Genomic DNA, 46,617 nt, shown 5'->3' with positions numbered 1-46,617 from the left:
TCATCATAATATTAGGCTGAGCATTTTAATTCATCCGCACCAATCTCCACGCTTCGCTGCTCTGCCGAGTTTTGGTCGGTACCTTCGGGTATTGATCCAGCGTTGTCGTTGGTGGTGCGGACTCTCAAGCGTAAGGTAAGGGCAATTCGTGGATGCCTTGGCGCATACAGGCGATGAAGGACGTGGCACGCTGCGATAAGCTGCGGTGAGGTGTGAGCAACCTTTGACCCGCAGATTTCCGAATGGGGAAACCCACCTATCCCGATTATCTTCTCTTCGACTTCGGTCGGGGTGAAACTAATTGGGGCAAGGTATCACTTAGCTGAATACATAGGCTTCGTGAAGCGAACCCGGCGAACTGAAACATCTCAGTAGCTGGAGGAAAAGACATCAACCGAGATTCCGTTAGTAGTGGCGAGCGAACGCGGACCAGGCCAGTGCCTGGAGTTCAACTAGCAGAACAGTTTGGAAAGACTGGCCATAGCGGGTGACAGCCCCGTATGCGAAAGTGAGACTTCAGGACTCGAGTAGGGCGGAACACGTGTAATTCTGTCTGAACATAGGGGGACCACCCTCTAAGCCTAAATACTCGTATGCGACCGATAGTGAACTAGTACCGTGAGGGAAAGGTGAAAAGCACCCCGATGAGGGGAGTGAAACAGTACCTGAAACGGATTGCCTACAAGCAGTAGGAGGGGTCTTGTGCCCTGACTGCGTACCTTTTGTATAATGGGTCTGTGACTTAATGTATCAAGCAAGCTTAAGCCGTTAGGTGTAGGCGCAGCGAAAGCGAGTCTGAATAGGGCGACTAAGTTTGATGTATTAGACCCGAAACCCGGCGATCTAGGCATGACCAGGATGAAGGTGCGGTAACACGCACTGGAGGTCCGAACCGATTAACGTTGAAAAGTTACCGGATGAGTTGTGTTTAGGGGTGAAAGGCCAATCAAGCCGGGAAATAGCTGGTTCTCCGCGAAAACTATTTAGGTAGTGCCTCGGATGAATACCTTGGGGGGTAGAGCACTGGATGGATGCGGGGGTCGCGAGACCTACCAACTCTAACCAAACTCCGAATACCCAAGAGTAATATCCGGGAGACAGACGGCGGGTGCTAAGGTCCGTCGTCAAAAGGGAAACAGCCCTGACCTACAGCTAAGGTCCCCAAGTCGTGTCTAAGTGGGAAAGCATGTGAAACTTCCAAAACAACCAGGAGGTTGGCTTAGAAGCAGCCATCCTTTAAAGAAAGCGTAACAGCTCACTGGTCTAAATAAGAGGTTTTGCGGCGAAGATGTAACGGGGCTCAAGACACGCACCGAAGCTTAGGGTTCATCGTAAGATGAGCGGTAGCGGAGCGTTCCGTAAGCCGGTGAAGCGATCTGGTAATGGGTCGTGGAGGTATCGGAAGTGCGAATGCAGACATGAGTAGCGATAAAGAGGGTGAGATGCCCTCTCGCCGAAAGACCAAGGGTTCCTGCGCAAGGCTAATCCGCGCAGGGTGAGTCGGCCCCTAAGACGAGCCCGAAGGGGGTAGTCGATGGGAACACGGTTAATATTCCGTGACCTGGTGGTGTGTGACGGATCTCGTGTGTTGTCAGGCCTTATTGGATTGGTCTGGCTTCGAAGAGGTTCCAGGAAATAGCCCCACCGTATAGACCGTACCCGAAACCGACACAGGTGGTCAGGTAGAGTATACCAAGGCGCTTGAGTGAAGTGTCCTGAAGGAACTCGGCAAATTGCCTCCGTACCTTCGGAAGAAGGAGGCCCTCACAGCGGGCAACCGTTATGAGGGGGCACAGGCCAGGGGGTAGCGACTGTTTAGCAAAAACACAGGGCTCTGCTAAGTCGGCTTCAAGACGACGTATAGGGCCTGACGCCTGCCCGGTGCCTGAAGGTTAAGTGGAGGGGTGCAAGCTCCGAAATGAAGCCCAGGTAAACGGCGGCCGTAACTATAACGGTCCTAAGGTAGCGAAATTCCTTGTCGGGTAAGTTCCGACCTGCACGAATGGCGTAACGACTTCCCCACTGTCTCCAGGACATGCTCAGCGAAATTGAATTCTCCGTGAAGATGCGGAGTACCCGCGGTTAGACGGAAAGACCCCGTGCACCTTTACTGCAGCTTCAGAGTGGCATTAGGAAAGAACTGTGTAGCATAGGTGGGAGGCTTTGAAGCGACGGCGCCAGCTGTCGTGGAGCCATAGGTGAAATACCACCCTGTTGTTTTCTGATGTCTAACCTCGATCCATGAAACTGGATCAGGGACCCTCTGTGGCGGGTAGTTTGACTGGGGCGGTCGCCTCCTAAAGAGTAACGGAGGCGCGCGAAGGTTGGCTCAGGACGGTTGGAAACCGTCTGTTAGAGTGCAATGGCATAAGCCAGCCTGACTGCGAGACTGACAAGTCGAGCAGAGACGAAAGTCGGTCATAGTGATCCGGTGGTCCCTCGTGGAAGGGCCATCGCTCAACGGATAAAAGGTACGCCGGGGATAACAGGCTGATAACCCCCAAGAGCTCATATCGACGGGGTTGTTTGGCACCTCGATGTCGGCTCATCACATCCTGGGGCTGGAGCAGGTCCCAAGGGTTTGGCTGTTCGCCAATTAAAGTGGTACGTGAGCTGGGTTCAGAACGTCGCGAGACAGTTTGGTCCCTATCTGCCGTGGGCGTCGAAATTTGAGAGGAGTTGACCCTAGTACGAGAGGACCGGGTTGAACATACCTCTGGTGTACCTGTCGTTTCGCCAGAAGCGCAGCAGGGTAGCTATGTATGGACGGGATAACCGCTGAAAGCATCTAAGCGGGAAGCCTCCCTCGAGATAAGATTTCATAGAGCCGTCGGAGACCACGACGTTGATAGATCGGATGTAGAAGTGCGGTAACGCATGGAGCTAACCGATACTAATTGCTCTATTTGCGCTTGAGAGTCCCACCATCAACGACAACTCTGGGTAACACCAGCGTCTGTCCGAGATTGTCGGATGATTAAGAGCTTACGCCTAATACAACTACACCTGAATTCCAGGCTAAAGTGTGCATCGATTTTAGAACCGTTTTTCGCCGCTCACCGGCTTCATTGCTTGGTGGCTATAGCGTCAGTGCCCCACCCGATCCCATCCCGAACTCGGCCGTGAAACCTGACTGCGCCGATGGTACTATCGCTTAAGCGATGGAAGAGTAGGTCGTCGCCAGGCATTGTAGCCGGTGAGCAGCGCGAAACGAATTCTAGTACGGAACCCATTCACATGTCTTTTTCCCGCTTCATTGCGGGAGAAGAACCTTGGCGCGGGGTGGAGCAGCCCGGTAGCTCGTCAGGCTCATAACCTGAAGGTCACAGGTTCAAATCCTGTCCCCGCAACCAACGGACAATCGCCCGCAAACCTCACGGTTTGGCGGGCTTTTTTGCGTTCGGCTCAGATCGGTTCGGGGTCGTCCATCGAACGGAACCGTCAGGGCAGGCCATCAACACGGCATAAGCCTCTTGACGCGCACGGTCGCGCCGGCGTTGATCATGCGATGACGCGGCCCGATTTCATCGTCCATCATCTGGGGAATGAAGCGCAGCCGCTGGTCATCATCGATGACTTCGCTCCTGATCCCGAAGCGCTTCGCGCCGCCGCGATCGCCGGCCGGTTCGGCCCCGCCTCCCACCATTATCCCGGTATCCGCGCGCCGCTTCCGGCCAGCTACTTGCCCGGCCAGCAAGCGCTCATCGCCAAGGCGCTATGTGAGGTGTTCGATCATCATGGGCCGATGGAGGTCATCGATGCGAGCTTTTCGATCGTGACCACGCCGCCGGCCGAGCTGACCATGGTCCAGCGCTTGCCGCATTGCGATGCATATGCGGTCGAGCGTATCGCGCTGCTCCATTATCTCGCGCCGGGGAGCGGGGAGGGAACCGCATTCTTCCGTCACCGGTCGACCGGGTTCGAGACGGTCAGCGAAGCGCGCGCGCCAATCTATTTCGATCAGCTCGAGGCTGAGCTCCGCTACGGCGGCGTCCCTCCCGCTCGCTATATTGCCAACGACACGACACTGTTCGAACGCACCATGCTTGCCGAGGCGCGCTACAATCGTGCGCTGCTCTACCGCAGCTATATGCTTCACAGCGGTGCAATCGCACCGGAGTCCCCGCTCTCACCGGATCCGTCCACCGGGCGCCTGACGATTACGGGCTTTCTGTCTGCTGGATAGCGCACCGGGTTGAGCCTGGGCGTCAGGGGGCATAGCCTCTCAACCGGACATGCCGCAGCCCTGCTTCAGGGCAGAGTCATTCGCCCAGGGAGAGCCGCGCATGAACGATCCGCAGCAGCAGTTCCGGCCGGCCCGACGATCTTTTCTGACCGGTCTTGCCGCGACAGGGCTTGCTGCGACCGTTGATTCTGCGGCCCGGGCCGGACTTGCAAAAGCGAAATCCGGATCGACGCGCAATCCAGATCTCGGGCCCAACGTGCTGATTGTCGACCCGTCAATGCCACGCGCCATCGTCCAGGAGCGGCTCGACGCTATTTTTCGAAGCATGGAGCGGGCGCATTTCACCGATGCGCGTCATGCCGTGCTGTTCAAGCCCGGGCGCTACGATCTCGACGTCAATATCGGTTTCTTCACTCAGGTCGCCGGGCTCGGCGCGCTGCCGGGCGACGTCGTGATCGACGGTCATGTCCATGCGGAGGCCGACTGGGCCAAGGGCGTGGCGCTGGTCAATTTCTGGCGAAGTGTCGAAAATCTCGAGATTCGCCCGAAGGATGGGTCGGATCGCTGGGCGGTCTCGCAAGCGGCGCCGTATCGCCGGATCCACCTGCGCGGCGACCTGGTGCTGGACGATGGCGGCTGGTCGAGCGGCGGATTCATGGCGGACTGCCGGATCGACGGCGTCGTCCGATCGGGCACGCAGCAGCAATGGTTCACGCGCAACAGTACGATCCGCGCCTGGAGCGGCGCCAACTGGAACATGATGTTCATGGGCACCGCCGGTGCGCCGGCGACGAGCTTCCCGGATCCGCCCTATACCAATATCCCAACCGTGTCGCGGATGCGCGACAAGCCCTTTCTTCATGTTGCCGCCGCCGGCGACTGGCAGGTCTTCGTGCCGGCAGTCCGACGCGAGGCCGAAGGTGCCAGCTGGGCGACCGGCTTGCCATCGGGCAGGTCGATTCCGTTGTCACGCTTCTTTATCGCGCGCCCGGGCATGTCGGCATTGCAGATCAATGCGGCGCTCCGGCGTGGGCTGCATCTGCTGCTCACACCCGGAATCTATTCTATCGATCGGCCGCTCCGGATCGACCGCGCAAATACCATCGTGCTCGGCCTCGGCCTGGCGACTCTGCTGGCCAAGGGCGGCAGCAAGGTACTGACCGTAGCGGACGTGCCCGGTGTCGTCGTTGCCGGACTGCTGATCGATGCAGGTGAGATTCTTTCGCCGGTGCTGATGGAGATCGGGCCGCGCGGGTCGCGGCGCGATCACCGCGCTGACCCCATTTCGCTGTCGGACATTTTCTTCCGCGTCGGCGGGGCGAATATCGGCAACGCTACGACTTGCCTCGAGATCAACAGCCATCATGTGATTGGGGACCATCTGTGGATCTGGCGCGCCGATCATGGCGATCGTGCGAGCGGACGAGTCCATGTCGGCTGGAGTGAAAGCACGGGCGACCAAGGGCTGGTGGTGAATGGCGACGATGTGACTTTGTGCGCTCTGTTCGTCGAGCATTTCCAGAAATATCAGACGTTGTGGAACGGAGAGCGCGGGCGGACCTACTTCTACCAGAACGAACTACCCTATGATCCGCCCAGCCAGGCTGCCTATATGGCGGGAACCACCCGCGGCTGGGCCGCCTACAAGGTTGCGGATCATGTCGACGATCATCAGGCGATCGCGATGGGCGTCTATGCGAATTTCACCGCCGATCCGACGATCGTGCTGGAAAGCGCGATCGAGGCGCCGGACAAGCCGGGCGTCAGCTTCGCCAACATCACCACCATCTCGCTTGGCGGCGGCAAAGGCACGATTGCGCATATCGTCAATGCAGCAGGCGCGGCGGCAAGGCCCGGTGCGATAAAGCAGATACTGGTGCGCTATCCCGTGCCATGAGATCGCCTTCCAACCTACCGGATGCGGAGACCGATAACCCGGCCCTTGTTTCCGAACGGAGAGACCAGAGCCATGCCGCTGCTCCTGTTCCTTGCGCAGGCCGTCCCGCTCGACGCCACCAATTTCACGGCCGATACGGCGATGATCGTGCCGGTCTCGAAACCGACGTTCGCTGACGAATTTGCGGGCGGGGCGATCGATCGCATGGCCTGGCGGTTCGACACGTCGCGTAACGCCGCCGGCTGGTTCAACAATGAACGACAATATTATGCCGACGGACGCCCGGAGAATGCCCGGATCGAAGGCGGTGTGCTGATCATCGAGGCGCGCCGCGAAACCTTGTCGAAACGGCTGTTCGCCGACTGGGGTGGGCAGGCCTATAGCTCCGCCAAGCTCGTTACCCGCCGGGCCTATGGCTATGGTTTCTACGAGATTCGCGCGAAACTGCCTTGCGGCCGCGGCGCCTGGCCGGCGATCTGGTTGTTGCCGCCCGACGGGAAATGGCCCGATGCCGGCGAGATCGATGTGATGGAAATGGTCGGCTGGGATCCGGGCATGATCCATGCAACGCTGCACAGCGGTGCCTTCAACCACGTCAAGGGCACCCAGCGTGGTGCGCAAAAGCATGTTCCCACCAGCTGCACAGCGTTTCACCGCTACCAGCTCGACTGGGGCGTCGATGCAATCACCATCGGCATCGATGACCGTGCCTATATGCGCGTCACGAACGACCAGCCCGGCGGCGCCGCGGCATGGCCGTTCAAGCGACCCTATGCGCTGATCCTCAACCTTGCCATCGGCGGTGATTGGGGTGGCCGGAAAGGCATTGACGACGCGGCGCTGCCGCAGCGCATGGCGGTCGATTATGTGCGCTACTGGGCGGCGAAAGAGTAAGTCAGCGCCGGCCGCGAACCGCGAGAATGGCGAGGCCGCCGCACAATGCCAGGCCGGCGAGCACCAGCATCAACGTATCAAAATCGCGCGGCGTCGCCAGTGACCAGGTCAGCAGCGGGCCGAGCAGCGCGGGCAGCGTATTGGTCAGGTTGAGCAATCCGAGGTCGCGTCCGCGATGGTCGGGATTGGGCAGCAACTGCATCGAAAAGCCGGAATGGAGCGCCAGGAAGACTGCCGATCCGATCGCATAGAGGCAGAATCCTGCCGCTGCCATCGTCCAGTCGCCAGCCAGCGCCATGATGACAAGGCCGAAGGCCGCGAGCGCAGCCATGGCCAGCAGGAACGGCTTGCGGCGATTCAGCCGATCGGACAGGCGCCCGAGCAGAACGGCGATCGGCAACGGTATGATGTACGCGATCGTCAGGAGGTGGCCAACGCGCGACGCCATGGTCAAGGGTGACTGATCCGGTGCGATGCTCTCGAAATAATAGAGCAGATAGAGCGAGAGTGCATTGCCGGCGACCTGGACGAGAAGCCGCGCTCCCCATACGATCGCCAGGTCGCGGCGGAGCATGACGACGGCCGGGCGCGCTGCGGTCGGGGCTGGAATGGGGCGTGCCCGCACCAGCAGCAGCGGTGCGGCGCACGCGGCGATCGCCAGCGACACGATCGCGAAACGCGATGCTTCGTCGAGCGCGCTCATGCTCACCAGAATCGCGGAGACCGCCGACGCGACAGGATTTGCAAGCGAGAGAAGCCCGCCCGCCATGCCCTTCTGCGCGTCGGGAATCTCGTCCGCCATGATCGCGAGCAGCGGCGCCAGCAAGGCGTTCACCGCCGCCTGGAAGAAGATGATCGAAAGGATGATCTCGGCCGGGGAAGCCGCGATCACGACGCAGGCGAAGGAAAGCAGGGTCGCAACAATGCCGATCGCCATCCAGCGACGGCGGCCGCCGCCACGCGCGACGGAGCGATCACTGAGCCAGCCGAACAGGATATTGGACAGGCTGGCGGCGATCGCGCCGGCGATCACGGTTGCGGTGAAGAGCTCAATCCGGGCTTCTCCTGCGACCGCTTCGATCTTCATCGGCAGCAACAAGGTGAGCAGTGGAAGATAGGCGATCACCCCGCCGGCATTGGCGAGCGCAAAGATCAGCAGAAAGCCGATGGAGCGGTGGGCCGGCGCGACTTCCAAGCCCTCACGGGACGGTCGTGCCGCCCACGGCAGGGCGAAGCGGAATGGCATCAGCGATCCGTCAGGTTCTGCCCGTTCCGGTCTTAATCGGCAACAGTGCGAAAGAAGGATATTTGGCAGGGGAATTCGATCAAGGATCGGTGGCGCTTGATGCTCGCCAATCTCCGCGTATCCAGCACTCTGACGGCGAATAAAGGCAATTATTTGATATTAACCATCTGATATATATAGACTTATAAAAGTCATCGCCCGAGCGTCGGGGGAAAAGATATGTGACATGACCGGTGTAACATATCTCCCCGCAGTCGCGCCGTCGGCGCGAGACGCTCGCGCATGACTGGAGCCGCTAGCCAAGTGTCTGGTCGCGCGCGGGCTCCGGCCTTGGTTATGGCCTCATCGTGGCGGGATCGAGTGTCGTGGTGGACACCAGCGTCCGGTCCGTCGCATCGCGCGCGAGCGCGATACGGTAACGGCCGCCGACGATACGCCAGCCGGGCAGTTTGGTGTCGTAATCCGCCACGATGCGGGGTTCCGCGGTGAGTGTTACGCGGCGCGCTTCACCTGGCTTCAGGCTGATCCGTGTGAAGGCGGCAAGCCGCATCGGTGCCGCCGATCCGTCGCGCGCGACATAGATTTGCGGCACGTCCACGCCGGCCTTCCGGCCGGTATTGACCACTTCGAACGAAATACTGAGCGCCTTGCCGCCGTGCACGACGGGGTTGCGATAGGCGAAGCTGGTGTAACTGAGGCCATGGCCAAATGCGAACATCGGCCGCTGGTTCTTCCGCTCATACCAGCGATAACCGACATCCGCGCCTTCGACATAATCGACCGGATAGCTTTTGAGCTGATACTGGGCGGCATTCGCCGGGTTGGCTGCCGCCTGCGCCTCAAGCGATGTCAGCGTGTCGAGGCCAACCGGAACCGCGCGCGGCGCCTGTGATGCCGCAGCGGGGAAAGTGATCGGCAGACGACCGGACGGATTGACCCGGCCGGTCAGGATATTGGCGATCGCCGGGCCGCCGCGCTGGCCGGGATACCAGGCCTGGACCACCGCCGGCACTTGATCGAGCCATGGCATCAGCACCGGGCCGCCGGTTTCGAGCACTGCAACGGTCCTAGGTTGTGCGGCGGCGATCGCGGCAATCAGCGCGTCCTGACCATAGGGCAGTGACAGGTCGGGGACATCCTGCGCCTCTGTCGTCCATTGCGTCGCAAAGACGATCGCGACATCGGCGCTCCGCGCCACTTCCACCGCCGCCGCCACGTCACGGCCATCGATAAAGGTCACCTTCGCCTGGGGCATGGCGGCGCGGATCGCCTTGAGTGGCGAGGACGCGTGATAGGTGATCCGCGCGAAGGAGGACGCCGCGCCGGAGCTAAGCGGGATTTCGATCGGCGCGCCACCGACCGAGCGTACCTGGCTCGACCCGCCGCCCGAGAGAACGCCGACATCGGCACCCCAGCCGATCACCGCGATGCGTTTTGCCGTGCGCGTGAGCGGCAGCATCTTGCCCTCATTCTTGAGCAGCACGATGCCGGATTCGGCCGCGCGCTGCGCAACATCGGCATGACGCGCATAGGGGATCGGCTGTGCCCTGGCAGGCATTGCAGTATCGAAGGCGCCGGTTTCGATCAGCCCGGTCAGATAGCGCACGACCATATCGTCGAGTCGCGCCATGGAGACCTTGCCCGCCTCGACATCGGCCTTGAGCGGATCGCCGAAATAGATCGCCGTGTCGAGCTCCTGGCCCGATTGCTGATCCAGGCCGGCATTGGCGGCCTTGGCGGTCGAATGGATCGCCCCCCAGTCGCTCATCACCCAGCCGCGATAGCCCCAGTCGCGCTTCAGCACATCGTTCATCAGATGCGCATTCTCGCACGCCCATTCGCCGTTGATCTTGTTATACGCGCACATCACCGATCCGGGTTGTCCCTTCTCGATCGCAATCTGGAAAGCGAGCAGGTCGCTCTCGCGCAGGCTCGCCTCATCGATCCGCGCATCGAGCACCATGCGTCCGGTTTCCTGCGCATTGAGCGCGAAATGCTTGATGGTGGAGGTGATGCGGTTCGACTGGACGCCGGCAATATGCGCGCCCGCCATCTCACCGGCGAGCAACGGATCCTCGCCGAGATATTCGAAGTTGCGGCCATTCCATGGGTCGCGCGTCAGATTGACGCCCCCTGCCAGCAGCACATTGAAGCGCTTGGCGCGCGCTTCCGCGCCGATCATCACGCCGCCGGCATGTGCGATCTCGGGATCGAAGGTCGCTGCGGTCGCCAGGCTGGAGGGCAACGCGGTCGCGACATCGCCCTTGCGCTGCTCGACCTGATTGGCGACGCCGAGCGATGCGTCGCTTTCCCGGACGAGCGGTACGCCGAGACGCGGAATGCCGTCGATATGGCCGGCGGACGGGATCAGTTCATTGACCGTCTTGCCCTTTGCCCGTGGCGGGAACAGTCCATGGACGAGCGCGATCTTCTCATCGAGCGTCATGCGGGCGACCAGCGCTTCCGCGCGCGTCCGCGCGTCAGGTCGGGCCGTGCTCAATGGCGTTTCGCGTGCGAAGACGCCGCCCGTCGTGCCCATGCCGGCCAGAAGCGATGCGCTCAGCAGCGCAAGCTGAAATCCTTTCGACATCCTCATCCCCCTTCTTATTCAGTCCGCCCACCTGATGAGGCGTGTCTGCCAATCTTGTCATCGGTGCCGAGCCCGTGCGGGACGAACCCAAAGCCGGCGCCGAGCCCATGGCGCACTTCAACGGTTCAGCACGTCAATGAGCCATTACTTAAACAGCATATTTTGATAACGTTCACAACTATTGGTGTCATTGTCACCAGCCAGTGGGCTGATTGGTGGATGGGCTTGACAAAATTCGTCAAAACCAGCAAGTGAACGTTATCAACAACGGCGTGGGGAACAGCGCCGGTGACAAAGGGGATGATGATGGGGGGCTTCAACAGCCGCTTGGCTTCGCGATTGGCGCTTGGTGTATCGACGCTAGCGCTCATGGCCATACCGGGCATTGCCGTCGCGCAGGATGCGGCCACTGGCAATTCCGGTCCTTCCGGATCCCAGCAACTGCCGGTCGATCCCGCCGCTGATCAAGGCGATGACATCATCGTCACCGGTATCCGTGCCAGCTTGCGGGCATCGGCGGACATCAAGCGCGATTCGCAGGGTGTCGTCGATGCGATTTCGGCCGAGGATATCGGCAAATTCCCCGACACCAACCTCGCCGAATCGCTCCAGCGGATTACCGGCGTCTCGATCGACCGGTCGAATGGTGAGGGTTCGCTCGTCACCGTTCGCGGTTTCGGTCCCGAATTCAACCTGGTGACGCTGAACGGCCGCCAGATGCCGACCGCGTTTATCGGTGACGGCGGCAGTGCGCCGTCGTCGCGTTCGTTCGATTTCGCCAACCTCGCTTCCGAAGGTGTCGCGGCGGTCGAAGTCTATAAGAGCGGCCGTGCGACGATCGAATCCGGCGGCATCGGTTCAACCATCAATATCCGAAGCCCGCGCCCGTTCGACCGGCCAGGTACGCGTGGCAGCCTCTCCGTTAAGGGTGTGATCGACACGTCTCAGCGCGGCAAGAACGACATCACGCCGGAAGTCTCGGGCATTTTCAGCACGACCTTGGCGGATGATCGCATCGGCATCGCGATCATCGGTTCCTATCAGAAGCGCAAGGCGGGCACCAATAAGGGGGTCGTGGGCTGGCGCGACGGCTATCTCGGCAACGAGAATAACTGGGGCTCGCTCTCGCCTGGCAATCCGAACGTTACGAACCGGCCGGACCCGACCGACGTTTATCAGGTCCCGCAAAATGCATCGTACGAGTTTAATGACATCGATCGCGAACGCATCAACGGTCAGGCTATCCTGCAATTCCGCCCCACCGACGCACTGACCGCGACAATCGATTATACCTATTCACGCAATTCCGTGGAAACCCGCAACAGCAATGTCGGCGTCTGGTTCAACCATGGCGATACGTCGAGCGCCTGGACCGACGGTCCGGTCGCTGGTCCGGTCTTCTACACCGAGCGGTTCGCAGTCCCGGATCCGGGCTGTGCGGCGCCAACGACCTTACCATGCAACATAGGAAAGGACCTTTCCTATAGCGGGTCGCTCACTGCCAATCGCGCGGAGAACAAGTCGCTTGGCGGCAATTTGGTCTGGAAGGCGCCGGGCGGGGTGACGGTAACGCTCGATGGACATCACTCGACCGCGGAAGTGAAGCCGACCAACAAATATGGATCGAGCATGTCGGTCGGCACCGCGATCTTCGGTGTGCAGAGCCAGACGATCAATTTCGACCATGATCTGCCAGTCATTTCCTATACCATGGCTCCCGGCATCGATCCGCTCAATGCGGGGTTGATCACACCGACCGGCAACGCGTTCCGTAACGCCTATTTCAGGGACGAGATCAATCAGGTCCAGTTGAGCGGTCACTACGACCATGACGGCGGGCTGCTCGACAGCCTCGATTTCGGCGTCTCCTATGTTGAGAATAAGGTTCGCTCGGCCTTCGGCACCATTCAGAATGATACCTGGGGCGGTATCGGTCCGGCGTCGTCGGTTCCTGACGACATGTTCACGCTCGCGACGCTGCCGAACCTGTTCCCTGGTCTTGCGCAGCCGGGCATGGCGCAGAAATTCTACACATTCAACTTTGAGAAGATGGCTGATCTGCTCGAGGGTCAATTTCATGCGTGCAGCCAGCCGCGATCGGGTGCCCAAGGCGTCCCGGGCACGTGCCTCGCCAAGTTCGACACTGACCGGCGCATCACCGAAAAGACGCTGGCACCCTATCTGCAGGTAGCGACCAAGTTCGACGCGTTCGATAATCCGGCGCACTTCGTCGCCGGTTTGCGTTACGAGGTGACCGATATTTCTTCGGCGGCGCAAATACCGCTATCCTTGGGTACCCAATGGGTATCGGATAATGAATTCAACGTCGTTCAATCAAAGGTCGACACTACCACGACCCGGTTCAAGGGCAGTTATCAGAATTGGCTGCCGTCGGTCGACTTCGACATTTCGCCATTCGACAACGTCAAGTTGCGTGCTTCGTACAGCCACACGATTACCCGTCCCGGCTATGATAGAATGCAGGGTGGGCAGACGATCGACACGCTGTTCCGTGTCGGCGGCGGCACCGGTACGCTCGGCAACCCGGGGCTGATCCCGTTCAAGTCGAAGAATATCGATCTGTCGGCCGAATGGTATTATGCCCCCGGCAGCTATGTCTCGGTTGGCTATTTCCACAAGAATGTCGCGAATTTCATCTCGACCACGCGTGTCGACACCAATGCTTTCGGTCTGAGAACCCCAGTGGGCGGCCCACGCTATCAGGCGGCGCTCAACGCGCTGGGGGCGAACGCGACGGCCACCCAGATCCGCCAGTATATTTTCGCCAACTATCCACAATCGTCGAACCAAGCGAGCGGGCTGATTTTCGCCCTGCCAGAGGATCCGGCGCTGAATTTCCAGATCACCACGCCAGTGAACAGCGATCAGACCGCCTCGCTCCATGGCTGGGAATTCGCTGTCCAGCACAGCTTCTGGGATACCGGTTTCGGCGCGATCCTGAACTATACGATCGTCGATGGCAGTGCGAAGTACGACAACACCAAGCCTGCCAGCTTTACCCAATTCGCGCTGGTCGGCCTCAGCAACAGCGCGAATGCGGTCGCGTTCTTCGACAAATACGGCATCCAGGCGCGCGTCGCGTACAATTGGCGCGACAAATTCCTGAATGCTACGGGCCCGAACCCGACCTATACCGAAGCTTACGGCCAGGTCGACGCGAGCGCGAGCTACGAGTTCATAAAGGGCTTCAGTGTCTTCGCCGAAGGCATCAACCTGACCGGTTCAAGTCGGCGTGAACATCAGCGGTCGGAACGTAACGTGACCGTCGTCTCGCCGGGTTATGCCCGCTACTCGTTCGGCGTGCGGGCATCATTCTGATCCGACCCGGTTGGAAAAGTGCAAGGAACGGAAAAGCCACTTTCGAACGAGGGTGGCTTTTCCTCTTCCCGCACGGCAAGCTGCCGATCGTGGATGAAGGCGCGTAGCGTGGATGGGGCAATCTCACGGATCGTGATCGTCGGCGGTGGCACCGCTGGCTGGCTCGCGGCCTGCATGGTCGCCGCTCGCGCCAATCCGGCGGCCCGAGCGCCGATCGAGGTGACGTTGATCGAATCGCCCGACATTCCGACGATCGGCGTCGGCGAGGGCACTTGGCCGACGATGCGGCGGACGCTGGAACGGATCGGTATTCCGGAGGCAGAGTTTCTGCTCGCTTGCGACGCTTCGTTCAAACAGGGGTCGCGCTTTATCGGCTGGCGCACCGGCGCCGATGGCGACGAGTATCTCCACCCCTTTGTCGCTCCGATCGATGGCGACCCGCGCGATGTGGTGGCGGCATGGCGCGATCAGGCCCCAGATCGCCGCTTCTCCGATACGGTTACGTCGCAGGCGCGCCCGTGTGCGCTCAATCTGGCGCCGCGCCAAAAAGCGATGCCGGATTATGCGGGCGCGCTCAACTACGCCTATCACCTCGACGCCACGAAGCTGGCGGCGCTGCTCACCAAGCATGCCACTGAACGGCTCGGTGTGCGCCATGTGCGCGACCATGTCGTCGCGGTCGATCGGCTGGATGACGGTGATATCGCGGCCGTCCGCACGCGCGCTTCGGGCGAAATTGCCGGCGACCTGTTCATCGATTGCACTGGCCATGCCGCGCTGCTGATCGGCGAGCATTATGGCGTCGCCTTCCTCGACCGCAGCGGCGAGCTTTTCAACGATCGTGCGCTTGCCGTGCAGGTTCCGGTCGCGCCCGACAGCGCGATTGCGTCGCAGACCAACGCCACCGCGCACGCGGCGGGCTGGATGTGGGACATCGGCCTGCCGACCCGGCGCGGCATCGGCTGCGTTTACTCGTCGCGGCATATGAGCGACGAGGCGGCGGCGGCGACGCTTGCCGCTTATCTGCGCCGCTCCCTGCCCGGCGCCGATGCCGATCGCCTGCCGTTCCGCCGCCTCGCCTTCCGCTCGGGCCATCGCGAGCGCTTCTGGGAGCGCAATTGCCTCGCGATCGGGCTGTCGGCGGGTTTTCTCGAACCGCTTGAGGCATCGGCGATCGTGCTGATCGAGCTGTCGCTGGAAGCGCTGCTGGACAATTTTCCGGCGACCCGCGACGTGATGGATATCCATGCGAGCCGGTTCAATACGCTGTTCCGTTATCGCTGGGATCGGATCGTCGAGTTCCTCAAGCTCCATTATGTGCTGAGCGAGCGCGACGAACCCTATTGGCGCGACCATCGCGATCCGGCGTCGATTCCGCCGCGGCTGGCCGAGCAGCTCCGCCTTTGGCGCGATCAGCCGCCATCGCGTGCCGACCTGCCGGCGGCAGAAGAGATTTTTCCGGCGGCGAGCTATCAATATGTGCTTTACGGCATGGGCTTTCCCGCCCCGCTCGCTGGTGCGATACGGGGTGCGCCCGGCGACGGCGTGACCCAACAGCTTGGCCAGGTTGAGCAGCGGGCCCGCGTGCTTGTTTCCAGCCTGCCCACTAATCGGGCCTATCTCGACGCGTTGCGCGCGGGGCAGGACGTGGCGCCCTCCATGGGAAATATTCGCTGACATGTCCGGACACGCGCTGCTCACCGTCGAAGACCATCGCGATCTCCGCGTGCGCACCGAGCGCAGTGCCCAGTTGGGCGATGCGGTGATGTGCAGCATCGCGGTGCCGAGCGAGTTCCGCCGCGTACAGGATGAATATCCCATCCTGTTCCGCCTCAATGCCGAACGCGACCGCTTTACCGCGCTAGCGATGTTCGGGTTCGAGACTGGCGAGAACCTGTTCCTCGACGACAGCAAATGGGATGCTCGTTACCTGCCGCTGGCGATCGACATCCAGCCGTTCCTGATCGGTGGATCGCCGTCGCAGAGCGGCGACAAGCAGGTGCATATCGACCTCGCTAGCCCGCGCATCGGTGCGGACGGCGTGCGGCTGTTCGATGAGGATGGGCGGCCGACTCCGTATCTGGAATCGGTCACCGACAAGCTTGGCGCACTCGATGCGGGTTATCAGGCATCCGGCGACTTTTTCGCCGCATTGAGTCGCCACGAGTTGCTCGAGCCGTTGACACTGGAGATCACGCTGGACGACGGATCGATCAACCGGCTGGTCGGCTTCCATGTGATCGACGAGGAGCGCCTGCAGGCACTCGACGCCGCGGCGCTCGGCGAATTGCAGGCCGAGGATCATCTGATGCCGATCTTCATGGCGCTCGCCTCGCTCAGCAATCTCACCGAGCTGATTGCGCGCAAGAACCGGCGAATGGGCGGTGGCTGAGGCGGATCCCGGCATTTTCGGCGCGCTCGCCACGATCCCAGAGGTCATCGTCTCGGGCCCCGAGGAGCTCGATCGGCAGCTGCGCGCGGCGGATCGTCCTTTCATCGTTCGTGGCCTGGTGTCGGACTGGCCGTTGGTCGAGGCCGGCCGCCGTTCGACGCGCGATGCACGAGACTATCTGCTCAGGCGGCGTCGGGAACGTCCCTTCACCGTTTCGGTGGGCGCACCGGGCAGCGACGGGCGGCTCTTCTACGATCAGGCGATGGGGATGAATTTCCGCACGCTGCGTGCCAAACTGCCAGAAATCTTCGCGCAGATCGATGCGCTGGAGGGCAAGGCGGACGCGCCGCCAATCTATCTCGCCTCGATCGACATGCATGAATTCTTCGCCGGGCTGCACGAAGCGAATCATGTCGAGCTCGGTGATCGCGTGCCCCTGGCCAGCATCTGGATGGGAACGCGCACGCGTATCGCTGCGCATAACGACATTCCCGACAATCTCGCCTGTGTCGCGGCGGGGCGCCGCCGCTTCACGCTGTTCCCGCGCGAACAGTTCCGGAACCTCTATCTCGGGCCGGTGGACAACACGCCCGCCGGCCGGGCGGTCAGCATGGTCGATTTCCACGCCCCGGATTTCGCCGCTCATCCGCGCTTTCGCGAGGCCTTGGCCCATGCGCAGGTCGCCGAGCTGGCGGCGGGCGATGCGATCTATATCCCTGCCATGTGGTGGCATCATGTCGAAGGGCTGGAGCCGTTCAATATCCTGGTCAATTACTGGTGGCGCGAAACGCCACGCTGGCTCGGCCAGCCGCAGGATGCGCTCAACCACGCATTGCTGGCGATCCGTGACCTGCCCGAGGATCAGAAACGTTATTGGCGCGACATGTTCGACTATTATGTCTTCGGTAACGATGACGAGGTGGTCGCGCATATCCCCGAAGCGGGAAGGAGCATCCTCGCACCCCTGACCCCCGAAAGCGCCGGCCGCATCCGCGCCTTTTTGTTGAGAGCATTGAGCCAATGACCGGCGAAGCACGGCATCCGCGCCGTATCGTGATTGCCGGCGGCGGCACTGCCGGCTGGATGGCCGCGGCAGCGATCGCGCGGACCATGGGGCGCACGGTCGATCTGACGCTGGTTGAATCCGATGCGATCGGCACGATCGGGGTAGGTGAATCCACCATCCCGCCCCTGATCAATTACAACCGGCTGCTCGGCATCAATGAGGCCGAATTCATGCGCGCGACCCAGGCGACGTTCAAGCTCGGCATATTGTTCGACAATTGGAAGGAGCCCGGACACCGCTATTTCCATTCGTTCGGCTATACCGGCAAGGACCATTGGTCGGCCGGCTTCCAGCATTTCTGGCTCTGCGCCCGCGACAGGGGATATGAGCAATCCTATGACGATTACTGCCTGGAGGTGATCGCGGCCTTGCAGGGCAAGTTCGCGCATCTGCCCGATGAGGCGATGAATTATGCGTATCAACTCGATTCGACGCTCTATGCCAAATTCCTGCGCACCATGGCCGAGGGAGATGGGGCCAGGCGCATCGAGGGTCGGATTTCGCAAGTCGAGCTCGACGGCGAAAATGGCGATATCGCTGCGCTGGTGCTCGATTCCGGTACGCGGATCGAGGGCGATCTGTTTATCGATTGCACGGGATTCCGCGCGCTGCTGATCGAACAGACGCTGCACGCCGGCTATGACGACTGGACGCATTATCTGCCGTGCGATTCCGCGATCGCGCTGCAGACCGAAAATGTCGGGCCGGCGGTCCCTTATACCCGCGCGATGGCGCATGACGCCGGCTGGCAATGGCGTATCCCGCTGCAACATCGTTCCGGCAACGGACTGGTCTATTGCAGTCGCTATCTGAGCCGCGAAGATGCGCTCGAACGGCTGCTCGGCAATATCGAGGGCGAGGTGCTGACCGAGCCCAATTTCCTGCGCTTCCAGGCCGGCGCGCGGCGACGGCAATGGCATCGCAATTGCGTTGCCATCGGCCTGTCGAGCGGCTTTATGGAGCCGCTGGAATCCACCAGTATCCATTTGATCCAGCGCGCGGTACTGCGCCTGCTGAGAATGATGCCGCAGGGCGATATCAGCGAGCGTGACATTGCGGAATTCAACGATCAGCAAAATGATGACATGCTGCAAATCCGCGATTTCCTTGTCCTGCACTATAAGGCGACTGATCGGCGCGACAGTCCCTTCTGGCGTTACTGTGCGGCCATGCCGATCCCCGATACGCTGGCGCAAAAGGTCGAACTGTTCCGTGAAACCGGCCGTGTGTTCCGTAAGAATGAGGAATTGTTCGCTGAAAACAGTTGGGTCCAGGTGATGATGGGGCAGGGGATCATGCCGCGCGCCTATCATCCGATCGCCGAGAAATTGCGCGACGACGAGCTGGAGAAATTCCTCGGTACGCTGCGCGGTAACGTCACCCGGACGGTTGCGACGTTGCCCGCGCATGCCGATTATGTCGTCCGCTATTGCGGTACGGCGCCCGTGGCAATGCAGGGCTGAGCGGGCATGGCGCGTCGGCGGCAAGCGGTCACCATCAAGCATGTCGCTGCCGATGCGGGCGTGTCGCTGCAGACCGTCAGCCGGGTGATCAACAAGGAGCCGAACGTCCGCCCGGAGATGAAGCTCCGGGTGCAGGAATCGATCGACAGGCTTGGCTATGTGCCCTCTATCGCTGCGCAGCGGATGAGCGGGTCGCGATCCTATCTGATCCTCGCGCTCAACGATCGCGAGCGTACCATCGCCGACTGGCGCGGACGGCAGGGCACCGACTGGGTCGACCAGATGCTGCTCGGTGGCATGCTCACCTGCGCTGAACATGGCTATCGCATGATCATCGAACTGGTCGATACGCATAGCGACCATATCGAGCGCGAATTGCTCGGCGCGATCGCCGCATTGCAGCCGGACGGGGTGATCCTGACACCGCCGCATTCGGAAAATCCGCTGATCATCAACCTGCTCCACGACCACAAGATCAGTTTCGCGCGGATCGGCTCGCTGAAAGCGGGCCCCGGTTTCGCCCTGACGATGGACGATGAGCGCGCTGCGCGGCTGGCGACCGAGCATCTGATCGACCTTGGCCATCGCAGGATCGGCTTTATCGCCGGCCCGGCCGATTATGAACTCAGCGCCTGGCGTGTCGATGGCTGGCGCGCATCGATGGCCGCAGCGGGGCTGGAGACGGCCGGTCTGCTGGCGCAGGGCGATTTCAGCTTCGCCTCGGGCAAGCAAGCGGCAAACCATCTGCTCGATCAGGATGCGCCTCCCAGCGCAATCGTCGCGAGCAACGATCAGATGGCACTGGCGACGCTGGAGGTGGGTCGCGAACGCGGGATCGAGGTGCCGCGCGATCTGTCGCTGATCAGCTTTGACGATACGCCGATCGTGCGCTTCACCCATCCGTCATTGACTGCCGTCGTCCAGCCGATCGCGGAGGTCGCGGCGCGCGCGGTTGAACTGATCATCGCCGACCAGGCCGGGCGCGAGGTGCCCGACACGCCGATCGTGGTGCCGGCGACATTGGTATTGCGCAATTCGGCCGCGCCGCCGCGATCCGATTGATCGGGAGCTGTTCTCCGTCACGACCGCGCTGCTCATCTTGACCTATGATAGAGCCGTAGTGGCGCAACATTATTTTGTACGACACGGCGTCGGGACGTATCCGTAACAGCATGACTCCGAGCAGAACCACTCCGGGCGTTTACGTTACGGAAACTCCGGCCTTTGGAACATCGATCGTCGGCATTCCAACCGCGGTCCCGGTCTTCATCGGCTATACACAATATGCCGGTGACCCGGTGACGGGCGCGCTGCTCTACGGCGTTCCCGTCGCGATCACGTCGATGACCGAATTCATCGCTTATTTCGGCGGTGCTGCGCCGCGATCCTATCGCGTGTCGATGGCCGCCGCCGGGGCAACACCGGACTTCCAGGCTAGCTTCACCGTGCCGGGTTCCGGCTCGATCGGGCTCGATGTCGCGATGACGGGCTTCGATTTGAGTGCCACATCGCCCGACGCGAGCCAATTCTGCCTTTATGCGCACTTGCGCTTGTTCTTCGCCAATGGCGGTGGTCCTTGCTATGTGGTGTCGGTCGGCAGCTATTGGAGCGGCCAGTCGCCAGTCGTCGCGCCCGACCCGGTGCCTGCGGCCTGGATTCCGGCCGCCATCGCTGCGGGCGACCCGGTGACAGGGGCGCCCGGCCTGTTGGCTGGCCTCGCCGCGGCCGCCGGAAAGACGGGGCCGACCATGATCGTCATTCCCGAAGCCTGTCAGCTGAACCTGGCCGATTATGGGCGCGTCGCCTGCGCCATGCTCGCTCAGGCGGGCGCCTTGCAGGACCGCATGGCGATCCTCGATCTGCCCGGATGCCTGATGGCCGATACGGTCACTGGGCTGCAGGCGTGCCAGAACGATCTCGTCACCGCGATCGCGCCGCAGGTCACCAATGTCGGTTTTGGCGTGGCCTATGCGCCCGCGCTCAATACGTCGATCGTCGCGCCGGGCGACATTCTCTATACCAATCTGGCGGCCCCGAACGGCGACAACTCGGTCGTCAACAACATCCTGACGACCCAGGCCAATATGCTCTATTCGGGCGCGCAGCTGGCCACAGTGCAAACCGCGATCGCTACCGCCTTTCCGGTCACGCGGAGCAGCACCAACACCACGCAATATTCGGGATCGACCTCAAGCGCCACCACGCCACCGGTTGCCTATCCAACGCCGGGCGCCGATCTGTCGGCATGGCAGTGGACGCTCGACCGGCTGCTGCTCGATGCCCTGCCGGTATTTCAGCAGATCATGCAGCTGATCGCCACCAAGATGAATGTCCTGGCGCCCAGCGCCGGCTTGGCCGGCATATGGACCATGAACGACAGCAACAATGGGGTATGGGATGCACCGGCGAATGTCGCGCTCGACAGCGTGACATCGCCGTTCTGCGACATGAGCGACGCCCAACAGGGCGGTTTCAACGCGCCGTTGAATGGCGAGGCGATCAATATCGTCCGCAGCCAGCCGAACCGTGGTTCGGTGGTTTGGGGCGCACGGACGCTCGACGGCAACAGTCAGGACTATCGCTATATTCAGGCGCGGCGGACGCTGATCTATATCGACCAGTCGATCAGGGCGGCGCTGCAGCCTTATGCCTTCGCCGCCAATGATGCGACGACCTGGGCGACGGTGACCGCTTCTGTTTCCGCGTTCCTGACCGGCGTCTGGCAAGCGGGCGGGCTGATGGGCTCGACGGCGAGCCAGGCCTTTACCATAACCTGCGGGATCGGTTCGAGCATGACCGCGCAAGACGTGCTGAACGGCGATATGATCGTCTCGATCATGCTGCAGATGATTCATCCGGCCGAATTCATCGAACTCACCATCACTCAGGCGATGCAAGGCTGAGCATGAGCGCATAGGGTAGGACCAGCTTGGCTGCGTCGTGCTATTTCGCGCGTCTGATCGCCGACCGCGCACCGCCGATCAGGCGCGACATGATCAGCTCCTCGACTCCGGCATGGCCGAGCCCGAGATGGTCGGGCCGCACCGCGATGGCATCGCCGAGCCCGATCGTGCCGGTACGCAGGGCCGCCCGGCCGACCCGGCTCCAGCGCCGTGCGGTTTCCCAGCGGATCAGTGTCAGGCTCTCCGCATCGACGACCCGGTTCGACAGGAAATCCTCCTGCAGCCGCGCGAGCGCGGTGCCGAGCTGGAGCAGCGCGACACGGTGCGGGACCGGTTCCTGCCCCATGATATGCTGTACGACGAGTCGGGCGACCTGCTGTGCCTCCTCGCCGAACAGCTCGGCATAGGCCTTCGCCAGCACCAGCGCGGCATGGGCGCGCATCGTGTCGACAAAGCATTGCGATGCCCCGCCGCCGTGCCGGCGATAGACGAGCAGTTCTTCGTCGAGCCGTGCGATCCGGCCGAGCTTCGCCAGCCGGTGATACAGGTCGAAATCCTCGGCATAGAGCATCGCCGGGCGGGTAAAGGGGGCAAGCTGGCGCGCGGCGTCGGCGCGGACCATCACCGACGACCAGACCAGCGGATTCTCGATCCGCAACAGCCACTCGATCAGCAGCGGCGTGGAGGCGGGCGCATGGCCGGTTGCCGACAAGCGCCCGTCTTCAAGAGCCGTGGCGGCGGTGCCGAGCAAGACGGTGTCGGGACGTGCTTCCAGATAGGCGACCTGCCTGGCGAGCCGTTCCGGCCGGCACAGATCGTCCTGGTCGAGCCCCGCGATATAGCGGCCGCGCGCTTCCGCAACCGCGCGGTTGCGCGCCCGCACCGGGCCTTGATTGGCCGCACTTTCGATCACGCGAAGGCGTGGGTCATCGATCGCGCGCAGGATCGCCAGCGTATCGTCGGTCGACCGGTCGTCGACCACGACGATCTCGAAATCGCTGAGAGTCTGCGCCTGCAAGCTGGCGATCGTCTCGCCGACCAGGGCCGCGCCATTATACGCAGCCATGATCACGCTGACGACCGGCGCCGTCATGCGACCGCCCGTTCTCGCCCGGCACCTGCGTCGCCCAGAATCTGGTCGACGATCATCTGCCCGACATCATTCTGCCAGAGCCACAGCCCGTTGGCCTGGCCCGAGAAGCTCGCCTCGCCGCCAAGCGCACCCCAGGGTACGAAGCCGGCGGCGAGGCCGATGCCATAGACGCCGGGGACCGGCGTTCCCTGGGCGTCGATCACCCGGCAATGCGCGTCGACCATGGCACCGCCGTGCTGCGCGGACAGCGCGATCGGATCGCCGTGCTGGTCACTGATCGGCAGCGCGTGCGGGCGATAGCCGAGCGCCGCGACGACGAGGTCGGCGCGGTCGAGATGCGCTCGCGCGATCCGGTCGTCCGCGCCAGCGATGCGATGCAGCGCGATCCGCGGATCGGGCGCGCGGCCATCGACGCCGAGCATGCGCAGCACCAGTTCGCGCGCCTCGAGCCGGAAACCGGCGAGGCGATAGACGAAGCCGCTGACCGGGCAGATGTCCTCAGGGCCGAAATCAGTGAAGCCTTCGGCATGGGCGGCGTCGATCGACGGATAGAAGGGGCGCAGCGGACGGCGATGGAGCAGGGTGATGCCCCCTGCGCCGAACGGCAAGGCCGGGGAGCCTTTGAGCAACAGGGCGATGCTGGTCAGCGCGCTGGTCGATCCGCCAATCACCGCGATGCGAGGGTTCCGCTTGCCGGCGAGCAGGTCGGCGACCTTGGTGAAGCCGCCGAGCGACAGCACTTCATCGGATTGCAGCAGCTTGCCGCCGGCATGATCGACCAGCGGCACGCCAGCGACACTTTGCCGGACCAGCCGGTCGAGCGGCTGATGTCCGCCGGTGGCGATGACGATCTGGTGGGACAGCTGGTCGAACTCGATTCCGTCGGCCCGACGCCGGATTCGTGTGTTCCACAGGCCATCGGCGGTACGCTGGCTACCCAGCACGTCGTGCCCGGTCAGCACGGATCCGCCATTGGCGACGACGATATCGGCCAGCCGGTCGCCGGTCGCGCGGAGCAGCGGTCCGGCCTCGACCAGGGGCACGCCCAGCGCGTCGGCATAGCGTTCGACCGCGCGCGCGGCCGGATGCGCCACGATCGCGGCGAGTTCGGGATGGGGGTTGTCCTTGACCGCGGTCAGGAAGGTTTGCGCAGTGCTGTCGGAATTGATCGCATAGCGCCCGAGCCGCCCACCACCGATCGCATCGTCGCGCTCGACCATGACCAGTCCCGCGCGCGCGAGATCGGCGAGCCGGCCCTTCTTGCTCGCCGCGGTGAGCAATGCGGTGCCTGCGGGCCCGCCGCCGACGATCAGCGTCGCCGCAATGGCGCGGTGTTTTGGCTCCGCCGGGACGCGCGCGGCTTCCGCGGCGCAGATTGCGGTGAAGGTCGTGGCGATATGGCGCGCATCGTCCGGGCTCATCGCGTCGGTGATCGGTAGCGACAGCATGCGTGCAGCGACCCGGTCGGCGACCGGTGTCGGCTCGATCAGCGCGCTGGTCTGAAACAAAGGCTGCTCGGCAAGGTGCGGGCTGAAATAGCGCCCGACGCCGATTCCTGCCGCCTGCAGGTCGGCCGCGATCCGGTCGCGACGTGACACCAGCGCGTCGGGCAGCAGCACCGGCATGAATTGCATCGCTCGCCGCCGGCCAGAAACCGCTTGCAGGGTGAAGTCACTCAACGTCCCGCGATAGGCAGCCTCGACCGCGGTGCGTGCCTCGCACACTGCCTCGATCTCGCCGAGCTTGGCGCGCGCCAGCACCGCGATCACTTCGGGCAGCTTGGCGTTGATACCCGGCAGGGTCGCGCTGCGTCCGCCTTCGAATCCGAAATTGATCATTGTGCGCAACCGGTCGATCAGCTGCGCGTCGCCGCTATGAATCAACCCGCCTTCGGCGACCGCGAAGGTCTTGGTCGCGTGCATCGAATAGACCACCGCGAACGGTGCATCATGACCGAAGCCGTCGCCCGCGCCGTCGCGCGTGCCGAGCGAGGACGCCGCATCGATCACCACGCCGACGCCGAAACGCCGCTGCAGCCAGGCGTAGCGATCGAGATCGATCGCATTGCCGAAGGTGGCATAGGGAGTGATGACGCCGATACGGTCGCCGTAATGGTGCAGCAACCGCTCCTCGGCCTCCGGGCAGGCACTCCATTCGTCCGGATCTACATCGCAGATCAGCGGCGTCAGCCCCGACCATAAAGCTGCCTGGCCGGTCGCGGCGAAGGTCAGGCTCGGCATCAGGGCCAGCCCGTCCGGCCGCCCGGCTTCCATCGCGGCATGTTTGATCGCGACCATCAGGCCGAGCGTCGCGTTGGCGACCGCCAGGCTCGCACCGCGACCGCCGAACAGCGAGTCGGTAATCTCGGCCTCGAACGCGCGGACTTCGGGCCCGTTATTGCTGAATACACCCGATGCCTCGACCCGGCGCAGCGCATCGAGCTGCTCCGTCAGGCGCGGAGGATTGGGGGCGATAAGAGGAAAGTGACGCATGGTCCGCCTTATGCCGACCGCCGCCTAAAAAGCCGTTACGACCCTCGGGTTTCGATTCGAGACGTTTCCGGTTGCCTGCCTGCCGCTGCGCGCCGTATCATCGCTGCGGGCACGAAAAGGGAGACGCTGGATGGCGACCGAGTTCCTTCTGAACGGGGCGAAAGCGACGTTCGACGGCGACCCCGATACGCCGCTGCTCTGGGTGTTGCGCGATCATCTCGAACTGACCGGCACCAAATATGGCTGCGGCATCGCGCAGTGCGGCGCGTGCACCGTACATCTCGACGGCAAGAATCGCCGCTCCTGCGTGACGCCGGTCGGTACCGTGGCGGGGCGCAGCGTGACGACGATCGAAGGCGTGAAGGGTAAGACGGCAGACGCGGTCAAGGCTGCCTGGGTCGCGATCGACGTGCCGCAATGCGGCTTCTGCCAGTCGGGACAGGTGATGTCGGCGATCGGCCTGCTCTCGATCAAGCCGAACCCCAGCGACGAAGATATCGACCATGGCATGGCCGGTAATATCTGCCGCTGCGCCACCTATGTGCGCGTCCGCCAGGCGATAAAGGATGCGGCCAGATCCGCCGGAGCGGCAGCATGAACGCGCCCTTCGATGCCAATGGCACAAGCCGCCGCGAATTCCTCGGTACATCGGGCCTGGTGATCGGCCTTGCCTTGCCGATGGGGGGGCGGGCCGCCGCAGCACCGGCCAAGGCTGCCGCGCCGTTCGCACCCAATGCGTTCGTGCGCATCGCCGCCGACAACAGCGTCACGGTGATCATCAAGCATATCGAATTCGGCCAGGGGCCGGCGACCGGCCTGACCACGATCGTCGCCGACGAGCTCGACGCCGACTGGTCGCAGATGCGGATCGACTTCGCGCCGGCCAACGACCCGCTCTACAAGAATCTCATGTTCGGCACGATGGGCACCGGCGGATCGACCGCGATGGCCAATAGCTGGATGCAGTTGCGCAATGCCGGCGCCGCCGCCCGTGCGATGCTGGTCGAGGCCGCGGCGCGGAAATGGAAGGTTCCTGCCGCCGAGATCAAGGTATCGAAGGGCGTGGTCAGCCACGGTAAGCGCAAGGCGCGTTTCGGCGAACTTGCCGCCGACGCGGCGCTGCTGCCGGTGCCCGAAAAGCCGGTGCTCAAGACCCCCGACCAGTTCACCCTGATCGGCACCGACGTCCCCAAGATCGATACGCTGGTCAAGACCACCGGCACCGCGCAGTTCACCATGGACACGCGCCGACCGGGCATGGTGATCAGCGTGATCCAGCATCCGCCCGCATTTGGCGGTACGGTGAAGGCAGTGCGCGATGCCGCCGCGCTGAAAGTCCCCGGCGTGGTCGCGGTCAAGGCGATCCCGCATGGGGTCGTGGTCTATGCCAAGGACACGTTCGCCGCGATCCGGGGGCGTGCCGCGCTCGACGTGGACTGGGATTTGTCCAAGGCCGAAACCCGCTCGACCGAGGCGATGATCAAAACCTATGCCGAAGCGGCGGCGACGCCGGGCAAACAGGCCGAGGCGAAGGGCGATGCCGCCGCCGCGATCAAGGGCGCGGCGAAGACGATCGATGCGACCTATATCTTTCCCTATCTCGCGCATGCCCCGATGGAGCCGCTCGATGTCGTGATCGAGCCGCGTGAAGGCGGCGCGGACGTCTGGATGGGCAGCCAGTTCCAGGTCGGCGAGACGGCGGCGATCGCAGGCGTGCTCGGCGTGCCCTTTGCCGGCATGACGCTGCACGAACTTTATGCCGGCGGCAGCTTCGGTCGGCGCGCGACGCCGGCGATGGAATTCGCGGTCGAGGCCGCGAGCGCGGTCAAGGCGCTCGGCGGCAAGACCCCGGTCAAGCATGTCTGGACACGCGAAACCGACCTGCTCGGCGGCCGCTATCGCCCGCTCGTCGTTCACCGCGCGCAGGGTGGGGTCGATGCCAGGGGCGAGATTGTCGGCTGGGACTCGGTCATCGCCGCCCAGTCCTTCATGATCGGCACGCCGTTCGAGGACAAGTCCAAGGGCTATGACGATTCGATGATGGAGGGCGTCACCGAAAGCTCCTATGATTTTCCCGCTTTCCGTGCCGGTTTCCACGTCATGCAGAACGGCGTGCCGACGCTCTGGTGGCGCTCGGTCGGCAACACCCATACCGCCTATGCGGTCGAGACCTTTCTCGATCAGCTGCTCGAACTGGGCGGTCAGGATCGTATCGCCGGACGCCTGAAACTGATGAAGGACGATCGCGCCAAGGCAGTGCTCAGGCGCGTCGCCGAACTGGCCGGCGGGCTCGATGCGAAATCCGGTCGTGCGCGCGGCGTCGCGTTCCACAAGAGTTTCGGCAGCTATGTCGCGCAGATCGCCGAAGTGTCGAAGGGCGCAGATGGACTGCCAAAGGTGCACAAGATGTGGTGTGCGATCGATTGCGGCATCGCGATCAACACCAATGTCATCCGCGCGCAGATCGAAGGCGGGATCGGCTATGGGCTCGGCCATGCGCTTTATAGTGAGATCACGCTCGGCGAAGGCGGCCTGGTGCAGCAGAGCAATTTCGACAGCTATCGCTCGCTGCGCATCGGCGAGATGCCCGAGGTCGAGGTGGCGATCATCAAATCGGGCGCCAACCCGACCGGTGTCGGCGAACCCGGGCTGCCGCCGACCGCACCCGCTATCGCCAATGCGTGGCGCAGGCTGACCGGCAAGGCGGTGCGCCGATTGCCCTTCGCGCATGGAGACAATGCATGATCATGCTCCGTCATGTCGTGCTCGCGATGAGCGTGCTCGCCCTTCCCGTAGCAGTACTGGCCGGTGGTGCCGGCGGGCAGGCGCGACGCATGCCTGCTTCCAGCGTCGAGGGCGGCCCTGCCGGCGGCGATGCGCGTTCCGCTGCTTTGTTCGTCGAAATGGGCAAGGTCATTCAAAGCCCGCGCTGCCTCAACTGCCATCCGCGCACCGATCGGCCCAATCAGGGTGATGCGATGACGCAGCACAATCCGCCGGTGGTGCGTGGCCCCGACGGGCATGGCGCGGCCGGGCTGGAATGCGCCACCTGCCATGGCCCCGCCAATGTCGCGTTCGCCAATGGCTCGGGCAGCATTCCGGGCCACCCCAACTGGCATCTCGCGCCGATCGCCATGGCATGGGAGGGTAAGACGCTCCGCCAGATCTGCGAACAGATCAAGGACCCCAAGCGCAACGACGGCAAGACGCTCGAGCAGCTGATCGAGCATAACAGTCATGACAGCCTGGTCGGCTGGGCATGGAATCCCGGCAAGGGCCGCACACCCGCGCCGGGCACTCAGGCCGAGTTCGGTGCATTGACCAGGGCATGGGTGGAGAGCGGCGCGAAATGCCCGGCATGACTCGGGCTTTCGAAACCATCACGCTCGGCATGGATGACGGCATCGCCACCATCACGCTCAACCGGCCCGACAAGCTCAACGCCTTCAACAAGGCGATGATGGAGGAACTGGTCGGGGCGTTCGACGCGACCGATGCCGATGATGATGTGCGCTGCGTCATCGTCACCGGCGCGGGGCGCGGCTTTTGCGCCGGGGCCGATCTGTCGGGCGGCGCGGCGACCTTCGACTATGACAAGCGCGGCGGATGGAATGGTGCAGAGTCGCCGGTTGGCGCCGATGGCAGTGTGGATTATTCGCACCCGGCGGTCCGCGACGGCGGCGGTATCCTCGCACTGCGCATCTTCGCATCGAAAAAGCCGGTGATCGGCGCGATCAACGGGCCGGCGGTCGGCATCGGCGCGACCATGACCCTGCCGATGGATTTCCGCCTGGCGAGCGATGCGGCACGCTTCGGCTTCGTCTTCGCGCGGCGCGGCATCGTGGCGGAGGCATCGTCGAGCTGGTTCCTGCCGCGCCTGGTCGGCATCGGCCAGGCGCTCGAATGGTGCTATTCCGGCCGCGTATTCGGCGCCGAAGAAGCGCTGAAGGGCGGGCTGGTGCGTAGCCTGCACGCGCCGGACGATCTCCTCCCTGCCGCGCGGGCGCTGGCGAAGGAACTGACCGGCGACAGCGCCCCCGTCTCGGTCTCATTGTTGCGCAAGATGATGTGGACCGGGCTCGGCATGGCACACCCGATGGAGGCGCACCGTATCGAAAGTCGTGCGATCTGGTCGCGCGGCGCCAGTGGTGACGCGGCGGAGGGTGTGGCGAGCTTCCTCGAAAAGCGCGAACCCGTCTTTCCCGACCGCGTATCGGCGGCATGGCCTGACTTCGCCGACTGGTTCGACGACCCGCCTTATCGCTGAGGCGGCGCCCCGGGCCGGGCCGGGGCGCCTGCCGTCAGAATTTCGCCCCGGCACGAACGCCGATGGTGCGCGGTGTATTGACCACGGTGTAGTTGCGTTGCGTGCAGACGCTGCACGACTGGGAGCGCGAGAGCTCCGCCCGCTCGTCCCAGGCATTCTGGACGAACGCCTCGATCGAGAATTTGTCGAACTCCGCGCCGATCGCGAAGTCGCCGGTCGTATAACCCTGCAGACGACCCAACGCTGCCGCGGGGATGACACGGACGTCGGATGATGCCGAGCTTTGATGCGCGATCAGGCCCTGGAAATGGACCTTCGCCGACCCGACCGGGATGGTATAGCGCGCCGTCCCGTTGATCTTGAATTTCGGCGTGATCGGCAGGGTCGTGCCGCCCGGCGTCAGGATGAAGTTGCCCGGGCCGGTGCAGGCAAAGGTCGGGTCGGCGGCGTTGCAGATATTCTGGCGGGTCTTGGCGTCGGTATAGGCGCCGCTTGCGGTGATCGTCAGGCCGCTGATCGGCTGCAGATTGATATCGGCTTCGACACCCTTGATCCGCGCATTGGAGCCGTTCTGGATCTGCGTCAGGCTGTTGAGGCCGAGGAAGGAGAATTGGAACGCCTTCCAGTCCTGCAGGTAGAAGGCCCCGTTGAAGCGGAGCGCACCGTCGAGCAGCGTGGTCTTGAAGCCGATTTCGTAGTTCGTCAGATAATCGGGCTCATAGGGCGGCAATGTGCCCTGGCGATTGATCCCGCCCGGGCGGAAGCCGCGCGACCAGGTGCCGTAGAACAGCAGGTCGTCAGTCGCCTTCCAGGTCAGGTTGAGCCGGTGGGTGAAGCCCTGTCCGCTCGCCTTTTTCGGCGCGATCACGCCATTGCCGAGATAGACGCCGAGATTGGTGCAGGGCCCGCCGGCGACCACCGGTGGCAATACCGTACCGGTCGGATCGTTGCGTACGGTCGAGCCCGATGCGGTGAAACAGGCGGCGACGCCGGTGCCGGAACTGCCGACGCCGTTATAAGGCTCTCCCGCCGGATTGCGGCCAAAACCGTAAAAGCCGATCAGTGAATTGTCGTAGATGAAGGCACGGCCGCCGCCGGTGAGCGTCAGGTTCGGCAGGATGTCGAAACTCGCCTCCCCGAACATCGCATAGTCCTTGTCGACGCGGTGCTGTTGGGTCAGCCACAATGTCCCGGCATAACCATTGACCGACATGGCCGGGGCGAGGTTCGCGATCTGGTAATCCTGATGGATCAGGTTGCTTTGCCGTTGATAGAACAGGCCGGCGACGATGCGGAACCGGTCTTCCTGCGGCGAGGCGACGCGGAATTCCTGGCTCATCTTCTTGAAGTGATCGGTCGAGACGACGAACTGGCGCGGGTCGATCACCCGGCCCGCGGCATTGGTGAAATACAGGTCGCCGGCCAGGCCGTTGGTGTAGAAGGTGTCATAGATTTCGGCGTAATCGGTATAGTCGCTCTGCTGCGCGGCAGTGCGGTCGAGATAGGCGCCGGCATAGGTCACGTCCCAATTGCCGACCTTGCCCTCGATCGTCAGCGCGGCCTGGACGAAGCGTTCCTTGCGAGTGTCCGGCGCAAAACGCTGGACCTTCAGGTCGCCGACGCTCTTGTCGTAACCGAAGATGCCCTTGGTCTTCTGCTGCTGGTAGATCACCGTCGGGGTGACCGTCCAGTTATCGTCGAGATCGACCTTCAGCGCGGCGCGCCCGCCATAGACCTCGTTGGTGTTGAAATTCTTCTTCACGAATGCGCTATTGTTGACCGTACCGGTATAGCCGGCGGCCAGCGGAGCTGAGGGCGCCGAGACATTGAAGCTGCGCGTACCCGCCACATTGTCGATATAGCCGGCATCGCGCTGATAGAAGCCGACCACGCGCAGTGCCGCCATGTCCGACAGCGGGGCATTGATAAAGCCTTCGACCTTGCCGCCGACGCCGCCACCCTTGACCGTATTGACCTCGGCATCGACCGCGCCGGAAAAGCCGGTCGTGTCGGGCTTGTTGGTGATGATGCGGATCGTGCCGGCCTGTGACGATGCGCCGTAGAGCGTACCCTGCGGCCCTGACAGGCTCTCGATGCGGGCGATGTCATAGACATGGACGTCAAGCGTGCCGCCGATCGTCGTCACCGGCTGTTCGTCGAGATAGACGCCGACCGAAGGCAGCGAGCCGGAATGGTTGCCGTCGCCGCCCGATGCGACGCCACGCATATAGACGGTGGTCAGGCCGGGCTGTGAACTCTGGAACGAAACCGACGGGAGCAGCTGCGAAAATTCGGCGAAATTGCTGATGTTCAGCTGGTCGAGCTTCTTGGTGCCGAGCGCCTGGATGCTGATCGGCACATTCTGGAGATTTTCCTCGCGCTTCTGCGCGGTGACGATGATGTCGTCTGAATCGTCGATCGCAGGACGAGTCTCCGCCGGTGCCTGATCCTGCGCCAGAGCGGGCGAGGCGATGACCGCGACGGAAGCCAGCATGGTGGCCAGTGCGATGCGGCGCTTAGTGATATGCATGACGATCCCCCGAAACGACATTCTATTTCGGCAGACTGTTCGCACACGCAACAATCGTCAACGATCCGATATGGACCTTTTCATTTCATGGCTGCGACGTGACAGTTTTGCCACGCTCGGGTGACGGGATCGGCCGACCCTCCGTAGCGGCCGCCCGCACCGACCGGCGCGCTACTGTGTTGGTAGAATATCCAGCTCGTCCTCTGCTCGATGGATGCATCGGGACGCGTGGCTCGCCAGATTCGCGACGTCAGAAGCGCGGCGCCTCCGGATAGGTATCAAGCACATCCCCCAGCGCCGCCTTGAGCGGGTCGAGCCATGGCTCGAACGGTTTCCACGCTTCGGTCCCCTCGCGGAAAATGGGCTGGCGCACCTGTTCGGAGCTTGCCGTGCGCACGGCGCGATCGGTCTTGTGGAACTCCAGGCAGGCCGGCTCGAATTCCAGCCCGCCCGCAGCGAGCAGCGCGCGCACCTCGGCGTCGGTGTCGTCGACCATGTTTTCGTAGATCACGCGGTGTACCCGCCCCGGCAGTACCGCATCGACATGCGCCATCAGCCGCACATAGTCGCGATAGTAACGCCCCATATCGTCGAGCGAATAGCTGAACGCCTGGCCGCGTGCGAAATGCTGCTTGTAGTTGGAAAAGCAGCAGCCGAGCGGATGGCGTCGTGCGTCGATGATCGTCGCGTTGGGCAGGATCAGGTGGATCAGCGGCACATGCGCCCAGTTGTTGGGCAGCTTGTCGATGAACAGGGGCCGGTCGGTGCGGCGCTGGATGCGGGTGCGCTGGAGATATTCCGCGCCGAGTTCGCGCAGCCGCTCGTGCGGCACCTCGGCCAGCCGCTCGGGATACTCGGCCCAGCGCCGCGCGAAGACTGGAATATCGGGAAGCTCCGATGTGCCTTCAACCAGTGAATGGCTCGACAGGATCTGCTCGACCAGCGTCGATCCCGCGCGCGGCATGCCGAGAATGAAGATCGGATCGCGCGCATCATGACCCGCGCCTACGCGTGCGGCGAAGAAATCGGGCGTGAAGAGCGCGATACTGCGATCGACGAATGTCCCGGTTTCGTCGGCAGCATAGACGATCTTGGTCCGCCGCAATGTGTTGCCGGCCGCGTAATGCGCGAACGCCGCCGCCGCTTCTTTGCGGTCCTCGAATGCCTTGCCCAGCGCGAAATCGAGATGGAAGCGATCTTCGTCCGAGATACCGGCCTGGGCGAGCGCTGCCTCCATCGCGGCGATATCATTGTCATCGAACTTCACGGTCTTCAGATTGGCGAGACTCCACCAGGCTTCGCCGAGTTCGGGCATCAGCGCGATCGACCGGCGATAGGCGGCGACCCCATCGGCCTGACGCCCGACCGTCTTCAGCATATGGCCGTAGGACATCCATACCTTGGGCTGGCGCGGTGCGGATTTCAGCACCTCTTCGTACAGTGCGATCGCCTCGTCGAAGCCGCCGATCCGACCCAGCGCCGCCGCCTTCAGATTGGCATGGCCGGGATTGTCGGGTTCCTCCTCAAGCACCAGGTCGAGCTCGGCGATCGCCTCGTTCGGGCGGTTCTGGCGATAGAGCACGATCGCCAGGTTGGCGCGCGCAGCGGTGAAGTCCGGCGACAATTCGACTGCGCGGCGCAGCAGATTCTCCGCATCCTTGTAGCGCCCGATCCGTCCGGCGAGCTCGGCCAGCATGCGGATCGCCTGCACGTCGAACGGATCTGCCTTCAGGTGCGCCTTGAGCAGCGGCTCGGCCTCGGACAGGCGGTTGTCGTGCAGCGCCAGCGCGGCGTCGATCAGGCGCTGTGGCCAGCGGGGTGTCGGAACGGCGGCAAAGGTCATCCCTCCCTGCTTAGCGCGAGATCGGAGCGGGTGGAATGACCTGGTGGGCTCGGCAATTCCCACGACGATTCAACTGGGCAATTGTTCGTGGCAGTCCCGCGCGCGACGGCCGGGTTCATCCCGGTCGCCACGCTCTTTCTCATGCTGAATATGAACCGCCGGAACGAAGCGTCCACGTCCCGAACAGCCAGCGCGTTGGCTATTCGCTGGCTGATGGCTGGCTGTTCCATGGCTGTTACCTGGCTGTTCGCTGGCTGTTAATCTGGCTGTTCCATGGCTGTTATTGATCTCATCGAAATTGTTTTAACTCACTGATAAGCAACCAAGAAAGTCGCTTGAAAAGCCCACGCAACGCCCGGAAAAAACACTTTTGGCGAATAACAGCCAGCAGAACCCGGCAGGTCGGGACGGGATGGCCGTCGAAACCGGCTTTCGGAAAAGCCGCTTACCTGCTGGCGCAGACCGACGAACAATGCCTAAGACTATATCCGCCAAGGGGAGAGACGCATGGGGAAGACGGTATCGCGGCGGGCATTGGGTTTCTGGACCTGCCTCGCTCTGGTCATGGGCAACATGATCGGGTCGGGCGTCTATCTGCTCCCCGCGACGCTTGCCCCGCTTGGCTGGAACGGCATGATCGGCTGGATCGTGACGATCGGCGGCGCGCTGTGCCTCGCCTTTGTATTCGCGCGGCTCGGTGCAAAGCTGCCGATCGCCGGCGGTCCCTATGCCTTTACCCAGGCGGCGTTCGGCCCGGCGGCGGGGTTTGCCGTCGCGTGGAGCTATTGGGTACTGATCTGGGCCGGCAATGCGGCGATCGCGGTCGCGGTGGTGAGTGCGCTCAGTCTGATCTTCCCGGTCCTGGGCAAGGCGCCGGCGCTGGCCGCGTTGGCGATCATCTGGGGGCTGATCGCGGTCAATATCCGCGGTGTCGGGCTCGCCGGGCGGGTGCAGTTCGTGACCATGGCGCTGAAGCTGGTGCCGCTGGTCGGGGTCATCGCACTGGCGGCCTGGCTGCTGCTGCGCGACGGATCGGGGGCGATTGCCGCCAATCCCCCGGTGCCGATCGGCGCCGGCGCGATCGCGGGGGCGGCGGCGATCACCTTCTGGGGCTTTCTCGGCGTGGAATCGGCGACCGTGCCGGCCGACAAGATCGACAATGCCGCGCATGTCGTGCCGCGCGTCACGCTGATCGGTACCGCGCTGACCGGACTGGTCTATCTGCTCGTCTCGGCGGCGACCGCGTTCCTGATGCCGGCGGCGGTCACAGCCGCCTCGCCCGCGCCGATCGCCGAATTCCTCGGCCGTGAGCTCGGGTCGGGGACTGCCGACCTCGCTGCGCTGTTCGCCGCGATCAGCGCGTTCGGCGCGCTCAACGGCTTCATCCTGCTGCAGGGGAGGTGCCGCGCGCGATGGCGCAGGGCGGCGTGTTCCCCGCCTGGTTCGGCAAGGAAGGCATGCGCGGCACGCCGGTCCGCGCGCATCTGGTTTCGGGCGTGCTCGTCACTCTGGTCGCGCTGTCCAATTATGCGCGAGGGATGGGAGAGCTGTTCACTTTTATCGCCTCGGTCTCGCTCGCCGCGGGGATGCTTGCCTATCTCGCCAGCGCACTCGCCGCGATCCGGCTGCTGCCCGACGACCTGCCGCTCAAGATCGCGTCGCTCATCGCGGCGGTGTTCGTGCTGTGGATGGTTTATGGCCTTGGGCTGGAAGCGGATCTTTGGGGGCTTGCGCTGCTCGTCGCCGGCCTGCCGGTCTATCTCTGGGTCTGCCACAGCCGCGCTGCGCCCGCCTCATAGCCGGGGCATCATAATCCAAGCGTCATCAGGCGCGCGACGGCATGCGCCCGGTTCACTGCGCCGAGCTTGCGCCGTGCATTGTCGACATGGAAACGGGCCGTGGTTTCGGCGACGCCCATGATCGTCGCGATCTCCCAATCGGTCTTGCCGTCGGCGACGAAGCCGATCGCATCGCGTTCGCGCACGCTGAGTGGCGCGGCGCCATGCTCACCAACGGCTAGCGGTGCGCGCAACAGCCGCTCGGTCAGGACCGTGCCGGCGACATACAGCGCTTCGGCGATCGCATCCTCGATCGCCGGATCGGCAAAGCCGATATGGAGCGATGCGACCGCGCCGTCATAGCCAAAGGCGGTCACGCCAAGCGCGTCGCCGATCCGCCCCTCGCTCATCGCGTCCCAATAGTCGCTGAAGCGGCGATCCTTGCGCGGCGCGAAGTCGCTGAAGCGGTAGCGCGTCATGCCGCGTGCGATCGGCTCGACCAGCGGGTTGACCTCGAAACAGATATAGCGGTGGCTCGTCCCGCCGATCCAGCCGGCGACGCAGCGCCGCTCGACCAGCCCGCCTGCCGCCCAATGGCGCGCCGCGGTCAACTGTCCGGGCGGGCGGCGATAATGCCGCGCCTGGAAATAGCTCACGCCGAGCGCCTTTGCCGCGCTGGAAAAAACACGCGCTGCCCGCGCCGCATCGGGTGCGGCGACAATCGGTTCGATCAGCGACATCATCTCGCCAGGCATCGATTTCTCCGGACCATGCGGACGGCCTTCCAATGGCTGGAGTGTGATCCAGCGAGACGGCACCGGCAATGGCTTTCCGATCCAGAACCGATCGGTCGGTGCGCCCCTCGATTCCGTGAGGTGACTGCATCGCGCCCACTCGGTTACGCCCGCCGCATCGAGCAGCGGCAATGGGAGCGATCGATCATGGCGGAAATCAAATGCCCGGTCCGGGACTGCGTCCATGGGCAGGTGCCCTGTCACGACTGTTCCTATGGCGAGATCACCTGCCCCGGTTGCCAAGGGAACAGGGACGTGAGCTGTTCCGAATGCCATGGTGCCGGCTATTTCACGCGCGGCCTGGAATATATCGCCTGCACGCACTGCGGCGGCAAGGGGGAGGGACTGCAGTTCGGCGACTTCACCAAGGGAAGCGGCCGTACGCCCTGCACCGACTGCAAGGGCAGCGGAAAGGTGACATGCCCGCATTGCCACGGAAATCGTAAATTCACCTGCCATCTATGCAAGGGGACCGGGCATGTGCCCGATCCGAATGGCTGAGGATCGAAACATGGGCGCCGCACCGCTCTCCGAAGAGCAACGGGCACTGGCGCAATCCGGTGTCGATGCACACCTCGCGCGGCTCGCCGATATCAAGCTGCGCTACGATGCCGATCTCGCGACCCTGTATGACCGGATGCTCGCCGTGCCGGATCCTCGCGCGGACATCCATGCCCTGATGCTCGATGAACTCGGCCGCTGGGGGGCGGTATGGCGGATCGAGCTTACCGTATTGGTCAATCGCTGCGCCATGCTCGGCTCGGACGCGGCGGAGCCGTGGCGCGGCCTGCTTGCCGGGCACGACCGCCTGGTCGCCGAGATCGGGGAGCGCGGCGCCGAGTTCGGCAAACAGGAGCATAAGGCCGATCACGTCACGGGCATGAAGGGGCTCGACCTGCAGCGGCAGACGATGGACCGCCTCAACCGCCTTCGCCAGCGCTTCTGGTGACCGCAGCGGCCTATCCGAACAGCCGCCCCAGCACACTCTTGTCGCGCAATATCTCATGCGCCGCATTGTGCCCCGGCGCACCGGTCACGCCACCGCCGGGATGCGTGCCCGCGCCGCACATATAGAGCCCTTTGATCGGCGCGCGGTAGTCGCCATGCCCAAGCACCGGCCGCGCCGCCCAGAGCTGATCGAGCGACATATGGCCGTGCATGATGTCGCCGCCGATCAGCCCGAACTTGCGCTCCAGATCGAGCGGCGAATGGATCTGCCGCGCGATGATCGAGCCCTTGAAATTGGGCGCATGCTTGGTGACGGTATCGACAATCAAATCGGCCGCCGCTTCGCGCTCATCATCCCATGACCGGCCGTCCGGCAATACCGGCGCGAACTGCTGGCAGAACAGGCTGGCGATATGCTGTCCCGGCGGGGCGAGGCTGTCATCGACTGAGGTCGGGATCTTCATCTCGACGATCGGCTCGTCCGACCAGCCCTTGGCCTTCGCATCGGTGAATGCCTTGTCCATATAATCGAGCGTGGGGGAGATGATGATGCCGCAGGTGTGATGCTCCGCCACTTCCTTGCCCGGCAGGACCGAGAAATCGGGCAGTTCGGACAGAGCGACGTTCATCCGGAACGTGCCCGACCCCGCCTTGAAATTATCCATCCGCCGCGCGAATTCGGGCGTCATATCGGCGCGGTCGACCAGCTGGCGATAAAGCAGGGCAGGGCCGACATTGGCGACGACGATCTTGGCCGCGATCTCCTCGCCGCTTTCCAGCTTCACACCGGTGACGCGGTTGCCGTCCACCAGCACCTTGGCGACGGGTGCTTCGAGGCTGATCTCGACGCCCAGCTCGGTGCACGCCTCGGCCATGTACTTGGTGATAGCACCCATGCCGCCGACGCTATGGCCCCAGGCGCCCTTCTTGCCGTTCACTTCGCCGAAGACATGGTGGAGCAGGACATAGGCCGAGCCCGGCGTGTCAACGCTGGCGTAATTGCCGACCACCGCGTCGAAGCCGAACGCCGCCTTCACATAGTCGTTCTCGTACCAGCTATCGAGGAAGCTGCGCGCCGATTTGACGAACAGGTCCATCACGTCGCGCTGCGCCTCGATGTCCATGCCGGTGAGCTTGCGTCCTTGCGCCGCTGCGGCGATCAGCGCGCGGATCCCGCCGCCGGCATTGGGCGGCGTCTTCAGCGCCATGTCGCGCAGCACTTCGGCGACCCGCTCCAGCGCTTCCTCATATTTCGGGAAGGTCTCGGCATCCTTGGGCGAGAAGCGCGCGAACTCGGCCTGAGTCCGCGCCGTCCCGCCGCCGAGCTTGAGATAGCCGTCGTCATGCGGGAAGAAATTGGAAATGGTCCGCTCGATGATCTTCCAGCCGCGCTCGTGCAGCCGCATGTCCTTGATCACCTTGGGACGCAGCAGGCTGACCGTGTAGCTGGCGGTCGAATTGCGGAAACCGGGGTGGAATTCCTCGGTGACACACGCCCCGCCGATCACGTCACGGCGTTCGAGCACGCGAACCTTCATGCCCGCCCTGGCGAGATAGAAAGCGCAGACCAGGCCGTTATGCCCGCCGCCGATAATCAATGCGCCGTAGGATTTGGTCATTCTCTGCTTCCCCAATTCCCGTCACCCCCGCGAAAGCGGGGGTCCCGCTGCCTTCCCCACCGTCGAGAAGAAGCGGGATTCCCGCTTTCGCGGGAATGACGGTGTTATTCCGTCACTGCCCTAGGCCGGCGGCTCCAGCCCGGCGCAGGCGCGCGGTGCTGGCGTGCCTCCGGGAAGATCCGCCGGATCTTCTTCGCGAAACTGCGCAGGCACACTTCGCTCGCGCCGATCGGCCCGGCGGTATAGGTCTGCGAGGCCATGCCGCGCTGCACGCGCTCGATCAGCCAGGTGTCCTCGGCATTGACCGTGCGGTTGATCCGCCAATTGGCGTAGCGCACCAGCTTCATCTCACGCCTGTCATCCGGCAGCGCAAAGCACATTTCGCGCAGCAAGGTCGTGGTCGGCGTCAGCGGCAGCCACTGCATGAAATCGATCTGGTCGGCGTACAGGTCGAACGCCATGTTCGGCCACAGCTTGAAATAGAGCCAGAGTCGCTGATTCTCCTCGGGCAGATGATCCACCTTGGGCAGATGCTTCTGGTAGAACCGCTCCCATGGATTGGCGGAGGGGCGATCGACCAGCCGGCCCGACATCTTGTCGACCCACGGCTCGGCCTCGATCGCATAGCTTTTGCCGAACAGCCGGGTCAGCCCGTCATGCGCGACCGGGATGTGGAGATTGTCGGAATAATTGTCGCCGACATTCTTCCAGTTAACTGCCCGTTCGCGCGCTCGCACCGGACTGATCGTCTCCATCTCCTCGAAGCGGTACGGCGCAACCTGATCGTCATAGGGCGCCATCATCTCGGCGACCGACAGCCCGCCATCATCTTCCAACCGCACGAACACGAAGCCGCGCCAGATCTCGACCCCGATCGGGGCGAGTCCATTCTTCGCCATGTCGAGCGCCGGATAATCGCCGCGCATCGGCACGCCGCTCAAGCGCCCGTCAAGCTCATAGGCCCAGGCATGATAGGGACAGATCAGCTTCTTCGCACAGCCTTGCGGTCCTTCGACCAGCCGCATCGCGCGGTGGCGGCAGACATTGGCGAACGCACGGACCAGGCCATCGTCGCCGCGCACCGCGAGAACGCTTTCGCCGACATAATCGAGCGTGTGGTAATCGCCCGCCTTGGGAATATCGCCGACATGGCACACGATCTGCCACGATGGGCGAATGACGCGTGCCACCTCGACGTCGAAATATTCCGCATCGGTATAGAGCCAACCGGGCAGGCTCCAGTCCGCATCGGGGTCATGCGCTTCCATATCGGCAAAACGATGCGCCATCCCGGCCTCCCGCTTTTGGGTGATCCTTGTTGAACGATCGTACAACAGGCTGCGCTCCAACGCAATTGCTGTTATGAGGGCGCGATGACTCAGCCTGCCTTCTCCCGCGCCGAACCCGATGCGCGCCGTCTCAGCCTGATCGAGGCGACCGCCCGGGTGCTCGCCTCGCAGGGCGCAGCGGGGGCATCCGTCCGGGCGATCGCGGTCGAGGCAGGCGTGTCGCCGGGGCTGGTCAGCCATTATTTCGACGGCGTCGACGCGTTGGTCGCCGCGACCTATGTGCATGTCGGTGAGCGGGTCAGCACCGCGCTCGACGCCGGCGTTGCGGCCGCCGGCCCGGATCCGCGCGCGCGGCTCGACGCCTATGTCACCGCCAGCTTCCATCCACCGATCGCCGATCCCGGCCTGCTCGCGACCTGGCTGGCCTTCTGGAGCCTGGTCAAGGCGCGGCCGGGGATCGCCATGCTGCATGACGATATCTACGCCGCCTATCGCCGCGACCTGGAGGCGTTGCTGGCGGACTGCGGCGTCGCGCCCGGCGATCTGCGCCTGACCGCGATCGCGATCACCGCCCTGGTCGACGGGCTATGGCTCGAACTCTGCCTCTCGCCGACCACCTTCACCGCTGACGAGGCGCGCGGCATAGCCGGACGCCAGATCGCGGCGCTGTTGGGTTAAAGAGAACTACACCTCACCCGTTCGCCCTGAGCTTGTCGAAGGGCCGTTCTTCTTTTTCGACGGTTGCGAAGAAGGGCGGTACTTCGACAAGCTCAGCACGAACGGGAAGAGGATAGTTCTCGAGCCTTACCTGGAAAGATCCGTGATCAGCGATTTCCAATAGGCCATGGACGGCTTGAGATTGGCCAGCGGCGTGCGTTCGTTGAGGCCGTGGCTGAACGAATCCGAATCCTTGATGAAGGTCGGGCTGACGCCGTAGCTGGGAATGCCGCGGCTGCGGAACCACATCGAATCGCTCGCCCCGGCCGACATGCCGGGAATGATCGGCACGCCCTTGTAGCCGATATCGAGCGCCTTCCTGACCGCCTTCATCACATCGGGCCGCATTGGCGACGCGTCATTGGGGATGGTGCCCATCTCGACATATTTGATCGTCATCGCCGGGTCCGCCGCGACTTCGACCAGCTTCGCCTGCACATCCTCGACCTTCACGCCGGGGAAGATGCGGCAATTGATCAAGGCGGTCGCACGCTGCGGCAGCGCATTGATCGCATGGCCGCCGCTCAGCATCGTCGCGACGCAGGTCGTACCGATCTGACCGATATAGGAGGGGTTGGCGCTCAGCGTCGCGATCGCCGCCTTGTCGCTCTGGTCGGCGGCAAAGGCGCGCATCGCCGCCGCCGTCTCGCCGGTCTGCTGCTTGGCGGCTTCGGTGAAGAAGGCCTTGGTCAGTGCATCGGCCTGCGGCGTGAACTGATAGGCGCCGATCCGGTCGAGCACCCGCGCGAGCTGGTAGATCGCGTTGATCTTGCGCGGCGCGCTCGAATGGCCGCCGGGATTGGTGAATTCGAGCTGGAAATCGGCATAGGTCTTCTCCGCGCCCTGCAGCGTGAAGAATTGCGGATGGCCGTCCTCGGCCAGCGACCCGCCGCCGCCATCGGCATTGAGCACCAGCTCGGCATTGGCAAATTGCGCCGCCAGCGCCTGGGTAGTCTTCATCGTCGTTTCCTCATCGCCCGAATAGGCGATGACGATGTCGCGACGCGGTTTGAACCCGTCGCGCTTGAGCTGCAGCAGGGTCGCGACCACTTCCGCCCCGTCGAGCTTCATGTCGGTGGCGCCGCGCCCGAACAGATAGCCGTTCTCGATCACCGGCGTGAACGGATCGCGCTCCCAGTCGGCCGGCTTGGCCTCGACCACGTCCATATGGCCGGAAAGGACCAGCGGCTTGGCCGCGCTGTCGGTGCCGCGATAATAGGCCACGAGCATTGCGGTATCGTCGACCCTGGTGACGGTGACATCGCCAGCGGCGAATCCGCCCGCGACCAGCAGGCCCTTCAGATATTCGGCATAATCGGGGGTCTGGTTGCCCGGCCCCTGCACGGTGCGAAAGGCGATCGCGCGTTTGGTGATCTCCAGCGCCTGCGCTTCGGCCTGGCTGGTATCGGCACCCTTGGCCTGTGCCGTTCCCGCCATCAGCGCAAGCGCCGCCACCATCGAACCCAAGTGCCGCATCTGTATGACCCCTTATCGTTGAGCGCGCGATGCTAGGGGGCGGAGCGCGCGCGTCAACGGGGGCGGCTGCCCATTTCCTGCCGGGCGAAACCGGTGCCGCCCTCGTTATACGGAAGGCCCGCCGCAAAAGATTACCAAGCGGCACTTGACGAAGGCGCAGTGAGTTGCAGATGCGAAAGCGATGGAGGCCACGCACTTGAATGACGGCACATCACCAACCGGGCGTCGCAAGTCCATCATTGCCGCCGCGACCGGCGCGATCTGCCTCGTCTGCGAGCCGCTGTTTCATCGGGGCACATTGATCGATCATATCCCGGCATTTTGGACCGGTGTCGGGGTGGTTCTAGGTGTTGTGGCCGGTATTGGACTGGTCGTGACCATTACCCGCTCAAGGGCGATCATGGATCGCCTTCGCAATGCTACTGACTTTCAGCGATTCCGCCATGCGATGGGGATGCTTTTCCTGCTGATTATAGGCGGCGTTGTCGGCGGTTATTATGCTCGCGTTGCGGTCGAACAGAACAGCTTCCTCGGCTATGACGCGAAAAGGTCCCAGCTGCAGGCGGTGGTAACGGGCATTTCGAACGGGCGAGGCGGCCCTTTCGCCAATCTTCAGCCTTATGCGGGAGCCAGAGAGCTCCAGGCGCGCATCGACGACGATCTGTACAGCCGGCTGGATCCCTATCGACAGCCTGGTCGGGATTGTTTGATCCTATCCGTAGAGACGGGGCGCGGCGGGGTAAAGCGTACCCTGCTTCCGGCGGCATTCGACACTCGATTGGGAACCGAGAGATGGGTCAAATGCGACGGCTATCCAACCGATTTCCGCTAGGCGCCGAACCGACTGAGATCGCCTCATCCCACCCATCTCCGATCATCGTGTCATTTTGACTGATCGTTGCTCGTAGCCGCAGTGTCGTCCGTGGCCGGCTCGCCGCGCGACGTGCGTGCGGTCATGCCGGTGGCGGAGGCATCGTCGAGCATCTGCTCGTCGGGCGCGACGGCGGTGGGCTCCGGCGCGGCCTCGGCGGTCGAGTTGGTTTCGATGACCGGCGAAGCTTCCGGGGTCGGCGACGCGCTCGGCTCCGGCGTCGGTTCGCTGATGGCTTCGCTATTCTCGGTCGGCGCCGGCGCCGGCTCGGATCCCGAGCAGGCGGCCAGCCCGGCGGCCAGCAACGCGGTGCCGGCGACAAGCAGGGCTTTGCGGATGGTCTTCATCGTCATTCCTCGAAAAAAAACGTGTCGGAAATATCGGGCCTCAGCGCGCGGCAAGCGCCTGGGTGGCCGATCGTGCCTCGATCTTGCTCGCCAACGTCCCGTCCCATTTATACGGGTCGTCGCGGAAGCTCACCACCCCGTTCGCATTGGCGAAGGCGGTCCAGTACAGCAGATAGACCGCAACCTGGTCGGCCAGCTTCGCGCGCACGGTCTTGCCGTCGGCGATCGTCGCGTCGATCGCGGCCGGCGTCCATTCGGGCGTCGTCCGCATCAGCAGCTTGGCGAGGTCGGCCGGCTTTTCGAGCCGCACGCAGCCATGGCTTGCCAACCGGTCGAAGCGCGAGAAACCCGCCTGCGCCGGGGTGTCGTGGAGATAGACCGCGAACTGGTTGTCGAAATCGAACTTGAACTTGCCCAGCGCGCTCTTCTCCGAGGATTGCTGGAGCCGCTTGCCGCCGTCGCCGGTGTCGATGATCCGGAAACCATTGGCCTTGAGGTAGCCCGGCTTTTTCTTTTCCTTGGGCCAAAGCTCGCGATTGGCGATCGAGGAGGGCACGTTCCACGGTGGATTGAGCACCACGCTGTGAATGCGCGAGACCAGCATCGGCGTTTCGTCACCGGGCCGCCCGGTTACCGCCTTCATCGACATCACCGGCGCATCGCCGTCGAATACGGTCAGCACCGCCGCGGCGATATTCACCTGGACGCGGTTCTTCTCGATCTGGGCCGGTAACCAGCGCCACCGTTCCATATTGGCCATGATCTGGCGGATGCGCGCTTCGACCGGCACATTGAGCGCGGCGATCGTCTGGCTGCCGACCACGCCTGCCGGGTTGAGGCCGTAGCGGCGCTGGGCGCGGCTGACCGCCTCGGACAATGCAGTATCGAACTTGTCGCCTTTCACATCGAGCTGAGGATCCTCGATCGCCAGGCGCTGGCGCAATGCGAGGACCTGCTTGCCGCTTGACCCGAGCTTCAGCTCTGGTCCCGCGCTCAGTGCCGTCCAGCCGCCTGCGTCGGCGATACCATGATAGCGGGCAAGGCCCGCGGCAAGCGCGTCATAACCGGCATAGGGTGGTGGCAAAGAGGCGATCCAGGCTGCCAGGCGGTCGCGCTTCAGCGCGTCGATGAAGCCCGGGCGCGGGTCATAGGCTTGCGGCCTGATGCCCCATTGGAGCTGGAAATCGGCGGTGTCGAGCCGTCCGGCATGCACGGCCTTGGCATGGTCGAGCGCGGCTCCGACCAGCGCATCGCGATCGAGCTTGGTCGCGTGTGGCGCCGAATCCGCGCGCAGCCCCTGTGCGACCGAATCCTTGTCGAGCAGTACAGCGAGCTGTTCCGCCTGCGCATCGGTCAGCTCGGGCAGCGCCATGCTCGGTTGGGCCGGCACTGTCGGCACCACTGGCGGCGGGGCGACGCGTTGCGGCACTTGCTGCGCCGTGGCTGGCGCGGCCAAGAGCGACGCGGCCAATGCCCCGGTCAAAAGGCGTCGACCGATGGTGAAGGGGCCGGCGGTGGAGGCCAGGATACATCCCTGATCGTAAAGCATACTCATGTCCGAACCTCTGCCAAGGAACGCGCGATATAGAAAGCTCATACTGCGGCAGGATGAACGGACGAAGGCAAATCGCGCGCCACGCGCCATGCCCCGGCCAGCGCGATCAGGCCCAGTAGGGCGGCCGTCCCGCCCAATGCCGCCATCCCGCCCAGCGCCACGCTCCAGCCGCCAATGCTGGTCCCGAGCGCAATGCCGAGATTGGCAGCGGAGATGTTGAGCGCCGCGGCCAGGCGCGGCGCTTGCGGCGCGGCGCGCGTCATGCGGAGCTGACACACCACGAACGCCGCTGAATGCGCCATTCCCCACAGCGACAGTGAGAGGAGCAGCGCGAACGGCGAAAGCGGGAGAAACTGAAGCAACAGTCCGGGCAGGACAAGCAGCGCGGCGATGGCGATGGCGGCCGTACCGAGAGCGCGGCCGGTGGCATATCCGGCGATCATGGTCCCGGCGATCCCGGCCAGGCCGAAGAGCAGCAGCCAGCCCGAAGCGGCGGCGGGGCCGACATGCGAGGCGGTCAGGATCGGCGCGATAAAGGCGTAGAGACAGAACATGGCGGCGAACTGGATCAAGGTCAGCGCGGCCTGAGCCTGTACCGAGCGGCGGAACAGGATCCGCCGTGCGCCGACTCGCTCCCCGGCGCTCGACGTGAGCCGCAGGCGGGGCAGCAGCGCGACCGCCACGGCGATCGCTGCGGCGACCAGTCCCAGCATCAGGAAGAATCGGGTCCAGCCGAACCAGGCCGCGACCGCGACGCCCAGCGGCGCCGCCAGCAGCGCGCCGATCGCCACGCCGAGATAGATGCGCGACGTCGCCACCGCGTCATCGCCGTGCAGCCGGGCGAGCGCATTGGTGGCCACGCCGATGAATAGCGGCAGCGCAGCCCCTGGACGAATCGAAGCATGCCAAAGCCGATGGGATCCCCCAGCAGCGGCAGGACGGCGCTCAGGACGAAAGGGGTCAGGCTGAGGATCAGCGCATGGTCGGCACGCAGATGCCGGGTCAGCGACGCCGCGAACGGC

At 63.6% G+C, this 46,617-nt stretch carries 32 protein-coding genes, 1 tRNA gene, 2 rRNA genes and 1 pseudogene; 23 read left to right on the top strand and 13 right to left on the bottom strand.

Annotated elements, in window-relative coordinates; all coding sequences use genetic code 11:
- The first annotated feature begins 125 nt into the window (after positions 1 to 125).
- The 6 genes from H3Z74_RS18740 to H3Z74_RS18715 all read left to right on the top strand — a co-directional run bounded on the left by H3Z74_RS18740 (position 126) and on the right by H3Z74_RS18715 (position 6,977).
- A 23S ribosomal RNA gene (locus tag H3Z74_RS18740) occupies positions 126 to 2,917 on the top strand.
- A 154-nt stretch (positions 2,918 to 3,071) separates the two neighbouring features.
- Positions 3,072 to 3,186 (top strand): 5S ribosomal RNA (gene rrf / locus H3Z74_RS18735).
- Between the two features lie 90 nt (positions 3,187 to 3,276).
- A tRNA-Met gene (locus H3Z74_RS18730) sits at positions 3,277 to 3,353 on the top strand.
- A 155-nt stretch (positions 3,354 to 3,508) separates the two neighbouring features.
- Positions 3,509 to 4,186: a DUF6445 family protein gene (locus tag H3Z74_RS18725; protein WP_187761071.1), complete on the top strand. Its 678-nt coding sequence runs from the start codon at positions 3,509 to 3,511 to the stop codon at positions 4,184 to 4,186.
- 277 nt (positions 4,187 to 4,463) lie between these two features.
- Positions 4,464 to 6,083 (top strand): adenylyl cyclase, encoded by a 1,620-nt coding sequence (locus tag H3Z74_RS18720; protein ID WP_229726672.1) that lies wholly within the window; start codon positions 4,464 to 4,466, stop codon positions 6,081 to 6,083.
- 72 nt (positions 6,084 to 6,155) lie between these two features.
- Positions 6,156 to 6,977: a glycoside hydrolase family 16 protein gene (locus H3Z74_RS18715; RefSeq protein ID WP_187761070.1), complete on the top strand. Its 822-nt coding sequence runs from the start codon at positions 6,156 to 6,158 to the stop codon at positions 6,975 to 6,977.
- A 1-nt stretch (position 6,978) separates the two neighbouring features.
- Here the strand turns inward: H3Z74_RS18715 and H3Z74_RS18710 are convergent, their stop codons facing one another.
- Both H3Z74_RS18710 and H3Z74_RS18705 read right to left on the bottom strand, forming a co-directional pair.
- The gene (locus H3Z74_RS18710) at positions 6,979 to 8,223 is read right to left on the bottom strand and encodes an MFS transporter (protein ID WP_187761069.1); all 1,245 of its coding nucleotides are present in this window, start codon (positions 8,221 to 8,223) and stop codon (positions 6,979 to 6,981) included.
- 334 nt (positions 8,224 to 8,557) lie between these two features.
- Positions 8,558 to 10,819: a beta-glucosidase family protein gene (locus tag H3Z74_RS18705; protein WP_390901783.1), complete on the bottom strand. Its 2,262-nt coding sequence runs from the start codon at positions 10,817 to 10,819 to the stop codon at positions 8,558 to 8,560.
- 300 nt (positions 10,820 to 11,119) lie between these two features.
- Between H3Z74_RS18705 and H3Z74_RS18700 the strand changes: the two genes are divergently transcribed.
- The 7 genes from H3Z74_RS18700 to H3Z74_RS18670 all read left to right on the top strand — a co-directional run bounded on the left by H3Z74_RS18700 (position 11,120) and on the right by H3Z74_RS18670 (position 21,976).
- The gene (locus H3Z74_RS18700) at positions 11,120 to 14,152 is read left to right on the top strand and encodes a TonB-dependent receptor (protein ID WP_187764403.1); all 3,033 of its coding nucleotides are present in this window, start codon (positions 11,120 to 11,122) and stop codon (positions 14,150 to 14,152) included.
- A 93-nt stretch (positions 14,153 to 14,245) separates the two neighbouring features.
- Positions 14,246 to 15,829, top strand: a complete 1,584-nt coding sequence (locus H3Z74_RS18695) for a tryptophan halogenase family protein (protein ID WP_229726671.1) — start codon at positions 14,246 to 14,248, stop codon at positions 15,827 to 15,829.
- 1 nt (position 15,830) lies between these two features.
- Positions 15,831 to 16,544, top strand: a complete 714-nt coding sequence (locus tag H3Z74_RS18690; RefSeq protein ID WP_187761067.1) for a SapC family protein — start codon at positions 15,831 to 15,833, stop codon at positions 16,542 to 16,544.
- Positions 16,537 to 17,568, top strand: coding sequence for a cupin-like domain-containing protein (locus tag H3Z74_RS18685; protein ID WP_187764401.1), 1,032 nt, complete (start codon positions 16,537 to 16,539; stop codon positions 17,566 to 17,568). The genes H3Z74_RS18690 and H3Z74_RS18685 overlap by 8 nt, the downstream gene beginning before the upstream one ends.
- Positions 17,565 to 19,073, top strand: coding sequence for a tryptophan halogenase family protein (locus tag H3Z74_RS18680; protein ID WP_187761066.1), 1,509 nt, complete (start codon positions 17,565 to 17,567; stop codon positions 19,071 to 19,073). The genes H3Z74_RS18685 and H3Z74_RS18680 overlap by 4 nt, the downstream gene beginning before the upstream one ends.
- A gap of 6 nt (positions 19,074 to 19,079) precedes the next feature.
- Positions 19,080 to 20,135, top strand: a complete 1,056-nt coding sequence (locus tag H3Z74_RS18675; RefSeq protein WP_187761065.1) for a LacI family DNA-binding transcriptional regulator — start codon at positions 19,080 to 19,082, stop codon at positions 20,133 to 20,135.
- A gap of 110 nt (positions 20,136 to 20,245) precedes the next feature.
- Positions 20,246 to 21,976: a phage tail sheath family protein gene (locus H3Z74_RS18670; RefSeq protein ID WP_187761064.1), complete on the top strand. Its 1,731-nt coding sequence runs from the start codon at positions 20,246 to 20,248 to the stop codon at positions 21,974 to 21,976.
- Between the two features lie 40 nt (positions 21,977 to 22,016).
- Here the strand turns inward: H3Z74_RS18670 and H3Z74_RS18665 are convergent, their stop codons facing one another.
- Together H3Z74_RS18665 and H3Z74_RS18660 are read right to left on the bottom strand one after the other, a co-directional pair.
- A complete protein-coding gene (locus H3Z74_RS18665) occupies positions 22,017 to 23,069 on the bottom strand; it encodes a glycosyltransferase family 2 protein (protein WP_187761063.1) in 1,053 nt (350 codons plus the stop codon).
- Positions 23,066 to 25,561: a DegT/DnrJ/EryC1/StrS family aminotransferase gene (locus tag H3Z74_RS18660; protein WP_187761062.1), complete on the bottom strand. Its 2,496-nt coding sequence runs from the start codon at positions 25,559 to 25,561 to the stop codon at positions 23,066 to 23,068. Before H3Z74_RS18660 ends, H3Z74_RS18665 begins: the two co-directional genes overlap by 4 nt.
- A 130-nt stretch (positions 25,562 to 25,691) precedes the next feature.
- Here H3Z74_RS18660 and H3Z74_RS18655 point away from each other — a divergent pair, with 130 nt between their 5' ends.
- From H3Z74_RS18655 to H3Z74_RS18640, 4 genes are read left to right on the top strand one after another with little or no spacing between them, the layout of a single operon-like run.
- Positions 25,692 to 26,159, top strand: a complete 468-nt coding sequence (locus tag H3Z74_RS18655) for a (2Fe-2S)-binding protein (protein WP_187761061.1) — start codon at positions 25,692 to 25,694, stop codon at positions 26,157 to 26,159.
- Positions 26,156 to 28,306, top strand: a complete 2,151-nt coding sequence (locus H3Z74_RS18650) for a xanthine dehydrogenase family protein molybdopterin-binding subunit (protein WP_187761060.1) — start codon at positions 26,156 to 26,158, stop codon at positions 28,304 to 28,306. Before H3Z74_RS18655 ends, H3Z74_RS18650 begins: the two co-directional genes overlap by 4 nt.
- Complete coding sequence (locus tag H3Z74_RS18645) at positions 28,303 to 28,923, top strand: Isoquinoline 1-oxidoreductase subunit (RefSeq protein ID WP_229726670.1); 621 nt, start codon at positions 28,303 to 28,305, stop codon at positions 28,921 to 28,923. The genes H3Z74_RS18650 and H3Z74_RS18645 overlap by 4 nt, the downstream gene beginning before the upstream one ends.
- The gene (locus H3Z74_RS18640) at positions 28,911 to 29,828 is read left to right on the top strand and encodes a crotonase/enoyl-CoA hydratase family protein (protein ID WP_187761059.1); all 918 of its coding nucleotides are present in this window, start codon (positions 28,911 to 28,913) and stop codon (positions 29,826 to 29,828) included. The genes H3Z74_RS18645 and H3Z74_RS18640 overlap by 13 nt, the downstream gene beginning before the upstream one ends.
- 34 nt (positions 29,829 to 29,862) lie before the next feature.
- Here H3Z74_RS18640 and H3Z74_RS18635 read toward each other — a convergent pair whose 3' ends face one another.
- The gene (locus H3Z74_RS18635) at positions 29,863 to 32,358 is read right to left on the bottom strand and encodes a TonB-dependent receptor (RefSeq protein WP_187761058.1); all 2,496 of its coding nucleotides are present in this window, start codon (positions 32,356 to 32,358) and stop codon (positions 29,863 to 29,865) included.
- Positions 32,359 to 32,608: 250 nt separating this feature from the next.
- Complete coding sequence (locus H3Z74_RS18630; RefSeq protein ID WP_187761057.1) at positions 32,609 to 34,201, bottom strand: tetratricopeptide repeat-containing sulfotransferase family protein; 1,593 nt, start codon at positions 34,199 to 34,201, stop codon at positions 32,609 to 32,611.
- Between the two features lie 507 nt (positions 34,202 to 34,708).
- Here H3Z74_RS18630 and H3Z74_RS24670 point away from each other — a divergent pair.
- A pseudogene (locus H3Z74_RS24670) lies at positions 34,709 to 35,548 on the top strand (amino acid permease); the annotation flags it as partial.
- A gap of 53 nt (positions 35,549 to 35,601) precedes the next feature.
- Positions 35,602 to 36,000 (top strand): APC family permease, encoded by a 399-nt coding sequence (locus tag H3Z74_RS24665; RefSeq protein WP_268234747.1) that lies wholly within the window; start codon positions 35,602 to 35,604, stop codon positions 35,998 to 36,000.
- Between the two features lie 8 nt (positions 36,001 to 36,008).
- Here H3Z74_RS24665 and H3Z74_RS18620 read toward each other — a convergent pair whose 3' ends face one another.
- On the bottom strand, positions 36,009 to 36,734 hold the full coding sequence (locus H3Z74_RS18620; RefSeq protein WP_187761056.1) for a helix-turn-helix transcriptional regulator: 726 nt from the start codon (positions 36,732 to 36,734) through the stop codon (positions 36,009 to 36,011).
- Between the two features lie 294 nt (positions 36,735 to 37,028).
- Between H3Z74_RS18620 and H3Z74_RS18615 the strand changes: the two genes are divergently transcribed.
- Together H3Z74_RS18615 and H3Z74_RS18610 are read left to right on the top strand one after the other, a co-directional pair.
- Complete coding sequence (locus H3Z74_RS18615) at positions 37,029 to 37,274, top strand: hypothetical protein (protein WP_187761055.1); 246 nt, start codon at positions 37,029 to 37,031, stop codon at positions 37,272 to 37,274.
- A gap of 10 nt (positions 37,275 to 37,284) precedes the next feature.
- Positions 37,285 to 37,722 (top strand): hypothetical protein, encoded by a 438-nt coding sequence (locus H3Z74_RS18610; protein WP_187761054.1) that lies wholly within the window; start codon positions 37,285 to 37,287, stop codon positions 37,720 to 37,722.
- A 10-nt stretch (positions 37,723 to 37,732) separates the two neighbouring features.
- Here the strand turns inward: H3Z74_RS18610 and H3Z74_RS18605 are convergent, their stop codons facing one another.
- Positions 37,733 to 39,340, bottom strand: a complete 1,608-nt coding sequence (locus tag H3Z74_RS18605) for a phytoene desaturase family protein (RefSeq protein WP_187761053.1) — start codon at positions 39,338 to 39,340, stop codon at positions 37,733 to 37,735.
- A gap of 104 nt (positions 39,341 to 39,444) precedes the next feature.
- On the bottom strand, positions 39,445 to 40,629 hold the full coding sequence (locus tag H3Z74_RS18600; RefSeq protein WP_187761052.1) for an aromatic ring-hydroxylating oxygenase subunit alpha: 1,185 nt from the start codon (positions 40,627 to 40,629) through the stop codon (positions 39,445 to 39,447).
- A gap of 84 nt (positions 40,630 to 40,713) precedes the next feature.
- Here H3Z74_RS18600 and H3Z74_RS18595 point away from each other — a divergent pair, with 84 nt between their 5' ends.
- A complete protein-coding gene (locus H3Z74_RS18595; protein WP_187761051.1) occupies positions 40,714 to 41,307 on the top strand; it encodes a TetR family transcriptional regulator C-terminal domain-containing protein in 594 nt (197 codons plus the stop codon).
- 126 nt (positions 41,308 to 41,433) lie between these two features.
- Here H3Z74_RS18595 and H3Z74_RS18590 read toward each other — a convergent pair whose 3' ends face one another.
- A complete protein-coding gene (locus H3Z74_RS18590; RefSeq protein WP_187761050.1) occupies positions 41,434 to 42,822 on the bottom strand; it encodes a M20/M25/M40 family metallo-hydrolase in 1,389 nt (462 codons plus the stop codon).
- Positions 42,823 to 43,003: 181 nt separating this feature from the next.
- Here H3Z74_RS18590 and H3Z74_RS18585 point away from each other — a divergent pair, with 181 nt between their 5' ends.
- Positions 43,004 to 43,654: a hypothetical protein gene (locus H3Z74_RS18585; protein WP_187761049.1), complete on the top strand. Its 651-nt coding sequence runs from the start codon at positions 43,004 to 43,006 to the stop codon at positions 43,652 to 43,654.
- A gap of 50 nt (positions 43,655 to 43,704) precedes the next feature.
- Here H3Z74_RS18585 and H3Z74_RS18580 read toward each other — a convergent pair whose 3' ends face one another.
- Genes H3Z74_RS18580 through H3Z74_RS18570 form a run of 3 tightly spaced genes read right to left on the bottom strand, consistent with a single transcriptional unit; the run spans position 43,705 to position 46,455 of the window.
- Complete coding sequence (locus H3Z74_RS18580; protein WP_187761048.1) at positions 43,705 to 44,040, bottom strand: hypothetical protein; 336 nt, start codon at positions 44,038 to 44,040, stop codon at positions 43,705 to 43,707.
- Between the two features lie 40 nt (positions 44,041 to 44,080).
- Positions 44,081 to 45,589, bottom strand: coding sequence for a L,D-transpeptidase family protein (locus H3Z74_RS18575; protein WP_187764399.1), 1,509 nt, complete (start codon positions 45,587 to 45,589; stop codon positions 44,081 to 44,083).
- 44 nt (positions 45,590 to 45,633) lie between these two features.
- Positions 45,634 to 46,455 (bottom strand): MFS transporter, encoded by an 822-nt coding sequence (locus H3Z74_RS18570; RefSeq protein ID WP_187761047.1) that lies wholly within the window; start codon positions 46,453 to 46,455, stop codon positions 45,634 to 45,636.
- Positions 46,456 to 46,617 lie beyond the last annotated feature (162 nt).

This window comes from Sphingomonas alpina, from assembly GCF_014490665.1.
GTDB classification, from domain to species: domain Bacteria; phylum Pseudomonadota; class Alphaproteobacteria; order Sphingomonadales; family Sphingomonadaceae; genus Sphingomonas; species Sphingomonas alpina.
This window is presented reverse-complemented; position numbering and strand designations above follow the sequence as displayed.

What these genes read in the sequence shown, in the direction of transcription:
- H3Z74_RS18725 (WP_187761071.1), top strand. Translation starts at nt 3,509, where the DNA reads ATGACGCGGCCCGATTTCATCGTCCATCATCTGGGGAATGAAGCGCAG.
- H3Z74_RS18720 (WP_229726672.1), top strand. Translation starts at nt 4,464, where the DNA reads ATGCCACGCGCCATCGTCCAGGAGCGGCTCGACGCTATTTTTCGAAGC.
- H3Z74_RS18715 (WP_187761070.1), top strand. Translation starts at nt 6,156, where the DNA reads ATGCCGCTGCTCCTGTTCCTTGCGCAGGCCGTCCCGCTCGACGCCACC.
- H3Z74_RS18710 (WP_187761069.1), bottom strand. Translation starts at nt 8,223, where the DNA reads ATGCCATTCCGCTTCGCCCTGCCGTGGGCGGCACGACCGTCCCGTGAG.
- H3Z74_RS18705 (WP_390901783.1), bottom strand. Translation starts at nt 10,819, where the DNA reads ATGAGGATGTCGAAAGGATTTCAGCTTGCGCTGCTGAGCGCATCGCTT.
- H3Z74_RS18700 (WP_187764403.1), top strand. Translation starts at nt 11,120, where the DNA reads ATGGGGGGCTTCAACAGCCGCTTGGCTTCGCGATTGGCGCTTGGTGTA.
- H3Z74_RS18695 (WP_229726671.1), top strand. Translation starts at nt 14,246, where the DNA reads ATGAAGGCGCGTAGCGTGGATGGGGCAATCTCACGGATCGTGATCGTC.
- H3Z74_RS18690 (WP_187761067.1), top strand. Translation starts at nt 15,831, where the DNA reads ATGTCCGGACACGCGCTGCTCACCGTCGAAGACCATCGCGATCTCCGC.
- H3Z74_RS18680 (WP_187761066.1), top strand. Translation starts at nt 17,565, where the DNA reads ATGACCGGCGAAGCACGGCATCCGCGCCGTATCGTGATTGCCGGCGGC.
- H3Z74_RS18675 (WP_187761065.1), top strand. Translation starts at nt 19,080, where the DNA reads ATGGCGCGTCGGCGGCAAGCGGTCACCATCAAGCATGTCGCTGCCGAT.
- H3Z74_RS18670 (WP_187761064.1), top strand. Translation starts at nt 20,246, where the DNA reads ATGACTCCGAGCAGAACCACTCCGGGCGTTTACGTTACGGAAACTCCG.
- H3Z74_RS18665 (WP_187761063.1), bottom strand. Translation starts at nt 23,069, where the DNA reads ATGACGGCGCCGGTCGTCAGCGTGATCATGGCTGCGTATAATGGCGCG.
- H3Z74_RS18660 (WP_187761062.1), bottom strand. Translation starts at nt 25,561, where the DNA reads ATGCGTCACTTTCCTCTTATCGCCCCCAATCCTCCGCGCCTGACGGAG.
- H3Z74_RS18655 (WP_187761061.1), top strand. Translation starts at nt 25,692, where the DNA reads ATGGCGACCGAGTTCCTTCTGAACGGGGCGAAAGCGACGTTCGACGGC.
- H3Z74_RS18650 (WP_187761060.1), top strand. Translation starts at nt 26,156, where the DNA reads ATGAACGCGCCCTTCGATGCCAATGGCACAAGCCGCCGCGAATTCCTC.
- H3Z74_RS18645 (WP_229726670.1), top strand. Translation starts at nt 28,303, where the DNA reads ATGATCATGCTCCGTCATGTCGTGCTCGCGATGAGCGTGCTCGCCCTT.
- H3Z74_RS18640 (WP_187761059.1), top strand. Translation starts at nt 28,911, where the DNA reads ATGCCCGGCATGACTCGGGCTTTCGAAACCATCACGCTCGGCATGGAT.
- H3Z74_RS18635 (WP_187761058.1), bottom strand. Translation starts at nt 32,358, where the DNA reads ATGCATATCACTAAGCGCCGCATCGCACTGGCCACCATGCTGGCTTCC.
- H3Z74_RS18630 (WP_187761057.1), bottom strand. Translation starts at nt 34,201, where the DNA reads ATGACCTTTGCCGCCGTTCCGACACCCCGCTGGCCACAGCGCCTGATC.
- H3Z74_RS18620 (WP_187761056.1), bottom strand. Translation starts at nt 36,734, where the DNA reads ATGCCTGGCGAGATGATGTCGCTGATCGAACCGATTGTCGCCGCACCC.
- H3Z74_RS18610 (WP_187761054.1), top strand. Translation starts at nt 37,285, where the DNA reads ATGGGCGCCGCACCGCTCTCCGAAGAGCAACGGGCACTGGCGCAATCC.
- H3Z74_RS18605 (WP_187761053.1), bottom strand. Translation starts at nt 39,340, where the DNA reads ATGACCAAATCCTACGGCGCATTGATTATCGGCGGCGGGCATAACGGC.
- H3Z74_RS18600 (WP_187761052.1), bottom strand. Translation starts at nt 40,629, where the DNA reads ATGGCGCATCGTTTTGCCGATATGGAAGCGCATGACCCCGATGCGGAC.
- H3Z74_RS18595 (WP_187761051.1), top strand. Translation starts at nt 40,714, where the DNA reads ATGACTCAGCCTGCCTTCTCCCGCGCCGAACCCGATGCGCGCCGTCTC.
- H3Z74_RS18590 (WP_187761050.1), bottom strand. Translation starts at nt 42,822, where the DNA reads ATGCGGCACTTGGGTTCGATGGTGGCGGCGCTTGCGCTGATGGCGGGA.
- H3Z74_RS18585 (WP_187761049.1), top strand. Translation starts at nt 43,004, where the DNA reads ATGGAGGCCACGCACTTGAATGACGGCACATCACCAACCGGGCGTCGC.
- H3Z74_RS18580 (WP_187761048.1), bottom strand. Translation starts at nt 44,040, where the DNA reads ATGAAGACCATCCGCAAAGCCCTGCTTGTCGCCGGCACCGCGTTGCTG.
- H3Z74_RS18575 (WP_187764399.1), bottom strand. Translation starts at nt 45,589, where the DNA reads ATGCTTTACGATCAGGGATGTATCCTGGCCTCCACCGCCGGCCCCTTC.